This window comes from Rhizobium redzepovicii, from assembly GCF_019793435.1.
GTDB classification, from domain to species: Bacteria; Pseudomonadota; Alphaproteobacteria; order Rhizobiales; family Rhizobiaceae; genus Rhizobium; species Rhizobium redzepovicii.
Genome location: NZ_JAILYH010000007.1, coordinates 55164 through 110030 on the forward strand (window position 1 = coordinate 55164; position 54867 = coordinate 110030).

Sequence of the window (54867 nt, forward strand, 5' to 3'; positions counted from 1 at the left end):
TATGTGCAGCGCGCCGCGATCGCACTTCTCGAAAAGGGCGTGCCGTTTGAGCGCATCAACATCGATCTTGCCAACAAGCCGGATTGGTTTTTGAAGATCTCGCCGCTCGGCAAGGTGCCGCTGCTGCGGATCGAGGCGGAGGACGGCAGCGAGGCCATTCTGTTCGAAAGCAGCGTCATCTGCGAATATCTGGAGGAAACGCAAGCCGGTGCTGCCCTGCATCCCGCCGATCCGCTGACCCGGGCCCGTCATCGCGGCTGGATGGAATTCGGCTCCTCGGTGCTTTCCGATTTATGGGGCTATGAAACGGCGCAGGATGAATTGCAGCTGGACGCCAAGCGCAAAGCGCTGATTGCCAAATTCGAGACGCTCGAAGGGGTGCTGGGCGACGGGCCTTATTTTGCCGACAGCAGCTTCAGCCTGGTCGATGCCGTCTTCGCGCCGGTCTTCCGCTATTTCGATCTCTTCGATACGCTCGGCGACAGAGGCATCTTCGACGGGCTCGAGCAAACACAACGCTGGCGCAAGGCACTGTCTGAACGTCCGAGCGTCCGGGCGGCTGTCGGCGCGGATTACCCGCAGCGGCTGATGGAATTCCTCGAGAAACATTCCTCGATCCTGCTCAGGCAAGCTGCCGCCGCCTGAAGCGCGCCCAAGCGGCCGGACCTCCATCCGGCCGCCGGCAATTCGGCGAGACAACGCTTCATTTTCGCCGCAAACGGGTCTAAGTCTGCCAGCCTCAAAGCATCATCGACAGAAAGCAGGGTGAGCCATGACTTTCATGCCCCAGAGCCAGAACATCATTGATCCCGTCAAGCTGGAGAAGCTTGCCGAGGTCGCCGTCAAGGTCGGGCTGCAGCTGCGCAAAGGTCAGGATCTGGTGGTCACCGCGCCTGTGGTGGCGCTGCCGCTCGTTCGCCTCATCACCAAGCACGCCTATCAGGCCGGCGCGGGGCTGGTAACCGCCTTCTATTCCGACGAGGAAACGACGCTTTCGCGCTATCAGTACGGCAGCGACGAGAGCTTCGACCGGGCCTCCGACTGGCTCTATGAGGGTATGGCCAAGGCCTATGCCAACGGAGCGGCGCGCCTTGCGGTCGCCGGCGACAATCCGCTGCTGCTGTCCGAGCAGGATGCCGGCAAGGTCGGCCGCGCCAATCGCGCCACATCCACCGCCTACAAGCCGGCGCTGGAAAAAATTTCGAATTTCGACATCAACTGGAACATCGTCTCCTATCCCAATCCGTCCTGGGCCAAGGTGGTCTTCCCCGACGATCCAGAGCCAATTGCGATGGCCAAGCTCGCCAAGGCGATCTTTGCCGCCTCGCGTGTCGATGTGGACGATCCGATCGCCGCCTGGGCCGAGCATAATGCCAATCTGGCCAAACGCTCCGCCTGGCTGAACGCCGAGCGTTTCGCCTCGCTGCATTTCAGGGGACCGGGCACCGATCTGACGGTCGGCCTTGCCGACGGGCATGAATGGCATGGCGGCGCTTCCACCGCCAAGAACGGCATTACCTGCAACCCGAACATACCGACCGAGGAAGTCTTCACCACGCCGCATGCGCTGCGTGTCGAAGGCCATGTTTCGAGCACCAAACCGCTGTCGCACCAGGGCACGCTGATCGACAATATCCAGGTGCGCTTCGAGGCCGGACGCATCGTCGAGGCGAAAGCGTCGCGCGGCGAGGAAGTCTTGAACAAGGTGCTCGATACAGACGAGGGCGCCCGCCGGCTCGGCGAAGTGGCGCTCGTGCCGCACTCCTCGCCGATCTCGGCCAGCGGCATCCTGTTCTACAACACGCTGTTCGACGAAAATGCCTCGTGCCACATCGCGCTCGGCCAGTGCTATTCCAAGTGCTTCCTGAACGGCGCGACGCTGAGCCAGGAAGAGATCAAGGCGCAAGGCGGCAATTCCAGCCTGATCCATATCGACTGGATGATCGGGTCAAACAAGGTCGACATCGACGGTGTCAAGCCGGATGGTTCGCGGGTTCCGGTGATGCGGCAGGGCGAATGGGCCTGACCGGCATCGTGGCGCGCTGACTGAGCCAGACGCTGGCAAGCACCATGGCGAAGCCGGCGATCTGCGCCGGCGTCAGGCTCTGGCCGAGCGCCAGCCAGCCGAGCAGGGTCGCGACGACAGGGCTTAGAAAGCCGAGCGAGGCGACCGCCGAGGGCTCGATCCGGGAGAGGCCGCGAAACCAGAGCAGATAGGTGAAGGCCGCGCCGATCAGGCCGAGATAGGCGATGCCGGCAATATTTGCGATAGTCGGCGTCGGCAGCGCCGGTTCGAGGAACAGCGCAAAAGGCACCAGCAGGATGCCGCCTGCCGTCAATTGCCAAGCGGTGAAGGTGAGGTTCGACACCGGTGGTGCCCAGCGCCGTGTCAACACCGTGCCGAAGGCCATCGAGACGGCGCCGGCAAGACCGGCGGCAATTCCCACAGGATCAAGCCCCGCCTTCGGCGTCAGCACCAGCAGCCCGACACCGGCCATGCCGGCAAGACCGGCCAGCACGGCAAGCGGCCGGATCGGTTTGCCGAGGAAAAGGCGCGATAGCGCAATGACGATCAGCGGCTGCACCGCGCCGACCGTTGCGGCAACGCCGCCCGGGAGCCTGTAAGCAGAGACGAAGAGCATCGCCCAGAAGAACGAGAAGTTCAGGGCACCGAGAATGAAGGCCCTTCCCCACCAGATGCCGAAAGGCAGCTTCCTCACGAGGAGCAGAAGCAGCAGTCCGGCCGGCAAGGCCCGGAGCATCGCCACCATCAGCGGATATCCAGCCGGCAGGAAGGAGGTCGTGACGATATAGGTGCTGCCCCAGATGGCGGGTGCGAGCGCGGTTGCCGCAAGGTCGGCGGCGGAGCGGAGATTTGTCTTCATATCAAGAATCTCGATTTCAAGATAAACGCATCTTACGCCTTTTTATCTTGACGTCAAGATAATGGCTGTTATCGGTGGATCATGAGCAAAGACAGCAGCATGGATCACGTCGACAAGATCCTGGCGCAATGGCGACAGGAACGGCCGGACCTCGACGTCGAACCGATGGGCCTGCTCGGACGGTTGAAGCGCCTCGGCACCCATCTCGGCCGCGAAGTGGAGGCGGTGCTCTTAAAACACGGGCTTTCGACGTCCGCCTTCGACGTGCTCGCCACCCTCCGCCGCGCCGGCGCCCCCCACCGGCTTTCGCCGGGCGAGCTTCTGGAGATGACCATGGTCAGCTCCGGCACGATGACGAACCGCATCGACCAGTTGGAGAAAGCGGGCTTCGTCGAGCGCGTCGTCAATCCACAGGACCGCAGAAGCGTGTTGATCGCACTGACGGAAAAGGGGCTGGCGACAGTCGAGGCCGCTGTCGATGCGCATGTCGCCAATCAGCGCCGGCTGACACGCAACCTGACAGCCGAGGACAAGGCCGAGTTCGACCGGTTGCTCAAGAAATTCCTGTCGGATTTCGAATAGTCAGACGGCGGCAAGCGCCTTGCGGACGCGATCCAAATGCCTCTTGCGCCTCGCCTCCGTCGCGCGGTCCATGTCATGCAGGCTCAGCATGCGAAAGACGAGTTTTTTTGAGCAGAAGCTAGCAATGCCCCGCTTCAGCAGACGCCGAACGGGATTGCCCATATAAAAATGCACCAGCCACCAAGGCGAGCCCGTCGTCGTTAGCGCATAGAGCAATCTGATATTGGTAAGTTCAGGCACAATACGACCGCCGGCGGCGTCGTGCGTGAAGGCCACACCTGGCGCGAAGATGCGATCGAAGAATCCCTTCAGAATGGCTGGGAAATTGAACCACCACTGCGGAAACACGAGAACGAGCCCGTCGGCCGACTGCAGCCGGGCAACGATGTCGGCAACGACTGAGGTGTCGTAGGGTATATCGAAGTAACCGCTCCGCTCCGCCTGGGACAGGCGTGGATCGAAATCCTCGGCGTAGAGATCGAGCAGATCGACGACATGACCTGAGGCTTCCAATGCTTGCCGAGCCGTGTACGCCACCGAGGCTGCGAAGCTATCCGGCAGCGGATGGGCAAGCACCAGCAGGATCCGCATCATCAGAACAGGCTTCCCTGCTTCGGCGGCTCGGCCGATTTCACGCCACGCTTCTTGGTGCCGACAGGTGGGGCGCCACCGTCCGTCGTCATCGCGCCAACGCGACCATCGGCGAACTCGATGGAGATACCCGTGCCGGCGGAGAGCGACGCTGCCTGCGAGACCGGCCTGTCATCCTCAACGCGAATGACGGCGTAGCCGCGTTTCAGCACATTCTTATAGGATAGCGACTGCAGCACACGATCCTGCGCTGAAAGCTCGGCGCGGGCGCGAGCCAACTGGTGGCGTATCGCCGTATCGCCGTGGCGCGAAAGATTGGCGAGAGCCTCACGGCTCCGATCGGTTTGCGTCTTAAACCGGGCCGGCAGTGTGGCGAAGACTGCCTCAGCGCGATCAATGCGGGACTTCGAGCGGTCGAGCAGGCGCTCGACGGTGCGTTCGGCCCGGGCCATGCGATCACTCAGAAGCTGGCGCCGCTCGGCGATGCGGTTGGACAGCACATCAGGGCGCAGATGCGCGGCGACGCGCTCGAAGCCGCGGCGCTTGTTGATGGTGTTGAGTGCCAGACCGCGGCCAAGGCCGGTCGCCGCCTCGTCGAAACGGCGGCGCGGCAAAGCGAGAAGCTGATCGAGCGATGGCAATGCCCGCATCAGGGCACGAACGGACTGGCGGCGCTGATCCATCTGCCGGTTCATGCAGCCTTGCAGCCGCGCAGCAAGGGCGGCGGCCTGCGCGTCAAGTTCCGCCTTGACCGGCACGGCCATTTCGGCCGCCCCGGTCGGTGTGGGCGCTCGGACATCTGCGGCATAGTCGATCAGCGTCCAGTCGGTTTCATGGCCAACCGCCGAGATCAGCGGTATCCGGCTTTCGGCCGCAGCGCGCACGACGATTTCGTCGTTAAAACTCCAAAGATCTTCCAGGCTGCCGCCGCCGCGCGCGACAATCAGCACATCCGGGCGCGGGATGACGCCGGCCGGCTCCAGGGCGTTGAAGCCGCGGATGGCGTTCGCCACCTCCTCGCCTGATCCCTCCCCTTGCACCCTCACCGGCCAGACGAGGACATGCACGGGAAAACGATCGGAGATGCGGTGAAGAATATCGCGGATCACGGCGCCGGTCGGCGAGGTGACGACGCCGATCACGCGGGGCATGAAGGGCAGCCGCTTCTTGCGGGCGGCATCGAACAGGCCCTCGGCGGAAAGCTTGCGCTTGCGCTCCTCGATCAGCGCCATCAGCGCGCCGGCGCCGGCCGGCTCCAGCGTCTCGATGACGATCTGATATTTCGAGGAGCCAGGAAAGGTGGTTACCTTGCCGGTGGCAATGACTTCCATGCCCTCTTCCGGACGGAACTTCAGCCGCGAGAAGGTGCCCTTCCAGATGACGGCGTCGATGCGGGCGCGATCGTCCTTCAGCGCGAAATAGGCATGGCCCGAAGAATGCGGCCCGCGATAGCCTGAGATTTCGCCGCGCACGCGAACCTGGTCGAAGGCTGTTTCGACGGTGCGCTTGATCGAGCCGGAAAGCTCCGAAACCGAATATTCGGCAAGATTGGTTGGCGAATCGCTGTCGAAGAGGTTGCTCATCTCTTCTTTCTATGTCGATCGGCGGGAAACTGGAAGGTCGCAGCCGCGGCACAAGCCTGTTTCCTCGGCTGCTGAGATCGCAGCGAAATCGGGTAAATCCGTTTGGTTGCGGAACGCATAGTTAGAATGCGCGTTATAGACGAAAGGGATTGCTAACCACCGCAATACAAAGGCTTTTCGGCCGGGACGGCCGGTAAATCTTTGTTAGTTGGCGCTTCCTATGCTTCCCCTCGTTATCTCTGGGAAGGTGCTGAAAATGATTATTCTCACAGCAGCCGCATTGGGCGTCAGCGCCGGGCAAACGCGCTCGGCTGCCGCGATCGCGTTGATCGCCGCGCTCATTGGAATAACCTTCGCGGCGGCGGCGATTACGTCGCCCGGCCCGGTCTCAATCCTGGCCTTCGTCTATGCCGTTCTCGGCTTTAATGGCGGCCTCATGCTCTTCGTGGCCGGGCTCTACGCGAATGCGCGCCTTCGCCGCGCGACGCGCGTTTCCCACTAAAAGAACTGCCGGCGTCAATTCGCCGGCCGATAGCGAAAGAACTGAACGCCCACATCGGCCGCCTTCGGAAGCGGCTCCAGATAGGGCGGTATATTGCCCTTGCGGAGCTCGGCATAGAGCCCATCCGGTTTCAGCTTGGCAATCTCTCGCGTCTGCAGGTCACCGGAACAGAAGCCAAGCACCGTCACATGAGCCCCCTTCAGGAAGGCTTCCGCCTCCTGCGGCTCCGCCAGCCCGATGTGCAGTTCCGTCAGCATGCCGCCCTGATTGCGGTGATAGGGCGCGGAGAGAACCCGGTTTTGCGTGAAACGAAGGATCGGCACGCCCATTTCCGAAGGTGCGGAGACCAGGCCGGCCGGAAGCCCGGCAAGCGGCGCCAGCGCCTGCCTCGATGTGCAGGAAAGCACCTTTTCCGTCGCCTGCTTCTGTGCGCCGTTGCCCATCTGCAGCGCGATAAGTCCGCCGCCGAGTGCCCAGGCGGCCGGAACGCTTGCGAGGACAGTGACGATATAAACGAAGGCGGCGGCAACATTCTCGCTGTCGCTATTGGAAATCCGCCTGATATCGATGATCAGCAAGGCAAGTGGCAGAATGGAGATCAGGTTCGAGAAAACGGAGCCGCGCACCTGGACCAGCGCAATTGCCCAGCTGGTGATCAGCAGGAAGAGCAGGACCAGATGGATCTGCATACGATCGCGCCGAACGATGCGGAAGATGCAGACCGCGATGGCGAAAAGGCCGGCCGCATAGAAACCACCGATGGAGAAGGGATCGGTGCGTAGAAGAACAAAGGCCGACTGCGCTTCCGACACATTCCTCAGCCAGAGTTCGACCAGCATCGGATCAAGACCGGCGAGCGGATCGCTCAGGCATTGCGGCGCAATCACCATCGCCGAACCGAGAACACCGGCACCGACGAGGCCAAGCGCCGCAAAGCGCAAGGGGCGACTCAGGCGGCTTGCAAAGACCGCCGAAGACAGCAGCAGCCCGCCGCCGATCGCCGCCAGGCTGTAATAACCGAGCGAGAGATTGTCGCAGGTGACCATCGAATAGAGCCGCGGCGGTACCGTTGCGACAAAGAGAATGCTGATCGCCATTGCCAGCGCCAGCCCGAATGCCTTCGCGGCGACGGCGAATTTTTCGCCTTCCCACGCCCAGAGCAAAGCGATGGTCAGACAGACGGCCGCGACAAAAGGCGTCGTCTCGGCGCCGATGGCGATGGCGACCGCTGCCGCGATGCCGGCAACCGCATAACTCCTGCCGCGCCGCTGCGGATCCAGCAGCATCGCCACCATCGTCGCGACCAGCGCCAGCTGCGCATTGTGATGATCGATGGCTCCAGGCGCAAAACGGTTGCCGGTGTAGATCGCAAGACCGGTCATGCCGAGACTGATATGCATGCCGGCGACACCGCCGATGCGCCGCCCGGCAACGGCCATGGCAAGCATGGCGGGGAGGACGAGCGAAACCGGCCAAACGGCAAGCGCCAGGGCCTCAGCCGTCTCGTGGGGCGCAAACAGACCGAAGAACCAGATCAGCGAAGCGATCGGCAGATCGATCAGCCGCGACCAGTGCATCAGCGTGCCGCCACCGAGGCCGAGGCGATATTGCATCAGATCGAACCAGCCCTGCCCGGCGAGAAAATCGCGAACCTCGATGAGACGCATTCCGTCGTCATTGTCGGGACCGACATAATCGGTCGCAGTGAAAAGCTTGGCGACGAGGAGGATGGTGGCGAGAATGACGCTATAGCAGATGACGGTTGGCCACAGGCGCATCATCAACCGCCCCAACCCGCCCCTTTGGGCGGCGGTCACGGATGCGGCATTGGTGATCGGCTGCACGGCGTTCATCGTGGTTAGCGCTTCGTTTCCGGATGCCGAAGCTTAACCGCAGCCGATCAAGAAAGTGTAAAGCCGATTGCGGCAGCTGCCGATTTTGCTTTCGTCATAGGGTCTTATTAACGCCGGGTGGTTTAGGCTCGGCTCGGCTTTTGTGTAACGAGTAAAGTCATGGCCCGATCGAGTACCGATAAACTGGACATTGCCGTCCTGCTTCCCTGCTATAATGAAGCCGCGACGATCGGCCCTGTGGTGCGAGGTTTCCGCGCGACGCTGCCGGATGCGGCGATCCACGTCTACGACAACAATTCCACCGATGGCACCGCCCTGCAGGCGATGCTTGCCGGGGCGCATGTCGTGCGCGAGCGGCGGCAGGGCAAGGGCCACGTCGTGCGCCGGATGTTCGCCGACATTGACGCCGACATCTACATCATCGCCGACGGCGACGGCACCTATACGCCAGCCGATGCCGAGGAACTGGTGCGCACACTGCTGACCGAGCGGGCCGACATGGTGGTGGGAACCCGCCGCGGCGTTCATGCCGATGCCGGCCGTCAGGGCCATGCGCTCGGCAACCGGCTTTTCAACCTGCTCTACCGGACGATCTTCGGCCCCGACTTCACCGATATCTTTTCCGGCTACCGCGCTTTCTCACGCCGCTTCGTCAAGAGCTTCCCGGCGGTATCAGGCGGCTTCGAGATCGAAACCGAAATGTCCGTGCACGCCTCGCGGCTGAAGCTGCCGGTCAGCGAGCTGGAACTCGATTACGGCCGCCGGCCGGAAGGCTCGCATTCCAAGCTTTCGACCTTTCGCGACGGCGGCAGGATTCTCTGGATGTTCGCGATGCTGATGAAGGAAACCCGGCCCTTCGCCTTCTTCAGCACGATCAGCGCCACCTTCATGCTGGCGAGCGTCGGCTTCATGGCGCCGGTGCTGGCGGAATATTTCCAGACGGGTCTCGTCAGCCGCATGCCGACCTGGGTGCTGTCGATGGCGCTGATGATGATTTCGTTCATGCTGTTTACCGCCGGCGTCATCTTGGATTCGGTGGCCCGCGCCCGCGCCGAACAGCTTCGTATCCATTATATGAGCCTGGAGACGCCGAGCGCGGCCAAGGCGCCGCTCGGCGAGGCAGCGCCCGCATCGCGTGGGCGTCCTGGCAAGGCGGATGCGGCATGAGAAAGCTCGTCCGCTTCGTCATTGCCGGCGGCATCGGCTTTCTCGTCGATGCCGGCGTCCTGTCGGCGCTGCTTCATCTGACGCCGCTCGGGCCTTTCTTGGCACGGCTCGTCGCGATCGCGCTGGCAATGGCGGCAACCTGGGCTTTCAACCGGAGCTTCACCTTCGATCGCTCCGGCCGATCGCTTGCCGCCGAAGGCTTTCGCTACGGTTCGGTCGGCGTGACGGCAGCCTTGGTCAATTACGGGCTTTATTCCGCACTTCTGCTGTCGCTGCCTGCCCTTCAGCCGCTGGCGGCCATGGTGATCGCCAGCCTCGCCTCGATGATCTTCAGCTTTTTCGGTTATTCGCGCTTCGTCTTCCGCGCCGAATAATCAGACTGATTCCCAGCCGTCCTTCTCGCTGGCGCGGTAGATCGCGTCGATGACCTTCTGGTTCAATTTCGAATTTTCGAGCGTGACGAGCTCTTCCTTGCCGTCCTTCACCGCCCGGGCAAAGGCTTCGACTTCCCGCTTGTACTGGCGACTGTCCTGGAAGCGGAAGATGCGCGATTCATTGTGGCTGCGGTCGGTAAGCTCGATCTCTTCAGGCCCAAAGCGGTTGGCGTTGAACGGCGACTTGACCTCGATATAGCCGTCGGTGCCGTGAAAGACCATGACCTGGCGGTTGGCCATCTGCGTCGAGATGTAGAAGCTCAACTCGAAATCACCGAAATCGGCTTTGACGCTTGAATAGATATCCGTCCCGAATTCGGGATCGCGCTCGGTAACGGCCTGGATGCGGAGCGGCTCCTTGCCGGTGGAAAAACGCGTGCCCATGACGGGATAGACGCCGATATCCGGAAGGCCGCCGCCGCCAAGCTCTGGAATGTTGCGCATGTTGGCGGCATCGCGGTTGAAATAGGTGAAGGCGCCCTGCACATGCCGCAGCTTGCCGATCGCGCCCTCATCGATCAGCGCGCGCACCTTCTGCCAGACCGGGGAATAGGTGATCATATAGGCTTCGGTGACCACCACGCGGTTGCGGTCGCGGGCGGCGATCACATCGTCGATATCGCCGGCCTTCAAGGCGAGCGGTTTTTCACAGAGCACGTGCTTGCCGGCATCGGCTGCTTTGATCGACCATTCGATATGCTGCGAGGTCGGCAGCGGGATATAGACCGCGTCGATGAGATCGGAGGCCAGCATCTCCTCATAGGAGCCGAAGGCATGGGGCACCGAAAAACGGTCGGCCATCTCCCTGGCGCGCGCGAGATCACGGCTGGCGATCGCCGTGACGACGCAATTCTCCGCGTCCTGGATTGCAGGAACGACATTGTCGCGGCCGATCTTTGCCGTTGAAATGATACCGAAGCGCAACATGGTCCAAGCCTCCCAAACAGGTTTCCGCGAACCATATTCAGGCCTTCGCTGCGGCGCAATGGCGCGGGCTGAAATCACGGAAGTTTGCCTTCCCTCATGCCCGGATCGCGCTAGGTTCTCTCAGATCGTTAGAGAATGATGTTTCGGCGTCATGCTCCGGGACCGCGTTCTGCCGTACCCGCGATTTCAATTACATCACCATTTTGGAGAGCGTCATGGAAATGCGCCGGCTTGGAAAAACAGGTCTTTCGGTCGCGCCGATCGTCATCGGCGGCAATGTCTTCGGCTGGACGGCCGACGAGGAAACATCCTTCGCCATTCTCGACGCCTTCTTCGATGCGGGCCTCAACACGATCGATACAGCGGATGTCTATTCCGCCTGGGTTCCCGGCAACAAGGGCGGCGATTCCGAGGAGATCATCGGGCGCTGGCTGAAGCAGGCAAGCCTCTCCCGCGACAAGGCCGTGATCGTTACCAAGGTCGGCTCGGATATGGGCCAGGGAAAAACACTCAAGGAGAGCTATATCCTGAAAGCAGTCGAGGATTCGCTCAGCCGGCTGCAGACCGAATATATCGATCTCTATCTCTCGCATTGGCCGGACGCCGATACGCCCCACGAGGAACGCTCGTTGCCTTTGCCAAGCTGAAGCAGCAGGGCAAGATCCGCGCCATCGGCTGCTCAAATTATGATGCGACACTGCTGCAGGCGTCCTTCGACGCCGCCGAAAAGGCCGGTCTGCCGCGTTACGATGTGGTGCAGCCGGAATATAACCTCTATGAGCGCTCGAGCTTCGAGGGGCCGCTGGCCGAGCTCTGCGTCAAAGAGGATATCGGCGTCATCACCTATTTCAGCCTCGCCGCCGGCTTCCTCACCGGCAAGTACCGCAGCAAGACGGATACGCAAGGCCGCGCCCGCGAGGGCCGGGTTTCGACCTATCTGGATGACAAGGGCCTGCGCATTCTTGCCGCACTCGACAGGGTGTCCACTGAAACCGGCGCCAAGCCCGCGGAAATTTCGCTCGCCTGGCTTTTGCGCAAGAAGGGCGTGACGGCGCCGATCGCCAGCGCCACCAGCCTTTCGCAGCTTGAAAGCCTGGCGAAATCAGCGACACTTCAGCTTTCCGATGACGCGATGGCGCTGCTCGACGAAGCCGGCCGCTGAAAGAGAAGAAACGATGACCGTGACGATCCGAGATGCCCGCCCCGAAGACGAAGCGCGTTGGCGCGAACTCTGGGCTGATTATCTCGCCTTCTACGAAGTCACGGTCGATGCCGATATCACCGACCAGACATGGCGCCGGGTTTTCGATCCGGCGTCGGCGATCCTCATGCGCGTCGCCGAGGTCGACGGCAGGATCATGGGCTTTGCGCTCTATCTCACCCATGAGGGCACGTGGATCCGCGGCAGGGACTGCTATCTCGAAGACCTGTTCGTCGATCCCGAGGCACGCGGCAAAGGCGTTGGGCGGGCGCTGATGGACGATCTCGTCGAACTCGGCAAGGCGAAGGGCTGGTCGCGGCTCTATTGGCATACGAACGAGCAGAACAAGACGGCCCGGGCGCTCTATGACAGCTATGTCGAGAGCGACGGGCACATTCGCTACCGAATCAGTTTTTGAGTGCGGGAAAACCCTCGTACCATTCGGAATGCCGCCCCTCCCAGTTCGCCATGCCCGGTTTGGTTAGGATGCCGCGTGGGCTGATATAACTCTGGATCACCCGTTTTGGCCGTTCGTGCCACTGGATATTGAAAGCCCAGAGCTTCGGGAAAAAGCAGAGCGAGGCATAAGGCAAATGGTCGTGGATCCACCAGGCGAGCCGTTGCCAGTCGCTTTCGTCGCTGTAGCGGTCGAGCATCCACGGCACGACGATGCAGACCGCAGCACCCATGCAGCCGTCGAAATCCCGCATGTCCCAAATGTGATGGGCGGCAGTGGCGGCATTGGTCGAGCAGTTCAGATTGTTGTCGTTGCCGAACCTGTTGACATCGGGCGATCGATAGCCGGAGCGGATATGCAGACGACCGAAGGTCGCTTCCAGCGGCTCCAGCAATTCCTGGCAAAGCCTCCTGCCTGCCTCGATCGCCAGATCGGGGTCCTCGGGAATGTTGGGAATTCGGTGGAAATCGGCAATTTCGGAGTGCAGGAAATCGCGGAAGAAGAAGTTCTGCGACAGCCTTATCCGGCCAAGATCCTCCAGACCCTTCATCGAACCCGGCTTTCGCATGACGTTCTCTTCCTCCCACATCGATGGCAGGAAACATCGCCCGGAGCAGATTTCCAGTCCACCCGAAATCGATCGGGAACAATTTGCGCAATCCTTGCTTCTTAATGTGTCGCCGCATTCGCGGCCTTCCCCAGAACAAGGATCGAGAAAATGGCCAAGGAAAAGACGTTGGAAGATCTCTTCTACGACACGCTGAAGGATATCTATTTTGCCGAACGGCAGATCCTGCGCGCCCTGCCGAAGATGGCGCGCGCCGCCCAGTCCCCCGAATTGAAAGCGGGTTTCCAGAAGCACTTGGAGCAAACCGAAGGCCAGGTCGAGCGCCTGCAGCAGGTTTTCGAGAAGATCGGCAAACGCGCCCAGGGCAAGACCTGCGAGGCGATCCAGGGCATTATCGCCGAGGGCGAGGAAATCATGGAGGAATTCAAGGGCACGCCAGCGCTGGATGCCGGCCTGATTTCCGCGGCCCAGGCCGTCGAGCATTATGAAATCGCCCGTTACGGCACACTGAAGACCTGGGCCGCGACGCTCGGCTTCAAGGATGTCGTCAGCCTGCTCGACCAGACGCTGCAGGAGGAAACGGCGACCGACAAGACCCTCTCGCAGCTCGCCACCACAGCAGCAAACCAGAAGGCCAAGGCTGCCTGACGGATGAGAGCGGGCGGCAAGTCTCTTACCGCCGCCCGCATTCTTCTAAACATATCTGAAGAAATCGATGAAGGCCCGCAGCGCCGGGCGCATCTGCCGCCGGGTGGGATAGTAAAGAAACGGCCCGGAATAGGGCGCGCACCAATCCGCCAGTACCCGCACGAGCCTGCCGCTCGTCAGCTCGGCATCCACCCGCATATCGAAGAGATAGGCAAGGCCGGCGCCGTTAAGCGCCGCAAGCAGGGCCAGCCGGTCCTCGCTGACAATCAGCGGCCCGTCGACCGCAACAACCAATTCCTGCCCATCCTTTTCGAATTCCCAGCGATAGATGGAGCCATTGGTAAAGCGCCGCTTGATGCATCGATGATGGACGAGGTCGCGCGGGTGTTCCGGTTTTGGATGGCGCTCGAAATATTCGGGCGATGCGGCGATGACAGTGGTCAAAGGGGGTGAGAACTTCACCGCGATCATATCGGCCTCCAAGCTCTCCTCCAGCCTTATACCGGCGTCGAACCCCTCCTTGACGATATCGGTGAAGCCGTCCTCATTGGCAATCTCCAGGGTGATATCGGGATAGAGGTTGAGAAAATCGCCGAGGCGCGGGGCGAGCAGGAGATCGGAGGCGAAACGCGGCGCAGTGATGCGCAGGTTGCCGGCCGGCTTGGCGCGCGTATCGCGGACAGCCTCCAGGGCAATATCGATCTCCTCGAGCGCCGGACGCAGCCTTTCGAGAAGCAGGCGGCCCTCCTCCGTCGGCGCGACACTGCGGGTGGTGCGCGCCAGGAGCCTGACCCCCAGGCTTTCCTCGAGGCTCGAGATCGCATGGCTGATCGCTGACGGCGCGACGAGGAGTTCCTTGGCCGCGGCGCGGAAGCTGCGATGCTCAGAGACGGCGGCGAGAACGGCGAGTTGCGAGAGCTGTGTTCTGTTCATTGATCGAAAGAATAGAACAACCCGTTAGAAGCTGCATGTATTTTCTGACTGGTGCGGCAAGGATATGGTCTGCCCGTACCGCATAGAGCGGTCCCAGCTCAGAAAAGGAGCGCAACATGAAAACCCGGAAACTCGGAAACGATCTGACCGTCTCAGCCGTCGGCCTCGGCTGCATGGGCATGAGCTTTGCCTATGGCGCCAGCGACGAAGCGGAATCGGTGAGGACGCTCAATCGCGCCGTCGAACTCGGCGTCACGTTTTTCGACACCGCCGAAGTCTATGGCCCCTTTACCAACGAGGCCCTTGTCGGAAAGGTGCTGAAACCATTCCGCGACCACCTGGTGATCGCCACCAAGTTCGGCTTCAAGATCGATACCAGCCAGCAAGGTGCTGCCGCCATCGCCGGCGTCGACAGCCGCCCCGAGCATGTGCGGGCAGTCGCCGAGGCCTCATTGAAAAGGCTGGGCATCGAGACCATCGACCTCTTCTACCAGCACCGCGTCGATCCCAACGTGCCGATTGAGGAGACGGTCGGCGTCATGGCCGAGTTGGTGAGGGAAGGCAAGGTCCGCGCCCTCGGCCTCTCCGAAGCCGGCAGCGCCACCATCCGCCGCGCCCATGCGGTCCATCCGATCGCCGCGCTGCAGAGCGAATACTCGCTTTGGACGCGCGATCCGGAGGAAGACGTGCTTGCCACCTGCCGCGAACTCGGCATCGGCTTCGTGCCCTACAGCCCGCTCGGCCGCGGTTTTCTGACAGGGGCGATAAAGACCGAAGATCTTGCCGCCGATGATTTCCGCCGGCAGGTGCCGCGCTTCCAGGCGGAGAATTTCGACGCCAACGCCGCTCTGGTCGCAACGCTCGAACAGCTTGCCGCCGAAAAGGGCGTGACCGCCGCACAGCTGGCGCTCGCCTGGGTGCTGAGCCAGGGAGACGACATCGTGCCGATCCCCGGCGCCCGCAAGCTTCACCATCTCGAACAGAACGCTGCCGCCGCCGATATCGTGCTAAGCCCGGCCGAGCTCGAGCAGCTCGGCAAGGCCATCCCGGCCGGGCAGGTGGCGGGAAAACGTTATTCGGACGCGTCGCTTGCCATGACGAACCTTTAAGCGACAAAAGCCCGGCCTGATTCAACAGGCCGGGCTTGCCTTCGCGGCCGGCGAAACTATCTAACGCCATCTCGGAGAACGGGATGAAACTATGTCGGATAGGCAGGCAGTCGAACAGACGGTTCATCTCTATGTCGAAGGCATGGCCTTCGCCAATGAGGCAGCCTTGAAAAAGGCCTTTCACCCGAAAAGCTCGATCATCGGCTATTACCAGAATGCCGTCGAATGGCTGACGCGGGACGAGTTCATCGCCGCGATCCTGGCGGAGGAGCCAGCCCCGCCCGGCACGCAGCCCTTCATGGATATACAGAGCGTCGATGTCGAGGGCGATGCGGCCAGCGTCAAGGTCACCGACGATTTCGCCGGAATGCGTTTCACCGATTATCTCTCATTGCTGAAGATCGAAGGCCGATGGACGATCGTCGGCAAGCTTTACCATCTTCATAGGTGAAAAGACCGGCCACAGCGACCGGTCGACTATTCCTATTGTTAGCCGGCAAGATCAGGATCTGAGAACACCGCCGGTGAATTTTGTCACGCTGGCGACGATCTTCTGCGTCAGCGCCTCGAAATCCTCATCCGTCAACGTGCGCTCGGCCGGCTGGATCTGAACCTCGATCGCCACCGACTTCTTGCCTTCGCCGACCGACGCGCCTTCGAAAACGTCGAAGACATTGACGCCGGTGACCAGCTTGCGGTCGGCGCCGGTCGCGGCCTTGATGACGGCGCCTGCTTCCACCGTCTTGTCGACGACGAAGGCGAAGTCGCGCTTGACCGCCTGGAAAGGCGAAAGATCGAGCGCCGGCTTGGTGCGGGTCGCCTTCTTCTTCGGCTCGGCCATGGCATCGAGATAGACCTCGAAGCCGCAGAGGGCGCCGGAGACATCAAGCGCTTCCAGCGTCAGCGGATGGAATTCACCGAAATAGCCGAGCACGACTTTCGGCCCCATCTTGATCGTGCCGGAGCGGCCGGGATGATACCATTCCGGCCCGCCCTGCTCGATCTGGATGTTGCCCATCGGCAGGCCGCAGGCTTCGATGACGGCGAGCGCATCGGCCTTGGCGTCGAAGACGTCGACCGGTTTGCCGCCGCCCTTGGCGGCGTTCGACCAGGCGCGGCCGGCGCCGACAAGCGAAGCCGTGCCGCGGCGGATGCCGCCCGCAACGCGGCGCTGACCTTCCGGCCGGTCGTTCTCATAGGTGCCGGAGACCTCGAAGATGGCGACGTCGGCATAACCCTTGTCGGCATTGCGCTGGGCTGCGGTCAGCAGGCCCGGCAGCAGCGAGGGGCGCATGTCCGACATTTCGGCGGCAATCGGGTTGGCAAGCTTGAGGGCGGGCGAACCGCCGCCGAAGAGCTTGGCCTGATCTTCCGGAATGAAGGACCAGGTGACGGCTTCGAGCATGCCGCGCGACGCAAGCGCCCGCTTGGCGAGACGCGTGCGGATCTGCAGCGTCGTCAGGATCTTGCCGTTGACGACCGCATGGCTTTCGAGCGGCGCCGGTTTGATATTGTCGACGCCGTGGATGCGCATGACCTCCTCGACGAGATCGGCCTTCCCGTCGACATCGGGACGCCAGGAAGGAACGGCAACGGAGACACGCTCGCCGGAACCGGAGACCGTGAAGCCGAGGCGGGTCAGAATGCTGTTGCTTTCCTCATCCGAGACGTCGAGCCCCGTCAGACGCTTGACTTCGGAATAAGGGAAATCGACGATGTTTGCTTCGTAACCCTGATAGCCGACGACCTCGGCTCTGGCGGCCGTGCCGCCGCAAAGCTCCAGCACCAGTTCCGTCGTGCGTTCGAGACCAGGCACCATATAGTCCGGATCGACGCCGCGCTCGAAGCGGTACCGGGCATCGGTGATGATGCCGAGGCTGCGGCCGGATTTGGCGATGTTCATCGGGTCCCAGAGGGCCGATTCGATCAGCACGTCGACGGTGTTTTCGTCGCAGCCGGAATGTTCGCCGCCCATGATGCCGCCGATCGATTCGATGCCGTCTTCATCGGCGATGACGACATTGTTCGGGCCGAGCTTGTATTCGCGCTGGTCGAGCGCCAGCACGGTCTCGCCCTCCGTGGCGCGGCGGACGGTGAGGTTGCCCTTGACCTTAGCAGCGTCGAAGACGTGCATCGGCCGGCCTTGATCGAAGGTCATGTAATTTGTGATATCGACCAGCGCATTGATCGGGCGCAGGCCAATGGCGGTCAGCCGCTGCTGCATCCAGCGCGGGCTCGGGCCATTGCTGACGCCACGCACCAGACGGAGCGAAAAGCCGGGGCAGAGTTTCGGATCGTCGAGATCGAGCGTCAGCTTGACCGGCGTTTCGCCTTCGACGGCGAAGGACGGCGCAGGCCGGTGCTTCAACGTACCGAGTCCGGAGGCGGCGAGATCGCGGGCGATGCCGTGGACCGAGGTGCAGTCCGGACGGTTCGGCGTCAGGTTGATCTCAATGACCGGGTCGTCGAGATGCGCATAGGCGGCATAACTCTTTCCGACCGGCGCATCTTCCGGCAGATCGATGATGCCGTCATGGCTGTCGGAGATCTGCAACTCCTTTTCGGAGCACATCATGCCGTGGCTTTCGACGCCGCGGATATTGCCGACGGCAAGCGTCACGTCGATGCCGGGAACATAGGTCCCGGGAGCAGCAAAGGCGCCGACGAGGCCGGCGCGTGCATTCGGGGCGCCGCAGACGACCTGGACCGGCGCGCCGGCGCCCGTATCAACCATCAGCACCTTCAGGCGATCGGCCTGCGGATGTTTTTCCGCCGAGACAACTCTGGCGATGACGAAGGGCTTGAACGCCGCCTTGTCGTCGACATCCTCGACCTCCAGTCCGATCTGGGTGAGCCGCGTGCAGATTTCGTCGAGGCCGGCATCCGTTTCCAGATGCTCTTTCAGCCAGGAGAGCGTGAATTTCATCGTCCCAATTCTCCGTTCAAGCGCTGAGGCCGCCGAACAGCGTCGGCATGTCGAGCGGGCGGAAGCCGTAATGCGTCATCCAGCGGACGTCGGCGTTGAAGAAATCGCGCAGGTCGGGCATGCCGTATTTCAGCATGGCGATGCGGTCGAGGCCCATGCCCCAGGCAAAACCCTGATATTCGTCCGGATCGAGCCCGCCATAACGCAGCACGTTCGGATGGACCATGCCGCAGCCGAGGATCTCCATCCAGTCGGTGCCTTCGCCGAACTTGACGATCGGGCCGGAGCGATCGCACTGGATATCGACCTCGAAAGAGGGCTCGGTGAAAGGGAAAAACGACGGGCGGAAACGCATCGTCACGCTGTCGACCTCGAAGAAGGTCTTGCAGAATTCCTCGAGCACCCAGCGGATGTTGGCAACATTGGCTTTCTTGTCGATGACCAGGCCTTCGACCTGGTGGAACATCGGCGAATGCGTAGCGTCGCTGTCCTGGCGATAGGTCTTGCCGGGAATGATGATGCGGATCGGCGGCTTCTGCGCTTCCATGGTGCGCACCTGCACAGGCGAGGTATGGGTGCGCAGCACCTTGCGCTCGCCATTCTCGTCCGGATGGAAGAAGAACGTGTCGTGCATCTCGCGGGCCGGATGGCCTTCGGGGAAATTCAGCGCGGTGAAATTGTAATAATCCGTCTCGATATCGGGACCTTCGGCGATCGAGAAGCCCATGTCGGCGAAGATCGCGGTGATCTCATCGACGATCTGGCTGATCGGATGGATGCGGCCGCGCTCGGCCGGCGAAGAGCGCACCGGCAGGCTGACATCGACCGTTTCGGCCTTCAGCCGCGCATTGACCGCCGCCATTTTCAGCACGGACTTACGTTCGGCAATGGCGTCCGTCACTTCGTTCTTCAGGGCGTTGATCGCAGCACCCCGGGTCTGGCGCTCTTCCGGCGTCATGGCGCCGAGCGTCTTCAACAGTTCGGAAACGGAGCCCTTCTTGCCGAGCGCGGATACGCGCACGGCTTCCAGGGCCGCCTCGTCACCCGCAGCAGCAATTTCGGCAAGCAAAGAGGATTTAAGCTGGTCGATATCTGACATTGTCTTCTTTCCGTCCAGATCAGGCGGCGTTCGAACGGCAGGCTGGAGAGGCCGGCGCAGGGATATAAAGAAAGAAAAACCCGCGCTAGCCCAAACCAGCGCGGGTTTCCCAAAATCATAAATTCAAAGCTTGGGAAGCGCTGGTTACTTGACCGCGCCTTCAAACTCGTTGGCCGTACCGGCTTCCTTGAGGTACTCAAGAGCCTTCTTGGCAGCATTGACGAGCGCGCCGAATGCTTCCGGCTCGTGGATCGCCATGTCGGAGAGAACCTTGCGGTCGACTTCGATGCCGGCCTTGTTCAGGCCGTCGATGAAGCGGCCATAGGTCAGGCCGAATTCGCGGACAGCGGCGTTGATGCGCTGGATCCAGAGCGCACGGAAGTTGCGCTTGTTGACCTTGCGGTCGCGGTAAGCGTACTGCTTCGAACGATCGACAGCAGCCTTGGCGGTGCGGATGGTGTTCTTGCGGCGGCCGTAAAAGCCCTTGGCGGCCTTCAGAACCTTCTTATGCTTGGCGTGGGCGGTGACGCCTCTTTTTACACGTGCCATATCATGATCTCCTTAAATCTAGCGTTCGCGGACGAGTCTCAGAGACCGTTCGGCAGGTAATTCTTGATAACCTTGCGGCCATCCGGTTCTGCGAGAACCATGGTGCCACGTGCATCGCGAATGAACTTGTTGGTACGCTTGATCATGCCATGGCGTTTGCCGGCAGCGGCAGCCTTGACCTTGCCGGTTGCGGTGATCTTGAACCGCTTCTTGGCAGAGGACTTCGTCTTCATCTTGGGCATTTTGCTACTCCTTCTGTCCTCCCTGCGCGCTTCATCAAAAAAGCCCTTCTCGCGAAGTCCGGTTCTCCGGCCGTCGCAACAAGGTGCGGGAGCGTTTGTTGTTGATCTGCGGCTTCGGCGACGAACCGTTCCGCAAGCATTCGAAACTGCCACGGCATGCCCTGCCGGTCAGTTCGGACGCGCGCTTATAACCGCAGCGTCCTGAAAGTGCAACGGGGCTGCGGAGGAATCTTCGCACGCTCGTAAGCACCAGTGTTAGAAAGCACAAAAGCCGCCCTTGCGGACGGCCTTGGGGCGAAAAAGTGCCTGGCGCTTACTTCGGCGCCAGCACCATCATCATCTGGCGGCCTTCGAGCTTGGGCTCGGCTTCGACCTTGGCGAACTCGGTCGTATCGGCCTTGACCTGCTGCAGCAGCTTCATGCCAAGCTCCTGGTGGGCCATTTCGCGGCCGCGGAACTTCAGCGTTACCTTGACCTTGTCGCCTTCGTCGAAGAAGCGACCCATCGCCTTCATCTTCACCTCATAATCATGGGTGTCGATATTGGGGCGCATCTTGATTTCTTTGACTTCGACGATCTTCTGTTTCTTGCGCGCCTCGGCAGCCTTCTTCTGGTTGGCATATTTCAGCTTGCCCAGATCGAGGATCTTGCACACAGGCGGTTCGACATTGGGGGAAATTTCGACGAGATCGAGGCCGGCTTCCTCAGCCATTCTCAAGGCCTGGTCGGTAGGCACGACGCCCATATTCTCGCCGTCAGCCCCGATCAGCTGAACTTTGGGAATGCGGATTTCACGGTTCGAGCGCGGTCCGTCCTTCACGGGCGCGTCGGTTTTAAAAGGTCTGCGAATGGTCGTATTCTCCTCGCGTTGTTTCGGAACGTTGCAGCCTCGCGCTCCCATATCGGGGTGCACAAACGTGTCGCGTCATCGCTGCAACGGAGTCAATATCATCCTTTAGCGGAAAAATCACCCGCTGTCAGCCTGCCAAGAATCTGTTTTATAGACCAAAATAACAGGAGTTTCGCCGATGTTCGATCAGATGCCCAATGCCCAGCCGCAGTTCCTGACGGTCGGCGAGGGCGAGGCGGCGCGTGAGATCGCCATGCTGGTGCGCCGGGCGCGGGCCGGCAACAGCGCCCCGGCGCTCGTCTGGCTGTCCGGCTACCGTTCCGACATGAGCGGCACCAAGGCGGTGGAACTCGACGGGCTGGCGGCCGAACTCGGGCTTGCGTGCATCCGCCTCGACTATTCCGGCCACGGACTTTCCGGCGGCAGCTTCAGCGACGGCACGATCTCACGCTGGCTTGAGGAGGCGCTGGCCGTCATCCGTCATGTCGCCCCGGAACGGGTAATCCTCGTCGGCTCCTCGATGGGCGGCTGGATCGCGCTCCGCCTGGCGCAGGAGCTTGCGCGGCAGGGCGGCCCGAAGTTCGAAGGTCCAAAACTCGAAGGCCCAAAACTCGAGGGGATGGTGCTGATTGCGCCCGCACCCGATTTCACCTCTGAGCTGATCGAGCCGAACCTCAAGGCCAAGGAGCGCAAATCGCTTGCCGAGCGCGGCTATTTCGAAGAACGGTCGCAATATAGTCCCGAGCCGAACATCTATACCAGGGCGCTGATCGAGGACGGCCGCCAAAACCGGGTGCTCGACGGCATCATCGAAACGGGCTGCCCGGTGCATATCCTCCAGGGTATGAAAGACGCCGACGTGCCGCATGCGCATGCGATGAAGCTCGTCGAACATCTTCCCGCCGACGACGTGGTGCTGACCTTCATCCGCGACGGCGACCACCGCCTTTCCCGCCCCAGCGATATCGCGCTTCTGCTCAGCGCCGTGAAAGGCATCATCCGTTCATCGACGAGCAGGCAGATGCCCGTTTAGACGGCACCGGCCAAGAAACTCCCCCGACGCAAGTGCCCAACCCGTTGCATTTTAACCATGTCGGCGAGTCGCAAGGTGCTCCCAAGAAGTAACGATTGACTCTTCTTGGCCCTCTCCATTAACACTTTGTTAATAAATAAGGGGCGATGCGAGGAAGAGCGGGCGTGCGGATGAAGGGTATTTTTGTGGCCATGATGGCCATGTTTGCGATGGCGACGGCCGCCATACCGGCCCCCAGCAGAAATGCTTCAATGGTCACGGGCAATGCCACATCCCAGCCGATCGGACACTATGATTTCTGTCAGATTCACCGCAGCGAATGCGGGGCAAACCGCAATTCCGGCCCGGTCGAGATGACCCCGGCAAAGTGGTCGCTGGTGCGTTCGGTCAACGCCACGGTCAACCGCACGATCACACCGATGACCGACAAGGAAATATACGGCAAGGATGAAGTCTGGGCCTATCCGACCACTGCCGGCGACTGCGAGGATTTCGCGCTGCTGAAGCGCCGCATGCTGATCCAGCGCGGCTTTTCGGCCGCCGATCTGCTGATGACCGTCGTGCGCAAGCCCGACGGTGAAGGCCATGCCGTGCTGACGCTGCGCACCGCCGAGGGCGACTTCGTGCTCGACAACCTCGCTTCCGACGTTAAGCCGTGGTTTGGGACGCCCTATTCCTTCGTCAAGCGCCAGTCGAGCTACAATTCCGGCCGCTGGGTCACCATCGAGAACGGCCGCGACGTTCTGGTCGGCGCACTGCGTTAAGAGTTTTGGGGGGCGTGGGAAAAGGCCGGCGAAAGCCGGCCTTTTGCTTTTTGGGTGGACGGTGTCTTTTTCTATGCCGGAGAACTGTGGTGTTTGCCGCTACCTGCCTTTCGCTACGCTCAAGGCGTTCGTCGCTTGCGCTCCTCACCCCCTCATCTGCCCTGACGGGCATCATTCCTGCATCAAAGGTCTCAAGAGGATCGAGACGGTGCCGCGAGTCCCTTCTCCCCAGCGGGGAGAAGATGCCGGCAGGCAGATGAGGGGGGAGCGGCAAAGCCGCGAATGCACGGAGCGCAAGCGAAGGGCAAGGATGCTGGCGGGCCCTCTCTCCAGCCCGGCGCGGGGCGCCTCACGATAAGGGCCGATTGTTGTGCCTGCGGCGGTGATATAAAATCGTCGTGGGGTTTGCGGCACTGTAAATGGGTTGCGTTTGCCGCACCGTCTCCCGGCCCTCCGAATGGCTCCGGGCGTTCGCTGCTGCAATCGATTCACGGATCGATTGCTCGGGCTGCGCCCGACCGCAGCTCACCCATTCCCAATCAGGATCCCCGCGCCGAGCACCAGGCCGCCACCGAGGACCACCTGGAAGGCGGCGCGCAGGAATGGCGTTTCCATGTAGCGGTTCTGGATGAAGGCGATGGCCCAGAGTTCGAAGAAGACAACGACGGCAGCGGTGATTGTCGCCGTCCAGAAATGCGGGATCAGATAGGGCAGTGCGTGGCCGAGACCGCCGAGCGCCGTCATGATGCCGCAGGCAAGGCCGCGCTTGACCGGCGAGCCTCTGCCGGAGATCTTGCCGTCGTCATGTGCGGCTTCGGTGAAGCCCATCGAAATGCCGGCGCCAACGGAAGCTGAAAGGCCGACGAGGAAGGTCTGCCAGGTATCCTGCGTGGCGAAGGCGGCGGCGAAAATCGGCGCCAGCGTCGAGACCGAGCCGTCCATCAGCCCGGCAAGGCCCGGCTGCACATAGGTCAGCACGAATTGCCGATGCACCGTCGCGTCCTCGTCATGCTTGACATCTTCAGGCGTGTGTTTGTCGCCCAGCATGCGGGCGATGTCCTCGTGCCCCTGCTCGGCAAGAGCGAGATCGCCGAGAAGCTCGCGCGTCGAGGCATCCGAGGTGCGTTTTGCCGCCTCGACGTAGAAACGATAAGCCTGCTCTTCCATCGCCTCGGTTTCGCGGCGCATCGCCTCCAGGGTAAGATTTGCCCTGAGCCAGTCTGGCTTGCGCTCGTAGAAGCCCTCTACATGCTCGCGCCGGATCAGCGGAATGCGCTCGCCGAAACGCTGGCGATGGATTTCGAACAGCGACTTGCGATGCGTGTCCTCGACCTCGGCCATATCTTCGAAGACTTTGGCCGAGGCCGGAAATTCGCCGCGTAGCCTGTCGGCATAGGCGAGATAGATGCGGGCATCGTCTTCCTCGGAGGCGATCGCGAGAGCGAGAATCTCCTGCTCGGACAGCGATTCGAACGATCGTTTCGAGGATCTGAAAAACCGCGCCAACATGACTTTCTCCAAATTTAGAATTATTCTAAATCTAAAGAAGGAGGGGATGAGGGTCAAGAGCGTGCGAAGGCCGGCTGACAGATTGCCGCAAGCGGGCACGAACGCCTTTGGCTCGCTGTCGTAAACACCTATATGAGTGCTGCCGCATCACGCGGCGCCGGGGTTTATGATGGACAATGAGATTCAAGGGCGCCCTGCCCATGTCGCGGCGATCCGCGAAAGGGCGGAGGCCGAGATGCTGGAAATGGGTGTCAACGAGGCCTTCATCGGCAGGCTGGTCGAGACTTTTTACGCCCGCGTGCTTGCTCATCCCGATCTCGGCCCGGTGTTCGACGCCCGGCTCTCCGGCCGCTGGCCGGCGCATATGGAGAAGATGAAAAGCTTCTGGTCGGCGGTCGCTTTCCGCAGCGGCGCCTATGGCGGCAAGCCGGTACAGGCGCATACCGGCGTCCAGAACCTGACGCCAGATCTCTTTCCGAAATGGCTGTCGCTGTTTGCCGCAACCCTCGACGATATCGCGCCAACACCGGAGGCAAAGGCCTGGTTCATGGCGACGGCCGAGCGGATCGCCAAAAGCCTGACGCTCTCGCTGTTCTACAATCCCGCCCTCGACGATCCCGCCAGAAAGATGGGCTGATCCCTTACTGCTTTGCGGAGAAGGTGGCGCCGGCGCTTGCTGCGACGACCAGCGCCGTTCCCGCCATCTGCAGAAGGGTCATGGGCTGTGTCAGAATGGCGAAGCCCGCAAGAGCCGCAATGGCCGGCTCGAGGCTCATGAGGATGCCGAACGAAGTTGTCGGCATGCGCCGCAGGGCAATCAGCTCCAGCGTGTAGGGCAGCAGCGGCACGAGAACGGCAAGGCCCGCCATTTCGATCAGGCCATAGCTATCGAGCGCCGGCACGGCGCCTGCGAAGCCGAAGGGCGTGGCGACGACAGCGGCGACCATCAGCGACATGGAAAGCCCTTCCAGCCCCTTGAAGCTTGCGCCGATCTTCTTGGTGAGCACGATGTAGATCGCCCAACCCGTTCCCGCGCCGCAGGCAAAGAGAATGCCCTGGATATTCCCAACCCAGCCTTCACCATCATGGGCAAGAGCCAGAACGCCGAGCGCGGCAATGAACGGCCAGACGAGGCGCCGGCTGAGGCCATAGCCGATGGTCGCGACCGAAAGCGGGCCGAGAAAATCGATCGCTACGGCAAGACCGAGCGGTATGCGCTCGATCGCCGCGAAAAAACTCATCGTCATCAGCGCCGTCGTCGTGCCGAGAACCAGAGCACTTGTCCATTGCTCTCTCGTATAGCTGAATATGCGCGGACGCACGGCGACGGCTAGAATGAGAGCGGCAAAGGCAAGGCGCAGCCAGCTGGCGCCGGCAGGTCCATAGGCGGCGATGGCGGAGGAGGAAAGTGCCGCGCCGAACTGGATCGAGGACATAGACATCAGGCACATCAGCGCGCCAGCTGCCAGGCCGCCGGATGCTGCGGGCGCTTTCATTGCCAGCACGCCGGAACCGTCACTCGTTCTGTCTTCCATGTGCATCTCCGCTTCAGCGCTGTTCATACGGAGGCGACTTGAAACCGGCAAATTCAAACTTCTGATGCAGGCAGCAAAAGACCTGATGCATCAAAGGCGGCCGGAGAGGATGACCTCTTCGGCATCTTCGAAGCTCATATCGAAGACCTTCTTGCCTATCTCGAAGCTGAAGCCATTGCGGGCAAAAGCGGAGAGCTCCTTCGCCTTTCGCTTGTCGTCGAGCTCGACCCGGCGGAAGGGGCCGAAGGCGCGCTTGCGAGCGAATATCGCTGCGGCATAAAGATCGTCCGCGTCCGCAAGTGCCGCCTCGACCCTGTCGCCGGAGACGCCCTTGGCTGTCAGCTTCTGGGCAATCGCGCGTTTCGATTTGCCGCCGCGAACGGCCGAGCGCGTGCTGATCTCGGCATAGGCGCTATCGTCGAGCACCTTGTTGTCATAGGCAAATTTGACGGCGAAATCGGCAACCGCCTTGAGCTGTGCGGCACTGATATCCTCGAACTTCTCCTTGGCCTTGCGGGTGATGGCGTCGAAGAGCTGCTTTTCCGTCATCATCCGCCGCTCAAGGCGATAGATGGCGGAGTTGCGCGCCCAGCTCAGCATGCGCGGTGTCGGGATATCGGATGGACCAGTCTCGTCGTTCATATCAAGCGATCAGGCTTCAAGACCCTTGAGAACATTGGCGACGTTGAGGCCGATTTCCGGCACGCCGTAGCCGCCCTCCATGCAGACGAGCACCGGCAGGCCGGCTGAAGCGATCAGCGCACCCATGCGGGTGAAATCGTCGGAGGTCAGGCTGAAGAAGGAGATCGGGTCGCGCTCGAAAGTATCGACCCCGAGCGCGACGACGATCGCCTCGGCGCCAAAGGCCCTGATGCGGGCGAGCGCGTCGGCAAGCGCCGAAGACCAGACATTCCAGGGCGTGCCCGGCGGCATCGGATAGTTGCGGTTGGCGCCGGTGCCCGCCCCCTCGCCCTCCTCGTCGGCATGGCCGAGGAAATAGGGAAAGGCCTGCATCGGATCGCCGTGCAGCGAGGCGGTGAAGACATCGCCTCTATGATAGAAGATATCCTGCGTGCCGTTGCCATGGTGGAAATCGACATCGAGCACGGCGACCTTTTTCGCGCCGCGATCGAGCAGCCGCCGCGCCGCCACAGCCGCATTGTTGATGAAGCAATAACCGCCGAAAAGATCGATGCCGGCATGATGGCCGGGCGGGCGGCAAAGCGCGAAGGCGAAACGATTGCCCTCACCCAGCCAGTCGGCGCCCGTCACCGCGCAGCGCATCGAGGCGATCGCCGCCTCGTAGGAACCCTTGGTGATCGAGGTGTCGGCGGCATTGGCGTAATGGCCGATCGCGCCGACGATATTGTCAGGCACTCGCTGGCTGGTGCGGCGCACCGGAAAGGAATTGGCAATCGCCTCGCCGGTGAAACCAGCTGCCACCCAGCGGTCCCAGACCGTGGCGAGAAAATCGAGATAGGCGGGATCATGCACCTTTTTGGCCGTTTCCAACCCTTGCGCCTCGGGCGCCACGACATCGGCAAAACCCGCCTCCTTGACCGCCGCCAGGATCCATTCGGCCCGGAACGGCGCCTCGAACGGCGTCACCAGCTGGCCGGCATAGAGTTCGGTTTTGGCATCGCGCAGCTTGTGGTCTTCGGAATAAATGACGCGCATTTCAGATCCTGCCGTTGATTGACGATCGAGATTTACACGGGGTTGCCGCGACAAAAAAGCGGCGAAGCGAGCTCTTGATCATCCAGAGCAATAGCGCCACCTTCGCTGTTTTGAGAACGAGGAAATTCTCCGCATGAAAGTGCTGATGGTCGATGTCGACGGTGTGCTCATTCATGGCCGGCCGGCTGACGGCCTGCCGCTCTTCACCTATCTTGAGCGCGATCTCGGGCTTCGCCTCGACCTGCTGCAGCGGGAATTCTTCCAGACGTGCTGGGCCGACATCATCGTTGGCCGTGAGCCGTTGGAGCCCAGCCTCGCCAAAGTACTGGAAAAGATCGCGCCGCATCTCAGCGCCGCGACGATGATCGATTACTGGTTCGAGAACGATTCCCGACTTGATCTCACTCTCCTGGAGGACCTCGCTGCTCTCCGGCAAAGCGGCGTCACGCTTTTTCTGGCGACAAATCAGGAGCACAGACGGGCGCGCCACCTGATGCAGCAGTTGGGTCTTAACGCTCATTTCGATGACATCCTCTATTCCGCAGCACTCGGACACCGCAAACCGTCACCGGATTTTTTCAGGCTGGCGACCGGGCGTGCCGGCGTCCAGCCCGGCGAGATCGGCTTCATCGACGATATTGAGGAAAATATCGAAGCGGCACGGCAGTTCGGCTGGAACGCGGCGCAATGGACAGCTGGGGCCAGGCTCCACGAGACGCTTTCCGCCTTCAGCCATCCGGAATGAGCCATCTGAGATGAGCCGGCCGGCGCATTCAGGCGAGCCGCTTGTAGAACAGCGTGGTGTCGCAGAAGCCGCCTTCCGGCCACAGCGCATAATCCGGGATGACGCCGACCCGCTGCCAGCCCAGGCGCGGATAGATCGCCTCGGCATCGCTGCCAGTCGCCGTGTCGAGCACCAGCAGGGTCTTGCCCCGCCGTGCCGCCTCGCGTTCGGCGGCCTCCATCAGCAACCGGGCGAGGCCGCGCCCGCGGGCGGAGCGATGCACCAGCAGCTTCTTCAGATCGCCGCGGTGCGGCTGATTCGGCATCTGCGCGGCCCCCACCTGCACCGTGCCGACGATCCGGCCTTCCAGTTTGGCGACCAGCAACAGATTGCCGCCGGTGGCGACGGCATCGGCGACATCGCGCCAATAGGGTTCGGCATCGTCTGGCCCATAGGGCTGCATGAAGCCGACGGAGGCGCCGCCGGCGACGCAATCTGCAAGCACTTGCGCAAGCCCCGGAATGGCGGCGCGCGCCTCCTCGGCGGAAAGGATGCAGATATCGGGCATGGTCTTCTCCTGAACTGAAGCTGTTAGCGGCCGCCGCGATCGAGCACGACGCAATAGCGTGCCGGCGTGTTGACGGGATTGTGGAAGACATGGCCTTCGCCGACCGGCATGAAGAGGCAATCGCCTGGGCGCAGCCGGTAGGCCACCTCGCCCGCCGTCATCTCCAACTCGCCGTCGAACAGCCAGATATGCTGGGTCATGCCATGGGAGGCCGCATGCGGGGGAAAGCTGACGCGGGCGCCAGCGGGGAATTCGACTTCGACGATATCGACGTCGGAGGCGGTGCCGGGTGCCGAGACCGACCGCCTGAGATAACCGGTCTCCGGATCGCGCCAGATCTGCTGCTCCTGCCGGCGGGCAAGCGGCGAGGCCTGCTCCCCCTCCTCCGCGAAGAAGGCAGACAATGACAGGCCGAGAGCGGCGCAAATCCTCGCCAGCAGCGAGGCGGTGGGGCTCGCCTCCGCCCGCTCGATGCGCGAAATCATCGCCCGGCTGACGCCGGAAGCCGTGGCGAGATCGTCAAGGGTCAATCCTTTGTCCAGCCGCAGCTTGCGGATACGGATGCCGATTGCCTGTTCCAGTTGCTCTTCCATATCCGATCCCTGATTCTACTATAAGAGAAATAAATGATCTGATGATGGAATCAAGCCTCGCAGGGGGCAAACCAACCTTGCTTTCGCCACAGCCTCGCAGATATATGGCAGCGCAATTGAGATTGGAGATAGTGATGGACGCCAGCACGCAGAGCATGGTACTGACGGGAAGCTTCACGGCCGCCGCCTGGGACAGGATCGCGCCCGTCATGGCCGAGATCGAGGTGCTGCCGCTTATCACGCGTCTTTCGGACGGCACGCTGCCGCCTGAGGTTTTCCGGCACTACATTCTCCAGGATGCGCTTTACCTCAAGCACTATGCACGCTGCCTGGCGATCGTCGCGGCCAAGGCGCCCGACAATGCGCAGGTGCTGCGTTTTCTCGGTTCGGCGCAGAAGGCGATCACCGTCGAGCAGGGCCTGCATGCCGGCTTCCTCACCCAGTTCGGCATCACTTCTGAAGACGTGACAACGGCCGAACCGTCGCCTGCCTGTTTCGCCTATACGAATTTCCTGCTCGCCACGGCCTATCACAGCTCTTATGCAGTCGCACTTTCCGCCATCCTTCCCTGCTTCTGGATCTACTGGCATGTCGGCGAGGCGATCAAGAGCCGGCCGGCGATCGAGGGCAATGCATTCCAGGCCTGGATCAACACCTATGGCGATCCGCAATTTGCCGCCGGCGCCCGCGAAGTGATCGCGCTGACCGATATCGCCGCCCGCGCTGCATCGCCGGTGGAGCGCGCCGAAATGATGGATGTCTTCGTTCGCGCCTCGCAATATGAATGGATGTTCTGGGATTCGGCCTGGCGGCTGGAGACCTGGCCGGTCTGACACGCCGCCGACCGGCCCGCAAAATAGCGTAAACAGCGGGATAATTACCGCTTTGCGGCAGGGGGCGGCGCTGCTATATGGCGCGCATGAGCACCAATTCGACCACTCCGCTATCCCATATCCGCAACTTTTCGATCGTGGCCCACATCGACCACGGCAAATCGACGCTGGCCGACCGCCTGATCCAGACGACGGGCGGCCTTGCCGAGCGCGAAATGTCCGAGCAGGTGCTCGACAATATGGATATCGAGCGCGAGCGCGGCATCACCATCAAGGCCCAGACCGTGCGCCTGCATTACCAGGCAGACAATGGCGAGAAATACATTCTCAACCTGATCGACACGCCCGGTCACGTCGACTTCGCCTATGAAGTCTCGCGTTCGCTGTCGGCCTGCGAGGGCTCGCTGCTCGTCGTCGACGCCAGCCAGGGCGTGGAAGCGCAGACGCTCGCCAATGTCTATCAGGCGATCGACAACAACCACGAGATCGTCACCGTCCTCAACAAGATCGACCTGCCGGCCGCCGAACCCGACCGTATCAAGGAACAGATCGAGGAAGTGATCGGCATCGACGCTTCGGAGGCCGTGCTGATTTCGGCGAAAACCGGCCTCGGCATTCCCGATGTTCTTGAGGCGATCGTCCACAAGCTGCCGGCGCCGAAGAGCCCGGGCGGCGACAAGGCGCCGCTGAAGGCGCTGCTCGTCGACAGCTGGTACGACACCTATCTCGGCGTCATGGTTCTCGTGCGCATCATCGACGGCGTGCTGACCAAGGGTCAGACCATTCGCATGATGGGCACGGATGCGAAATATCAGGTGGAGCGCGTCGGCGTGCTGACGCCGAAGATGGTCACCGTCGACAGCCTCGGCCCCGGCGAGATCGGCTTCATCACCGCTTCGATCAAGGAAGTGGCCGATACCCGCGTCGGCGACACGATCACCGAGGACAAGCGGCCGACCGCACAGGCGCTGCCGGGCTTCAAGCCGGCGCAGCCGGTGGTGTTCTGCGGCCTGTTCCCGGTCGATGCCGCCGATTTCGAGGATCTGCGCGCCGCCATGGGCAAGCTTCGCCTCAACGACGCCTCCTTCTCCTTCGAGATGGAATCCTCGGCCGCTCTCGGTTTCGGCTTCCGCTGCGGCTTCCTCGGCCTGCTGCATCTCGAGATCATCCAGGAACGGCTGGAGCGCGAGTTCGACCTCGACCTGATCGCCACCGCCCCGTCGGTGGTCTACAAGATGTTCATGACCGACGGCTCCGAGCGCGAGCTGCACAATCCGGCCGACATGCCCGACGTCGTGAAGATCTCGGAAATCCACGAACCGTGGATCCGCGCGACGATCCTGACCCCGGACGATTATCTCGGCGGCATTCTGAAACTTTGCCAGGATCGTCGCGGCATCCAGATCGAGCTCACCTATGTCGGCACACGCGCGATGCTGACCTACGACCTGCCGCTCAACGAAGTCGTGTTCGATTTCTATGACCGGTTGAAGTCGATCTCCAAGGGCTATGCCTCCTTCGACTATACGCTGACCGATCACCGCGAGGGCAACCTCGTGAAGATGTCGATCCTCGTCAATGGCGAGCCGGTCGACGCGCTGTCAATGATGGTGCACCGCACCGCCGCCGAAAAGCGCGGCCGCGACATGTGCGAGAAGCTCAAGGAGCTGATCCCGAAGCACATGTTCAAGATCCCGATCCAGGCGGCGATCGGCGGCAACGTCATTGCCCGCGAGACGATCTCGGCGCTGCGCAAGGACGTGACGGCGAAATGTTACGGCGGCGACGCTACCCGCAAGCGCAAGCTGCTCGACAAGCAGAAGGCCGGCAAGAAGCGCATGCGCCAGTTCGGCAAGGTGGAGATTCCGCAGGAAGCCTTCATCGCAGCGCTGAAGATGGGCGACGAATAACGCTTCTCAATGGCACCTTATGCGCATATGATCTGCGCATAAGGAGATCGTTATGGCACAGCAGGCAAGGAAAGCGGCAAACCTCTCTCTCGATGAGGGACTCGTATCGCAGGCGCGTGAGCTGAAGATCAACATATCCCGGGCGGCGGAAGATGGGATCGCGAAGGCCATAAAGGCGGAACGCGAACGGCTATGGCGTATCGAGAACGCGGAGGCAATTGCCGCCTCCAATGCCTATGTCGAAAAGCACGGCCTGCCGTTTCATAAATATCGACAGTTCTGATGGCTCGGTTTCATGTCTACAATTTGATCCATACGAATGCGCTTGCGCTTGATCTGCAGTCAGACCTGCATGGCGACCTCACGACGCGGATCATGGCGCCAATGCTTCCGCTGGAAGCTCTTCCCAAAATCATGCGTCAGCTCAACCCGCAATTCGTGATCAACGGCGTGCCATACGTTATGGCGACCCAATTTATCGGTGCGATTTCCGTTAAAGAGATAGGCGTCGCAGCCGCCGATCTCACGGCCGACAGCGATCGTATCATCAGCGCCCTGGACTTCCTCTTCCAAGGCTTCTGAGATCAACCTCGCGCCATATACTCCTTGACCAACCCCTCATAGGCCGCCATCTCCGGCAGTGCCGTGTAGCTGTGCACCGCGCCGGTCTCGGCAAAGGCCAGTTTCTCGCTCGTCCATGTCTCGATGAAGGGGGTGAACCAGCTGGGGTCATCGAGCATGGTCACGCGCAGGTTGACGAACCAGTCCATGCCTTCCGGGCGGGTGAACATCCAGCTCATGCAATGCGGGCAGAAATAATGTTTCGTCGTGCCGTGCAAGCCACCTATGACAGGCTCGCCCTTCGCCACTTCGAAACCTTCGCTGGGGATGGCGGCACTCAGCGAATAGGCGCTTGCTGTCATCCTCTGGCAGCCCGTGCAATGGCAAGCCATGGTCAGCAGCGGCGGCGCGCTGATCTTCAACCGCACCCGGCCGCAGCGGCAGCCGCCTTCCATGGGTAGGTTCTGTGCTGTCATGATAGTTCTCCCCTTTCGCCACCTGATCTAGCGGAGCCGGCGCCATTGTCGAGGGAGACGCGGCAGCCCGAGTTTCAGACGGCGTTTATCCGACGCGCCGGATTGCCGACCACGGTTGCGCCCGTCGGCACGTCTTTGGTCACAACGGCGCCAGCGCCGACGATCGCACGATCGCCGATCATCACTCCCCCGAGGATGATGGCGCCACCGCCGATCCAGACATCGCTGCCGATCGCAACCGGCCGGGCGATCTCGATACCGGCGCTGCGAAAGGCGGCATCCTTGTGATGTTCGGCGCAATAGATCTGCACGCCGGGGCCGAACATCGTGCGGTCGCCGACCGCCACGCGGCCGGAATCGAGGATAGTACAGCCGGCATTGAAATAGACGCGCTTGCCAAGGGTAATATTGATGCCGTAGGAGCAGTGAAACGGCGCTTCGATGAAGATATCGGGCGCCGCCCCAGCGAATAGCGCTCTGAGCGCCGGGGCGACAGCCCCGCGCTTATCCGGCGGCAGCGTGTTATGGGCGTGAACGGCACGGCGCGCCTGCTGGCGTAGGCCATCGAGTTCGTCGTCGAGGCAGCAATACCACTCACCCGCCGCCATCTTTTCATATTCGCTCGCCGGCATCGAGTCGCCTCTCAAACCGAGGCCTCGGACAATATTCCGATCTCTGCCGGTTCGATCAGGCTGACCCAGGCACGCGCGATGGCAAGGCCCGCGGCATCGGCGGCACCGCCATGTCTTGCCGCCAGTTCGGCATGGTTCTCTAGCCAGCCGGGAGCGATGCGCTCGATCGTATCGGGGAATTCCGCCTTCCATTGCTCAACGACTGCTCGGCCGGCCTCGAAATGGAACTGGGTGCCGTAGACGGCGCGACCGATGCGGAAGGCCTGGTTATCGGCGACCAGGCTCGTCGCCAGACGCACCGCACTTTCGGGAAGGGAAAACGTGTCGGCATGCCATTCGAAGATGGTGAATTCGCTGCCAAGCGCCGACAGTAGCGGATCGACCCGGCCCTCGGCGGTGACGCCGATCTTGTGCCAGCCGAATTCGCGGGCGGTGCCGAGATGATTGTCGGCGCCATAGGCGCGGGCGAGGATCTGGCTGCCGAGGCAGATGCCGAGCACGGCCTTGCCGGCATCACCGAAGGCACGCGAAAGCCGCACGAGCTCCGGCAGGTAAGGATGCGTCTCATCATCCAGCGCGCTCTGCTCGCCGCCGAGAACGACCAGCGCGTCATGGCCGACTATATCCCGCGGCAGGATGCCGTCCTGCCACACGCGGAACCACTCGATATGAGCTCCCGCCTCGTCGAGTGCCGTGGCAAGCGCGCCAAGACCGGTATTGCGCATATTTTCGACGACTGCGACTCGCATGGGCTCTCCCCGGTGTGACCGACGACGGAAGAGACCATGCCGGCGAACGACGCGCAAGATGCTTGCGCGCCATTGCGTGAGCACGCCGCAAGGGCTTAAATCCACGCGAATGAAAGGAAACACCATGACCGAAAAAGCCCGCGTCTCGATCCTCTACTGCACCCAGTGCAACTGGCTGCTGCGCGCCGCCTGGATGGCGCAGGAGCTGCTGCACACCTTTTCCGACAGCCTTGGCGAGGTGGCGCTGATCCCCGGCACCGGCGGCAATTTCGAGATCCGCGTCAATGGCGATTTGATCTGGGAGCGCAAGCGCGACAACGGCTTTCCCGGGCCGAAGGAGCTGAAGCAGCGGGTCCGCGACATTATCGAGCCCGGCCGCGATCTCGGCCATGTCGACCGCGCCTCGCTGGAAAGCTGACCGCAGCAGCCTCAGCGATAGGGCGAGCGGCAGACCCTGTAGACGCCTTCATAGGTGAGAAAATGATCCGTCCTCGGATTGTAGGAGCGGTATTCATTGGTGCACCAGGCGATATGCTTGTTCGGAGCGTTCGGCTGCACCCGGCGCACCGGCGGCGGGTCATAGGTCAGCTGCGGCCGCCCGGCAGCACCCGGCTGATAATAGGTCGGCCCCGTCGCGCCACGCGGCCGGTAATTCGGCTGGATATAAGCGGGGCGATGCCATTGCTGCGGCCCGAAACCGAAACAGCCGCGAAAATCGCACAGCGTCGATCCGGTGTTGAGCGGCCCGACCCCCGGCTTGCCCAGCTTCAGCGAATCAGCGCCGGCCACGGCTGGCGCGAAAACAGCAAGAAGACCGGCGAACAGAAGCGTGCGGGCAACGAGCATGAGGCATTCCTTTCGATATTTTCTCTATATAGGGCGTACCAAGAGAAGCGCTATGCCTGCCCTCCGGCCACTCCCTCGCATGTGATCAATTGTTTTTCGCCAACTGTCAGAAAAACTTCAAAAACCCGGTTGACAGTCAGGAGCCGCCCCCTTACATCGCTCTCCGTCGCCCAGATGGCGGAATTGGTAGACGCGCCAGCTTCAGGTGCTGGTACCCGAAAGGGTGTGGAGGTTCGAGTCCTCTTCTGGGCACCATTCCATTCTTGATCACTACCGGATCAAGAAGTTAAGCCTTTCCAAAATTTACGCATTTTGTGCCTGTGGAAAAGACCCGCGGCAAAGCGCTCAAGGCTTGTCTGCTCAATTTCAAGGACTTTCAAAATCCACATTGACGCGTATTCTCGGTCGCCGATAGCGGGCCGCCATCGACTGCCGGGGATCATAAAGCCGCCACGCCGTGCGGCAAAAAATCGGAAGCGTAAAGTCGCCGAAGCAACCCGCACTCCGCTCCAGCTTGATCTCGAGACCTAACCGTCCTCTCGGGACAAGTACTGGCGGCGATCGCCGGAACTCCCTATCATAATCAATATAGCGCTTCGTAATCCCGAAATTGGTTGCGGGCTTGAAATCATTCGACGTTTCCCGACGGCGACACCTCGCAAAACCCGGCGCATTTCGGGATCCCGAAGCGGCAGAATTTCGGGATTCCGAAGTGCGGTTTTTGCCCTGTCCGGAACGATCGGCCGCTTTGTTCGGATCGGCGGCGAACTGGGCGAATTTCGCAGGATAGATTTCGCGCCTTGTTTTCCAACAGCTCAGGTGCAGCCCTCAGCTGAAAGCTGACGTCGGCAACCTCGTTGCAACCGTCCTGTTGCGTAAGCGGCCTTGAGTCCGATTCTCCGAAACCATCAGGCAAGCCTCATGCCGACGATGCGTCGAGGAAGAATGTCGCTGAGATGATCGACTTTTGGGCGAGATCAGTGCGGGAACGCCGTTCGGATCGGAAAAACTTCGTTGCATTGCCGTCGTCCGTTCAATATTCAGTACACCGATTTCGCAAACCCTTGATCAATTGAATTCGGCGGTCTGCTGTCAAATAAGTGCATCGCCGGTTGGGTTTCGGACTACAGGAAATAAAGGGATATCACCCATGAATTGTCGTATGTGTGGCAGCACCAAGTTGCATAAATTTCTCGACTTGGGTTTTACACCTCCGGCCGACCAATTCCGGCGCAAGGATCAATCGCGCGAGCCGGACGTTCATTATCCCTTGCAGGTGATGATGTGTGACGATTGTGGTTTGGCTCAGTTGAGTCATGTCGTATCTCCAGAAGTTTTATACCGGAACGACTATCCCTACGAATCCTCCACCACCCGCACCGGCCAGGCGCACTGGTCCGAATTCGCCGCCAGTGTGGTTGCGCGCCTGCAATTGGGGCCGAAGGACTTGGCGGTGGATATCGGCAGCAATGTGGGTGTGCTGCTGGGAGCTTTCCAAAGCCAGGGCTTGCGGGTGCAGGGAGTCGATCCTGCGGCAAACATCGTCATGATCGCGCAGGCCAATGGCATCGACACGATCTGTGATTTTTTCAATGAAGATACCGCTCGCACCATCGTTGCTGATAAAGGCCATGCATCAGTGGTGACGGCGACCAACGTATTTGCCCATGTGGATGATCTCGACAGCTTCATATCGAGTGTCAAGGAATTGCTCAGCGAACGCGGTGTGTTCATTTTCGAAGCGCCGTATTTCGTCAATCTGCTCAAGCACAATGAATACGACACTATCTATCACGAGCATCTCTCATACCTGTCGGTCAAACCGTTGCTGGCCTTTTTCCGTAAACACGGCCTGGAGATATTTCATATCGAGGAGCGCGATATCCATGGCGGCTCTTTCCGTGTGCATGTCGGCAGGATCGGCATGTGGCCTGCCTCGCCGGACGCAGAACGGATGGCGCAGGCAGAGGTGGACATGGGCATATACAGCCATGACAAACTTGCCGAGTTTGCCGCGGCCGTGCGGCGCAACAAGGACGAACTGACCTGGATGCTTCATTCGCTGAAACATGAAGGCAAACGGATCGCAGCCGTCAGCGCTCCCGCCAAGGGCATGACCTTGCTCAATTACTGCGGGCTTGACGCCGACATACTTGATTTCGTCACCGAGAAATCAAAGCTGAAGATTGGTCGCTATACCCCAGGGGCGCACATTCCGGTGGTCTCTGACGAAGAACTGCTCAAACATCAGCCTGACTATGCTCTGCTCCTGGCTTGGAATTTCGCCGACGAAATCATCGGGAACCTGCATGAATTTCGGCGCCGGGGAGGCAAATTCATTATCCCGATCCCCTTCCCCAAAATCGTCGACTGATTACTCTTAAGGAGCACGCAATGGCGAAAATCTCGCTGGTCCCCGCATTCAAGGATGCTCGTGGCGAAATCACCGATCTTCTCGAAAACGAGAACATCAACGCGATTACCCGCATCACCTTTTCCAAAGGCGCCGTGCGCGGCAACCACTACCACAAGGAAACCACCCAGTGGAATTATCTGATCTCGGGCAGCATCAAGCTGGTCAGTCAGGTACCCGGCGAGCCAGTGGTCGAGACGGTGATGAATCCCGGCGATTTCACCGTTACGAAGCCGCATGTGCGTCACGCCCTCGTCGGCTTGGATGAGGCGGAGTTGCTGGTCTTTACCAGTGGACCGCGTGGCGGCAAGGAATACGAAAGCGACACGTTCCGTCTCGACGTTCCTTTGGCAGCCGGTGCTTAACCCATGTCGATAAACCCTCTACGTCAGGATTCGCCCGTGTCCACACGTCGCGTGCCCGTCTCGCAGCCATTGTTGGGGGCGGAAGAGACCCATCACGTCAACAATGCCTTGGCCAAAGGCGCTATCTCGGGTTTCTTTGGCGACTACCTGCCAATGTTCGAGCAGGAATTCGCGGCCTATTGCGATTGTGCCCATGGCGTGGCGGTTTCCAGCGGAACCACGGCACTTCACTTGGCGCTGGCGACCCTGTCCATCGGTCCCGGCGACGAGGTGCTGGTGGCCTCGCTGACCAATATGGCAACGTTTTTCGCCGTGCTGTACCAGGGCGCACATCCTGTGCCGATCGACTCCGAAGCCGATACTTTGAATCTCGATCCAACGCTGTTGCGAGCAAAGATCACATCCAAAACCAAGGCGATCCTGGTGGTGCACCTGTTTGGTCACCCGGTCGACATGGATCCTGTGATGGAAGTCGCTCGCGAGCACAATCTCTATGTCATCGAGGACTGTGCCGAGGCTCATGGCGCTCTGTATAAAGGCCGCAAGGTCGGCGGCATCGGCGACATCGGCTGCTTCAGTTTCTACGCCAATAAGGTGATCACGACCGGTGAAGGCGGAATGCTGACACTGAATAACGGCGAGTGGGCCGATCGCGCACGCAATCTCAAGGGATTGGCGTTCGGCGACAAGAACAAGTTCATGCACAAGGACATCGGATATAACTTCCGGATGACAAATCTGCAGGCGGCGATCGGGCATGCCCAGTTCGGCAAGATCGAACAGATCATCGACGCCAAACGGACCATCGCGAACGCGTATGGACAACGCCTTGGTGGGCGCGACGACCTGCAGTTGCCGATGGAAAAGCCGTATGCCCGAAACGTTCACTGGATGTACATGGTGCTCGTCAGCGGACGCAACGCCGGTCGGCGCGCAGAGGTGATGCATGCGCTGGCGCAAAAAGGCGTCGAGAGCCGCGAGAATTTCCTGCCTTACAACATGCAGGAAATTTTTATCAAACGCGGTTGGACCAGCGCCGATGAATGCCCGGTTGCGAACGACCTTGGCCTGCGCGGCTTTTACTTGCCGAGTGGCCCGGCAATCTCTGATGATGACATTGATTATGTCTGTCAGAGCCTGATCGAAGTCTTGGACCAATGAGTGCTGATGCGCCCGTGACAGGCAAAGAGCAGGAACCGATTCCGTTCGGTGAATATTCCGCGATCTATGACCTCATATACCGCGATAAGGACTATGCCGGCGAGGCTGGTTTTGTCGCGGCTCTGATAGAGCAGCATGCGCCGCGTCAAAACCATGTACCGATTCGGGTTCTGGATCTCGCCTGTGGGACCGGGCGCCACGCCATGGAACTGGCGGCCAAGGGTTATGTTGTCGAAGGCAGCGACATCTCATCGGGAATGGTGGCGGTGGCGCGCAACAGCGCGGCCGAACGTGGGCTGGATGTGCGATTTCATGAGTGCTCGTTTCAGACGGCCGACGCAATCCAGGGTACTTTCGACGTCGTCCTGGCCATGTTCGCGGCACTTGGCTACCTCACCGACTTTGCCGATTTTGAGCTGACCTTGAAGAATATCGCAAAGAAAATGGCGCCCGGCGGCATTTTCATTTTCGATGTGTGGAACGGCACGGCAGTGCTGCCGCAATATTCTCCCCACAAGGTAAGGCAGGAAGCGGACGACAAACGCAAGGTTGAGCGCGTTTCTCGTACCACCTTGGATACGGTCGCACAACAAGCCGTCGTCAATTTTGAATTCAAGGTCGAGTATGCCGACGGGGTGGTGAAGCATTTCAGTGAGAACCATCGCGTGCGGTTTTATTTTCCGCAGGAAATGGTCGATTTGCTGAAGGCGCTCGGCTTTGAGGTTCTTCTGCGGTGCCCATTTTTGCAGCCGGAAAAGGCCGTCTCCAGCGGCGACTGGAACATGACCTACGTCGTGCGGAAAATGTCGGGCGGGCCTACGGCTACTGACCAGGGCCAACAACGGAGCGCAGTTTGAAGATCGGTTTTTTCTTCAATGACCCTTCCCCGCACTCTGGCGGCGTGTTTACCTATCAGCAGGATATATTCAGGTCCTTTCTGGAACTGGCTGCAAAGTCGCATCACGAATTCCACGTGATTTGTGAGCACCACAAGCAAGAGGATTTTTCTGCTCTTCCAGGCCGGCCCGACAATGTCCATATTTCCCCTATGGATGCTCCCGAGCCGCCGCTGACGCCACGCCGCCGCGTCAAGCTTTTCGTCCGGCGCTTATTGGGAAAAGGCGAGAGAGCGATCGAAAAGGGGCCAAAAATCAGTCGGGCCGCCGCGGTATTGGTTCGCAATGAAATCGAGTTCACCTGGTCGATCGGGCACTATGAGCATGAGGCTTTCGACGTGCCCTACATTACCACCGTGTTCGACCTCCAGCACAGGCTGCAGCCCTGGTTTCCCGAAGTCAGCCTGAGCAGCCTGTGGGATATCCGCGAAGAATTCTTCAGCCGTTATGTCAGACGTGCTGCCTATGTGATCACAGGCACCGAAGAGGGCCGGCGCGAAATCGAAAACTTCTACCGCGTTCCCGCAAAGCGCATCCGTGTCCTTCCCTTGCCGACGCCGAGCTTCTGCTTCAATCCACCTGCGGCCGACACCGCATCCCGGCTCCGGGCGCTGGGAATTACCAGCCGGTATCTATACTATCCAGCACAGTTTTGGGCCCACAAGAACCACGCCAATTTGTTGCACGCATTACGGTTGATCAATGACGGAGAGACCGAGCCGTTCCAGCTCGCGCTGGTCGGCTCCGATCACGGTAATCTGGACCACTTGCGCTCGCTGGCGCGCACCCTTGGTGTAGAGCAGCAGGTGCTGTTCCTCGGTTTTGTCGCTCGTGAAGACCTGACTGCGCTTTATCAGGGAGCGTTCGCGCTTACTTATCCAAGCCTGTTCGGACCGGATAATTTGCCGCCTCTGGAAGCCTTTGCCCTTGGCTGCCCGGTGATTGCATCAGACTATGACGGTGCCCGCGAACAATTGGAGAATGCGGCCTTATACGTCGACGCATTGGCGCCGGACTCAATCGCCGCTGCGGTTCGACAATTGCAGGCAAGCCCCGAACTGCGGCAACAGATGATCGAAAAGGGTCATATTCGTGCGCGCAAATGGACCGCGACGGACTATGTGCAAGAGATTTTCTCCATACTTGACGAATTCGAACCGGTACGTCGCTGCTGGCATTAAACTGAAATAGTGCGCAGCCTCCTTAATTGCCCTGATTTCGGAACTGCCAGCCTGAGATCGCCCGAAACGGAAGGCAGTCCACTCCAGCTTGATCCAGATGCCTGGCCGTCGATCGGGCAGGGTTAACGACCTTCACGCGGCCATATGGGTCTTCCTGCTGTCGGGAATGACGGTCAGCACTCCCATGCCGGCTTCTCTGGCGGCGCTCAGAAGCAGTTCCCTGAGTTCGTCCATCCCAGCCTGCCCCATGACGGCATCGGCGCAAACCTTCACCGCCGCAACATATTCCTCTCCATCCTCAAACGGCCAGTCGGTCATCAGAACTTCAGCGGCGTCTCGGAGCGTCCGGACGATCTTGCGTTTGTGCCGGTCGCCGAGAAAGAGAACGAGAGGCGCAAAATCCGCCGATGTGTTCCATTGCATGGCACTTTCTCCCCAAGAGTTAGAATATTAGTAACAATGCAAGAAGCGTGCCGGGACGGCAGGAAGCGTTTCAACGGCCTGCCGAGCGCGCGCGGTACCTGGTCGACACCCCCGCAAGCCTCGCACAAGAACGAAATCGGATACCGGGACCAGGATGACCATACGGCCGTTCCACCTGTGAGTGCCCCCGCATGCCGGGCGGCCTCGCCGGGCGCCGGCCGTAGACAATAATCGCTTCCAAAGACTCTGGAGTTCGCTTGGGATGAAAGTTGTAATTCTCGCCGGTGGTCTCGGATCGCGCCTTGCCGAGGAGACCAGCGTACGGCCTAAGCCTCTGGTCGAAATCGGCGGCATGCCGATCCTCTGGCATATCATGAACATCTACGCCCATCACGGCCTCGATGATTTCATTATCTGCGCCGGCTACAAGGGCTATATGATCAAGGAATATTTCGTAAACCTTGTTCTCCACCACAGCGATATCACGGTCGACCTCGGCGCCAACAGCATCAATTATCACGGCGGCAAACGGCCGAACTGGCGCGTCACCGTCGTCGATACCGGCATGCATTCGATGACCGGCGGCCGTCTCGGGCGCATTCGCGACCATCTGACACCAGGCGAACCTTTCTGCATGACGTATGGCGACGGCGTCGGCGACATCGACATTGCCGCCGAAGTCGCTTTCCATCGCGATCACGGCCTGAAGGCGACGATGTGCGCGGTGACCCCGCCCGGACGGTACGGCGCCACGAATATCGAGGGCCAGTACATCACCTCCTTCGTGGAGAAGCCGAGAGGCGACGGCCAGCGTATCAACGGCGGCTTCTTCGTGCTCGACCCTTCAGTGGTCGATCTCATCACAAGCGACGACACGATCTGGGAAGCCGGGCCGCTGGAGTGGCTTGCCGCCAACAACCAGCTTGCCGCCTTCAAGCATGACGGCTTCTGGCAGCCGATGGATACGCTGCGCGAGCGCACCCATCTGGAAGAACTCTGGAATTCCGGAAAGGCGCCGTGGAAGCTATGGGCCTGACGGACTTCTGGAAAGGGCGGCGGGTTTTCCTAACCGGGCATACCGGCTTCAAGGGTTCCTGGCTTTCCCTGTGGCTGGAGCGGCTCGGCGCCGATGTCGCCGCTGTGTCGCTGGCACCCGAGACCGAACCGTCGCTCTACCAGAAGCTTGCTCCGTGGGATGATCGCGGCCACCATATCGTCGATATCCGCGACGCCGAGGCGCTGCTTGCGCTCTCCCGGCGGTTCGAGCCGGAGATCGTCATCCATATGGCGGCACAGGCGCTGGTGCGGCGCTCCTATGAGAACCCGGCCGAGACCTTTTCGACCAATGTCCTGGGAACGGCAAATGTTCTCGACGCGGTCAGGCACACGCCCTCCGTCAAGACCGTGCTCGTCATCACCTCGGACAAGGTCTACGCGAACAGCGGCAGCGGCATACCTTTCGTCGAGACCGATACGCTCGGCGGCAAGGACCCCTACAGCAATTCCAAAGCCTGCACCGAACTCGTCTGCCAGAGCTATCGCGACAGTTTCTTCAAGGGACGCGATCTCAGGCTCGCCACAGTGCGGGCCGGCAATGTCATCGGTGGCGGCGACTGGTCCAGGGATCGGCTGATCCCGGATTTCATCCGCGCCTTCGAAGGCGGCGAACCGATCATGCTGCGCTATCCCGAGGCTATCCGCCCCTGGCAGCATGTGCTGGAACCGCTCGGCGGTTATCTCCGTTTCGCCGAGGTGCTGACCGAGGAGCGTGGCAGGGATCTGCCTGATGCCTTGAATTTCGGTCCGCACCCTGAGAGCTTCGCGACCGTTTGCGAACTTGCCGAGGCGCTCGGACGCGCGCACAGCGTCGGAGACGTGTGGCGGCCGGCGCCAGGCGAACATCTGCCGGAAGCGCCGGCGCTGACGCTGAGCTCGGCCTTGGCGCTCGACACAATCGGCTGGCGTCCGCGCCTCAGCCTGCAGCAGACTATCGACTGGACAGCCGCCTGGTACAAGGCCAACCGCGAGGGAGCCGACATGCGCGCCTTCTCGCTCGGCCAGATCGCGGCCTATGAGGAAACAGTATCATGACAGCGCATAATTGCCGGTTCTGCAGCGCTCCGCTGACGCACCGCTTTGTCGATCTCGGCTCGACGCCGCTCGCCAATGCCTATCTGACCGAAGAGCAGCTCAAGCAGCCGGAACCTTCCTATCCGCTGCGCGCTTTCGTCTGCTCGCAATGCTGGCTGGTGCAGGCCGACGCCTTCGTTCCGCCGGAGGATATCTTCAGCCACTACGCCTATTTCTCTTCCTATAGCGACAGCTGGGTGGAGCATGCGCGCCAGTTCACCGTCACGGCCCGCGAGCGTTTCGGCCTCGGCCCGGCATCGCAGGTCATCGAGGTGGCAAGCAATGACGGCTATCTGCTGAAGCATTTCGTCGAGGCCGGCGTGCCCGTGCTCGGCATCGAACCGGCTGAGAATGTCGCTGAGGTGGCGCGGCAAATCGGCGTTCCCACCGAAGCGCGCTTCTTCGGCAAGGAAACGGCTGCCGACCTCGTCTCGCTTGGCCTTGCCGCCGACATTGTCATCGGCAACAACGTGCTGGCGCATGTGCCCGATATCAATGACTTCGTCGGCGGGCTCGCTGCCGTTCTTAAGCCGGATGGCGTCGTCAGCGTCGAATTCCCGCACCTGCTGCGGCTGATCGAAAACATCCAGTTCGATACCGTCTACCACGAACATTTCTACTATCTGTCGCTGCTGGCCGTCGAAAAGGTGTTCGCAGCGCACGGCCTCAAAGTATTCGACGTGGAGGAACTGTCGACCCATGGCGGCAGCCTGCGCGTGCTTGCCTGCCGCGCAACATCCACGGCTCACCCAACCGGCCCCGACCTTGCCAAAGTGCGCGCCGATGAGGCCGCCGCCGGTTTCGACAGGACGAAAACCTACGAGGCCTTCCAGAGCCGTGTAGCGCCGATCAAGGACGGGCTGCTTGCCTTCCTCAACGAAGCCAAGCAGAACGGCAAGAGTGTCGCTGCCTATGGCGCCGCCGCCAAGGGCAACACGCTGCTGAACTTCTGCGGTGTCGGCACCGAACTCATCGATTATGTCGTCGATCGCAACCCGCACAAGCAGGGCCATTACCTGCCGGGCAGCAAGCTGCCGATCTACGCGCCTGAGAAAATGGACGAGACGCAGCCGGATTATGTGCTCATCCTGCCCTGGAATATCAAGAACGAAGTCGTTGCGGCCAACAGCAGGGTCGGCGCCTGGGGCGGACGGTTCGCCGTTGCGGTGCCGGAACTGACGGTGCTCGGATGAAATTTCTTCCGACCCCGGTTTCGGGCGCCTTTGTCGTGGAAGTCGACGCGCGCTCCGACGACAGGGGAATGTTCGCGCGAACTTTCGACGCGCGGACCTTTGCCGACCGCGGTCTCGTGCCGGTCTATCCGCAATGCAACGTCTCGCGGAACCATAGGCGCGGGACGCTGCGCGGCATGCACTACCAGGCCCAACCGCGGCCGGAGGTGAAGCTCGTGCGCGCCACGCGCGGCAGGGTCTTCGACGTGGCGCTCGATCTGAGGCCGGATTCGCCGAGTTATCTCCGATGGGCTTCCGTCGAGCTCGATGCTGCCAGTTGCAACGCTTTCTACATACCGGCCGGATGCGCACACGGTTTCCTGACGCTCGAGGATGAGTGCGAACTCTTCTACCAGATGTCGGAAGCTTACGTGCCGGAACTTGCCCGTGGGGTCCGCTGGGACGATCCTGCCTTTTCCATCGCCTGGCCGTTCACGCCGAGCGTCATCAGCGAGCGCGATGCCGCGCTTGAAAGCTATAGCCAGGAAGCAAGCGTTTGAGCGGCATCAAACTCAGCATCTGCATCCCGACCTACAATCGTGAAGCCTATCTCAGAAACTCGCTGACCTATTGCGAGAACGACTACAAGTTCGACTTTCCCTTCGAAGTCGTCATCTGCGACAATGCCTCCACGGACGGCACGCAGCACGTGGTCGAGGAATTCATCGGCCGCGGGCTGCCGATCCGCTACTATAAGCGTGAAGCCAACGCCGGCGCCGCGGCGAACGTCACAAGCGCTATGCGCCTCAGCAAGGGCGAATATCTCATCTACCTGGCCGACGATGATATCCTAATTGCCGGGGCGGTGGCCGACACCATCAGATATCTCGACAACAATCGGGAAGTGACCTGCGCCCATGCACCGTGGTTCCTCTACGACGAGGTCGCCAAAACCGACATCATGAAGTTCTACGATGTCGAGGAAGATCGAAAGTTTCCGCACGGCAGCTTCGGCGAAGTCTTCCAATATCTCTGCGAACGCCACATCTTTCCGGAAATCGCCATCTACCGCTCGTCAACCCTGCGGTCGGCCTGGATCCCGCGGGAATTCTGTTTCTACCCGTTCCCATTCCTTGCGCATTTTCTCGATCAGGGCGCGGTTACCTTCCTGCAGCGGCCGTTCTACCGCTCGATCACCAATTCGGTGATCACCCGCGATCGCCAGCAGGAGGGCACCAACGACGTCATGACGAGCTGGGATCGCTATCGTGGCGGGCTCGAATATTTTCTCTATACGGGCGTCAGGCGCGGGGCGCTGCCCCTTACGCCAGAGAAGCGTCTCCAATATGAGGAGATGTGCAAGATCTTCACGCTCAATCGCATGGCGGTCGCCTTCCGCTTCTGGGCAGTGAGTAAGAATTACATCAAGGCGTATGAGCTCTATACCCGCATCATGTGGGGCGGGATGCTCGATCACCCGGAAATCCGCCCCTTCCGTGAAACGCTGCCCCTGATGGTCGTCATCCAGACGCTTGTGAGCGAAGTGAATTCGGCGATCGGCATCGATACGCTGCTTCTCGCCGGCTTTACGGAAATCGCGGCGCTCGAAGAGCTGATGCGCGAACTCGGCCTACGCGAAAAGGTAAGGGTGACGACAGAACTCAGCGACAGTGCGCTCGATAGCACCGCCGTCTTCGTGAACGTCGACAGAGACCGGGAATATTTCGTAGCACTCGGCTATCTGCCCAATCTGGTGTTCCACGAGCACGATCTTGCCCGGCACATCATCATGTGAGCCTCGCACCAGTTTCAAAAACTAGCGTCGTGACGGGCGCCTGCGTCTTGATTTCAATTCAACAGAAATTAGCGGCATGACAAACAGGATCTTCTACACCAAGCCTTCCATCACCCAGCTTGAAACCGATTATGCCACGGATGCGGCAGCGACCGGCTGGGGCGCACGCTGCTACGACTACATCAATCGCTTCGAACGCGACTTCAAGACCTATCTCGGCAGCGACTTTGCCATCGCGACATCGAGCTGCACCGGCGCCATGCACATGGGCCTGGCCGCGCTCGGCGTCGGCGAAGGCGACGAAGTCATCCTTGCCGACACCAATTGGGTCGCCACAGTTTCACCTGTTGTCCATCTCGGCGCCAAGCCAGTCTTCGTCGATGTACTGCCGGATTCCTGGTGCATCGATCCTCGCGAGGTCGCGCGACACATCACTCCGAAGACCAAGGCGATCATCGCGACCCATATCTATGGCAATCTTTGCGACATGGATGCGCTGCTCGACATCGGCAAGCGCACCGGCATCCCGGTGATCGAGGATGCGGCGGAAGCCATCGGCTCCGTCTGGAATGGCCGTCGTGCCGGCTCGATGGGCGCCTTCGGTACCTTCTCTTTCCACGGTACGAAGACGTTGACGACGGGCGAAGGCGGCATGTTCGTCACCAGCGACACCGCGCTTTACGAGCGGGTGCTGACGCTCAGCAACCACGGCCGGGCTCGCGGCCAGACCAAGCAATTCTGGCCCGACGCGATCGGCTTCAAGTACAAAATGTCCAACATTCAGGCGGCCATCGGCTGCGCACAGCTGGAACGCATCGAAGAACTCGTCGCCCGCAAGCGGGAGATCCTTGCAGCCTACATGGTGCGGCTTTCCGCCCTGCCCGGCATCTCGATGAACCCGGAATACAGCGGCACGATCAATGGCGCTTGGATGCCGACCGCGGTCTTTCATCCGTCGACGGGTACCACCCGCGAGATGATGCAGCAGGCCTTCGAGATCGCCAATATCGACGCGCGCGTCTTCTTCCATCCCCTGTCCAGCCTCGACATGTTCGAGGATCGGCCACAGAACGTGAACGCCTGGAGCATTCCGGGCCGCGCGATCAACCTGCCCAGCTATCACGACATGAGCGAAGCCGATATCGACCGGGTGGCGGCAACGTTGCTCGATGTGGCGGCCGGGCGGATCTACCACAACAATACAGCATTGCGGCAGTCGATCTAAGACAGCCCTACAGCGAAGGACAAAGAACAGTCATGACCACGAAGGACGATCGTCTCGAATTCGAAGCCCACAAGCGGGAAATGTCACTTGCGCTCGGCAAGGACGAGGCAAGTTTCCAGCAATCGCTGAATACGCTGATCGGGCTCGACAAATTCGACTACTTCTATCTGTGGTCATGGATGGGCGTGCCGATCATACAGCTTCCAGTCGATATCCTGGCAACCCAGGAAGTCATCTGGGCGACCAAGCCCGATGTCATCATCGAGACAGGCATCGCGCGCGGCGGCTCGCTGATCTTCATGGCGTCGATCCTCGCCGCCATGGGCAACGACGAGGCCAAAGTTGTCGGCGTCGACATCGACATCCGCGCCCATAATCGCGAGTCGATCGAATCCCATCCCATGTCGAGCCGAATCAAGATGATCCAGGGCGGTTCCGTCGACGACGACGTGCTTGCCGCCGTGAAAGCCGAGATTCCGCCGGGTGCCCGGGTGATGGTGGTGCTCGACAGCGACCATTCCTACGAGCACGTTCTGGCCGAGTGCCGCGCCTACGGTGCGCTGGTAACGGAAGGCTGCTATCTCGTCGTCGCCGATACGCTCATCGGCCATCTGACCGAAGAACAGGCTTTCACAAAACGCTCCAAGGTCTGGCTGCGCGGCAATGAGCCACTGAAGGCCGTTACCGACTATCTGACGGAAACCGACCGTTTCGAAGTCGATCCGGTTCTGAACGGCAAGCTTGTGCTGTCTTCTTCGCCGGGCGGCTACTGCGTCTGCCGCAAGGCGTAAGCGGACAATCAGGGATCGTCGTTCATGACGCAGGTCGATATCGTCAGCCTCAAGGACAATGCGGATCCGGCCGGACGGCTCCGACTCCCGATCAGGGACGATAGCGGCATGCATGTGGGCGACCTGCAATGCATCGACAGGTCGATGCTCGACGAGCGCGGCCTGGTCGACGACCTGACGACGTGGCGCAACCAGTCGATGCCGTTTTTCCTCACTCAGTTCCGTGCCACCGAAGAACGCACGCGGCGTTGGCTCGAAACCATCTCACTGCCAGCCGCCGACCGAATCCTGTTTGTCATTTGCGATCACGGCGGAAACCGGCTCGGCAACTTCGGCCTCTGCAACATCCGGCTAGGCGCCGCCGAATTCGACAACGTCATCCGCGGCAGGGCGAGCGACGTCCGCAACCTGATGTTCCATTGCGGCATGACAATGCTGGAGTGGATGTTCTCAGGACTTGGGGCCGAAACGGCCGAACTGCACGTCTTCTCCCACAATGAAAAAGCGATCGGCCTCTACAGGCGGCTGGGCTTTGCAGTGGCCGAAAGCCTGCCGCTGCGGCGCACCGAGAAAGAGGGCACAGTCAAATATTCGCTCGTCGATCGACCGGACGCCAATGCCGGCTTCGACTATCTGAGGATGGAGCTTCCGAGAGAATATTTCCGACAGGTACATCCGGCGGCTTTGCCGACCGGCTGAAGTGCCTACCGCACCGGCTGATAGCGGCCGCGCAGCGGCACCTTGTCGTCCATCGAGATGAAGCCGTCGCGTTCGCAGACATACATCAGCGTCGGCATACCGCCGGAGCGGAAGATCTCGTCGTAGCGGCGGCGGATCTGGACGGTTTCGGTGCGGCAATTATACGATTCCTCCTCCTTCTTGTCCGGCTGCGCCTTGACGCCGGGCAGGCCCTTGTAGGGGTAGAGGGGCTGAACGCCGGAATCGAGGGATTTCGTCCAGTCGACGGCAAAGGCGGACGCAGGGGCAAGGCTGGACACGGCAACGAGCGACATCAGAAGCATCATCATAGGCCGCATGGGAATTCTCCTGCCGGCAATAGGGCACTCACAGGATGTAGGGAAACCGCCGACCGTCATCAAGCGGCGGTCGCGGGTGACTTGCTGAAATAACTTCTGATGACAGGGTGGCTGAAAAGGCCGGCGAGGATCGCAAAACCGGCGCCGACGACGAAACCGGCAAGAAGACCGCCGATGATGCCGGCGACGAGCAGGATCTTCTTTCCCGGGCCGTCGGCCTTCACAGGCGGCTCGGCCGGCGAGATGACGCGAATGTTACTCTGGTTGAGGTTCTGCTCCTCGCTCGTCTGGCTGGAGCGCTTCAGCACCGTCTCGTAGATATCGCGCGCCGCCGTCGCCTTGCGCTGCAATTCGTTCAACTCCACCTGCTTGTCCGAGGTACTCGCCTGCAGCGCCTTCTGGACGGCAAGCTCCTTGGCGATGCTGTCCTCGGCGGCCTTCGCCTGCTCGTATTCGCCTCTTGCCGACGTGGCGAGCCGCTGCAATTCGCCCTTGATTTCGCCTGATATGCTCTGCAGCGAGGAGCGGGCCGCCTGCAGGCGCGGATGACGCGTGCCCATCTGGCTTTCGAGGCTGCCGACGGCGGCGGCCTGGGTGGCATATTGCTGCCGCAGGCTGACGAGCGGCGAGGTGACACCACCCTCCGCCTGGTTGCCGGCGACGATATCCTCGACGCGGAGATTGGCGACGGCATCGGCGCGGGCCTTGGCCTGGATGGTTTTTTCCTGCGCCGTCACCAGCATCGTGTTCAGCGAGACGAGCCGTTGATCGGAAATCAGATTGCCCTCGGTCGCGGCCATGTCGTTGTCGGCGCGGAAGGTTTCGACAGCCTGCTCGGCCTCCAGCACCTTCTGGCGCAAATCGTCGAGACGTCCGTCCAGCGTCGAGGAGGTGTTTTCGTAGATGCCGTTCGAAGCGCTGTTTTCTTCCTCGGTGAAGGAGGTGACGACCTGGTTGGCAAGCCTTGCCGATTTCTCTGGATCATTGGTTGTCGCGGCGAGCGAGACGACATAGGTGCTGGCCTGGCGGGTAATGACCAATGCCTTCTGCAGGGTGCCGATCACGGCGGCGCCATCGGTGCGGCCGCCGGTGAATTCCGGATCCTGGTCGAGCTTCATGGTCTCGACGACGCGGCGCAGCACATTGCCGGATGTCAGGATCTGCACCTGGCTGTCGATCAACGTCGAGATCATTTCCGGCGAAGGCCCCGAAGATTGCCCGCCCGCATCGGCAAGGCCGATCTGGCGCGGATCGAAATAAAGGCTGCTGACGGCGGTGAATTTCTGCCCAATGGTGGGCGCCACCACCCCGCCGGCAACGGCGCCGAGAAGGGCAAGACCAAGCACGACCAACCGACGGCTCCAGATCGCGGCGACGCTGGAGTGGAGGTCCAGAAGCGGTGCGGCAGGCGCGGGCGCCGCGTTCGACGCCGCGTCCACGACCGGCTGTTTCATAGGCGCCGTCGGGGGCGGCGCCGGGGGTGTGGCCGGGGACGGAGGCGCCGGGCGCTCGGATTGGCGCGTTTGCGCAACACTTGCCGGCGGCGGCACAAAGGCAGGAGGGGCGGGTTCTGGCGCCGGCGGAACAAAATCGTCCGGACGGACCACGGGACTGCGCATGCGCACACCTTCCGGCGCAGTCTGAGACGACTCATAACTGCGCCAGCCAGGGAGCCGGCTTACCCTGTTCCTGTCATACTGGTTCATACGCGCACTCGTGTCCTGCCCAGCGTGAAAGACTGAAGCCGAGGTGCTCAGACTTTAGAAATTCTTAGCTAACGGACCGTTAAAATAATCTCAGCGACGCCGATGTTGCGATTTGCCTGGATTACGAGGACAGCCATGAGGACGAGACGACATCTGACGGCGCTGCTGCTTGCGGTTGCTCTCGTCCCCTCGCCGACCCTCGCGGCCGACCTACCCTGCTATCGCGGCGTCAATCTTTCCGGCGGCGAATATGGCGACCGCGACGGCGTCTACGGCACGAACTATACCTATCCCAGCGAAGACACGATCGGCTATTTCGCCGAAAAGGGCAGCTCGATCATCCGGCTGCCCTTTCGCTGGGAGCGGCTGCAGCCGGCGCTCGGCGGACGGCTCGACGAGGACGAACTCAAGCGGATCAAAGATACGGTCGGCCTGATCCGCAAGCACGGCATGGCCGTGCTGCTCGACCCGCATAATTTCGGCTATTACGACAAGACGCAGGTCGGCACGGCGCCGGCGACCGACGCGGCCTTCGCCGACTTCTGGGCAAGGCTCGCGGTCGAATTCGCCAATCGGGATGGCGTGCTCTTCGGCCTGATGAACGAGCCGCACGATATCAAGGCGACGGACTGGCTCGATGCCGCCAATGCGGCGATTCGTAGCATCCGCGCCGTCGGCGCCCGCAACCTCATCCTGGTGCCGGGTACGGCCTGGAGCGGCGCTCACAGCTGGGAGAAGGATGTGATCGGCGGCGCCAATGGCACGGTGATGCTTGGCGTGCGCGATCCGCTCGACTTCTACGCCTATGAGGTTCACCAGTATCTCGACGTCGATTCCTCCGGAACCCATCCGACCTGCGAGGGTGCCACCGCCGCTGTCGAAGCGATCGCCGGCGTCACCGCCTGGCTGAAGACGAACCACAAGCGCGGCTTTCTCGGCGAGTTCGGCGCCGCCGCCGACAAGGACTGCATGAGCGGGCTGACCGAGATCTATTCCACCATGTCCGATAATGGCGACGCCTGGCTTGGCTGGTCTTATTGGGCCGCGGGCGAATGGTGGCCGGCCGACGAGCCGTTCAACGTCCAGCCGCGAAAGGGCACCGAGCGGCCGCAGATGCGGCTTCTCTCCAATTCGGCAAAAGCGAAAGCCGGCGCCTGCGCCAGCGTCAAGCCAGCGGGGAATTGATGGTGGCGGTCCTCGACCAGAAGGCAGCTTTCTCTATGGCCGGCAGTGCAGCCAGCGAAGCGGCGCGGACCGATTATCTCGTGCTCTGGCTCGGACTGCTGTCGGTGCTCTACAACGGCATTCTCGCCTTCATCAACCACAACATCATGCCGCTCTCGTTGACGCATGTCGCCGCCAGCGAAGGCCTGATCATGGCGAGCGCCATCCTCTACATCCTGCACAAGGGGATCTACGAGACCGATCTGCCGGCTTTCCTGTTCCTGCTGTTCACGCTTGTCGTGACGATCTATGTCAGCGTGCTCAACCGCATGCTGTTCGTTGATCATTTCCGCAACGTTCTGATCATCTTCTGCTTTTCCGGCCTTGGTGGCTGGAGCAACGAGAAGACGATGAAGCTTGCCTTTCGCTGGGCAAGCCTTGCCGTCATGATCTTCCTGATCTTCGAGATCGTCAGCGTGCCGTTCTATGTCAGCATCGTGCATCCGTCCGATTATTTCGCCAATACCCGCGGGCTGCTGCCGCTGAGCTACAACACGACGGGCCTGTTCCAGAACGCGCTCGGTTTTCCCGAGCGTTTCTCCTTCGGCATCATCGACCACCGCTCGTCGTCGATCTTCCTCGAACAGGTGTCGCTCGCCAATTTCTGCGGCGTGATCGCGATCTATCTGATTTCCATGTGGGAAAGAATAGGCCGCTGGGACCGGCTGCTGTTCGTCAGCACCGCGGTGCTGATCCTGGTGACGAACGACACCCGCACGATGCTGATCTTCTGTTTTGCCTGCATCGTCGGCTATTTCGTCTTTCCGAAGATCCCGAGGAATTTCAATCTGGCGCTGATGCCGCTGATCGTCGCCGCCGGCTTCCTCGTCTACACCTTAAAACCCAATGCGACGGGCGACAATTTCACCGGCCGTATCAACCTGACGATGAAGAAGATCATGGAGCTCGATCCGCTCGCCATCCTCGGGCTTTCGGTCGACCGGGTCGCCGAATTCGCCGACAGCGGCTATGTCTACCTGATCTACGCGGCGACGATCTTCGGCGTTATCGCGCTATGGCTGTTCGTCTGCCTCTTTCCCGCCGGGCGCACGGCGGCGCAGCGGCGTTGCGCCCATTCACTTTCTCTTTTCATTTTTCTGAATATGATGATCGGGGGAACCGCCGTTTTCTCGATGAAGATCGCCGGGCTCCTGTGGTTCGTCGTCGGATATATGCGTTTCCACGACAGCCCGCGCATCCGTCAGGATGGTGCGGCGGATGTAGAGAGTTGACCGCAGCGGCACGGCGCCCGCGCGAGCCATAGAACAGGATGATTTAAGGCCGGATCGGCCTAAAATCTGAATCCTGTTCTAAATCAAAGAAATAGAGCATGATGTCGTCCGAAACCGCCCACACTTTTCGGCATCATGCTCTGGGGAGCAAGATGCTCGATGCTTGTCCAGCTTCAATATCTGCGCGCCGTAGCGGCGCTGATGGTCGTCTATTTCCACGCGATCTTGCAGCTTGCCAAGGTCAATCCTGCGCTCGACGCCACTGCCTTCCTCTATGGTGAGACCGGCGTCGACATCTTCTTCGTGCTCAGCGGTTTTGTGATGTGGCTGACGACAAGCGGACGGGCGATGAGCCCCATCGATTTCGCCCGTCGGCGAATCAAACGCATCGTCCCGCTCTATTGGCTGGCAACGCTGTTTTCGGCTGTCGTGGCGCTGGTGGCCCCATCATTGCTGAAATCGACAGTGTTCGACCTGCCGCATCTGATCGCCTCGCTGTTTTTTCTGCCATGGGCCAATGCCGCCGCTCCGAGCGCGATCACCCCCGTCGTCGTGCCGGGCTGGACGCTGAATTACGAGATGTTCTTCTATCTCATCTTC

At 61.0% G+C, this 54867-nt stretch carries 60 protein-coding genes, 1 tRNA gene and 1 pseudogene (2 of these 62 running past the window's edge); 37 read left to right on the forward strand and 25 right to left on the reverse strand.

The features are described from left to right. Both K6N12_RS12660 and K6N12_RS12665 read left to right on the forward strand, forming a co-directional pair. Window positions 1–645: the 3' portion of a glutathione S-transferase family protein gene (locus tag K6N12_RS12660; protein ID WP_097624565.1), read on the forward strand. It extends 39 nt beyond the left edge of the window; the window shows 645 of its 684 coding nt (coding positions 40–684); the start codon falls outside the window, past its left edge; it ends in the stop codon at window positions 643–645. A gap of 127 nt (window positions 646–772) precedes the next feature. Further along, window positions 773–2026 carry an aminopeptidase gene (locus tag K6N12_RS12665; protein WP_097624564.1) on the forward strand — a complete coding sequence of 418 codons (1254 nt, stop codon included), beginning with the start codon at window positions 773–775 and terminating at the stop codon, window positions 2024–2026. Here K6N12_RS12665 and K6N12_RS12670 read toward each other — a convergent pair. After that, window positions 1974–2885 carry an EamA family transporter gene (locus tag K6N12_RS12670; RefSeq protein ID WP_097624563.1) on the reverse strand — a complete coding sequence of 304 codons (912 nt, stop codon included), beginning with the start codon at window positions 2883–2885 and terminating at the stop codon, window positions 1974–1976. The two genes, K6N12_RS12665 and K6N12_RS12670, sit on opposite strands and share 53 nt — an antisense overlap. An 81-nt stretch (window positions 2886–2966) precedes the next feature. Here K6N12_RS12670 and K6N12_RS12675 point away from each other — a divergent pair, with 81 nt between their 5' ends. Next, a complete protein-coding gene (locus tag K6N12_RS12675; protein ID WP_097624562.1) occupies window positions 2967–3467 on the forward strand; it encodes a MarR family winged helix-turn-helix transcriptional regulator in 501 nt (166 codons plus the stop codon). Here the strand turns inward: K6N12_RS12675 and K6N12_RS12680 are convergent, their stop codons facing one another. Both K6N12_RS12680 and xseA read right to left on the reverse strand, forming a co-directional pair. After that, window positions 3468–4058, reverse strand: a complete 591-nt coding sequence (locus K6N12_RS12680) for an NAD(P)H-dependent oxidoreductase (RefSeq protein WP_097624838.1) — start codon at window positions 4056–4058, stop codon at window positions 3468–3470. A 2-nt stretch (window positions 4059–4060) separates the two neighbouring features. Further along, entirely contained in the window at window positions 4061–5641 is a 1581-nt protein-coding gene (gene xseA, locus K6N12_RS12685) for an exodeoxyribonuclease VII large subunit (RefSeq protein ID WP_097624561.1), read from the reverse strand. 256 nt (window positions 5642–5897) lie between these two features. Between xseA and K6N12_RS12690 the strand changes: the two genes are divergently transcribed. Then, window positions 5898–6143 (forward strand): hypothetical protein, encoded by a 246-nt coding sequence (locus K6N12_RS12690; protein ID WP_003589145.1) that lies wholly within the window; start codon window positions 5898–5900, stop codon window positions 6141–6143. A 14-nt stretch (window positions 6144–6157) separates the two neighbouring features. Here K6N12_RS12690 and K6N12_RS12695 read toward each other — a convergent pair whose 3' ends face one another. After that, the gene (locus K6N12_RS12695; RefSeq protein WP_131710691.1) at window positions 6158–7996 is read right to left on the reverse strand and encodes a hypothetical protein; all 1839 of its coding nucleotides are present in this window, start codon (window positions 7994–7996) and stop codon (window positions 6158–6160) included. Window positions 7997–8155: 159 nt separating this feature from the next. Here K6N12_RS12695 and K6N12_RS12700 point away from each other — a divergent pair, with 159 nt between their 5' ends. Both K6N12_RS12700 and K6N12_RS12705 read left to right on the forward strand, forming a co-directional pair. Continuing rightward, entirely contained in the window at window positions 8156–9163 is a 1008-nt protein-coding gene (locus tag K6N12_RS12700) for a glycosyltransferase (protein ID WP_097624559.1), read from the forward strand. Further along, the gene (locus K6N12_RS12705) at window positions 9160–9537 is read left to right on the forward strand and encodes a GtrA family protein (RefSeq protein WP_097624558.1); all 378 of its coding nucleotides are present in this window, start codon (window positions 9160–9162) and stop codon (window positions 9535–9537) included. Before K6N12_RS12700 ends, K6N12_RS12705 begins: the two co-directional genes overlap by 4 nt. Here the strand turns inward: K6N12_RS12705 and K6N12_RS12710 are convergent, their stop codons facing one another. Further along, window positions 9538–10524 (reverse strand): Gfo/Idh/MocA family protein, encoded by a 987-nt coding sequence (locus K6N12_RS12710; RefSeq protein ID WP_097624557.1) that lies wholly within the window; start codon window positions 10522–10524, stop codon window positions 9538–9540. A gap of 215 nt (window positions 10525–10739) precedes the next feature. Between K6N12_RS12710 and K6N12_RS12715 the strand changes: the two are divergent. Further along, window positions 10740–11686: pseudogene (locus K6N12_RS12715) on the forward strand (aldo/keto reductase). Between the two features lie 13 nt (window positions 11687–11699). Next, entirely contained in the window at window positions 11700–12143 is a 444-nt protein-coding gene (locus K6N12_RS12720; RefSeq protein ID WP_097624836.1) for a GNAT family N-acetyltransferase, read from the forward strand. On the opposite strand, the gene K6N12_RS12725 is transcribed toward K6N12_RS12720, so the two are convergent. Continuing rightward, a complete protein-coding gene (locus K6N12_RS12725) occupies window positions 12133–12750 on the reverse strand; it encodes a hypothetical protein (protein WP_097624837.1) in 618 nt (205 codons plus the stop codon). The two genes, K6N12_RS12720 and K6N12_RS12725, sit on opposite strands and share 11 nt — an antisense overlap. Before the next feature lie 150 nt (window positions 12751–12900). On the opposite strand from K6N12_RS12725, the gene K6N12_RS12730 reads away from it, so the two are divergent. Next, entirely contained in the window at window positions 12901–13398 is a 498-nt protein-coding gene (locus K6N12_RS12730; protein WP_097624555.1) for a YciE/YciF ferroxidase family protein, read from the forward strand. A gap of 45 nt (window positions 13399–13443) precedes the next feature. Here K6N12_RS12730 and K6N12_RS12735 read toward each other — a convergent pair whose 3' ends face one another. Then, complete coding sequence (locus K6N12_RS12735) at window positions 13444–14331, reverse strand: LysR family transcriptional regulator (RefSeq protein WP_097624554.1); 888 nt, start codon at window positions 14329–14331, stop codon at window positions 13444–13446. Between the two features lie 116 nt (window positions 14332–14447). On the opposite strand from K6N12_RS12735, the gene K6N12_RS12740 reads away from it, so the two are divergent. Next, a complete protein-coding gene (locus K6N12_RS12740) occupies window positions 14448–15440 on the forward strand; it encodes an aldo/keto reductase (RefSeq protein ID WP_097624553.1) in 993 nt (330 codons plus the stop codon). 91 nt (window positions 15441–15531) lie between these two features. Beyond that, window positions 15532–15891, forward strand: a complete 360-nt coding sequence (locus K6N12_RS12745) for a nuclear transport factor 2 family protein (protein WP_097624552.1) — start codon at window positions 15532–15534, stop codon at window positions 15889–15891. Window positions 15892–15942: 51 nt separating this feature from the next. Here K6N12_RS12745 and pheT read toward each other — a convergent pair whose 3' ends face one another. The 5 genes from pheT to infC all read right to left on the reverse strand — a co-directional run bounded on the left by pheT (window position 15943) and on the right by infC (window position 21106). Then, entirely contained in the window at window positions 15943–18366 is a 2424-nt protein-coding gene (gene pheT, locus K6N12_RS12750) for a phenylalanine--tRNA ligase subunit beta (protein WP_097624551.1), read from the reverse strand. A gap of 16 nt (window positions 18367–18382) precedes the next feature. Then, entirely contained in the window at window positions 18383–19465 is a 1083-nt protein-coding gene (pheS, locus tag K6N12_RS12755; protein WP_097624550.1) for a phenylalanine--tRNA ligase subunit alpha, read from the reverse strand. Between the two features lie 144 nt (window positions 19466–19609). Beyond that, window positions 19610–20014, reverse strand: coding sequence for a 50S ribosomal protein L20 (rplT, locus tag K6N12_RS12760; RefSeq protein WP_003589162.1), 405 nt, complete (start codon window positions 20012–20014; stop codon window positions 19610–19612). 38 nt (window positions 20015–20052) lie between these two features. After that, window positions 20053–20256, reverse strand: coding sequence for a 50S ribosomal protein L35 (gene rpmI, locus K6N12_RS12765; RefSeq protein ID WP_003570998.1), 204 nt, complete (start codon window positions 20254–20256; stop codon window positions 20053–20055). Between the two features lie 313 nt (window positions 20257–20569). Then, window positions 20570–21106, reverse strand: a complete 537-nt coding sequence (gene infC / locus K6N12_RS12770) for a translation initiation factor IF-3 (protein WP_012559640.1) — start codon at window positions 21104–21106, stop codon at window positions 20570–20572. A 178-nt stretch (window positions 21107–21284) separates the two neighbouring features. Between infC and K6N12_RS12775 the strand changes: the two genes are divergently transcribed. Then, window positions 21285–22139: an alpha/beta hydrolase gene (locus tag K6N12_RS12775; protein ID WP_097624549.1), complete on the forward strand. Its 855-nt coding sequence runs from the start codon at window positions 21285–21287 to the stop codon at window positions 22137–22139. 164 nt (window positions 22140–22303) lie between these two features. Then, on the forward strand, window positions 22304–22903 hold the full coding sequence (locus tag K6N12_RS12780; protein WP_003589165.1) for a transglutaminase-like cysteine peptidase: 600 nt from the start codon (window positions 22304–22306) through the stop codon (window positions 22901–22903). Window positions 22904–23428: 525 nt separating this feature from the next. On the opposite strand, the gene mbfA is transcribed toward K6N12_RS12780, so the two are convergent. Then, entirely contained in the window at window positions 23429–24412 is a 984-nt protein-coding gene (gene mbfA, locus K6N12_RS12785) for an iron exporter MbfA (protein WP_097624548.1), read from the reverse strand. A gap of 169 nt (window positions 24413–24581) precedes the next feature. Between mbfA and K6N12_RS12790 the strand changes: the two genes are divergently transcribed. Next, complete coding sequence (locus K6N12_RS12790; RefSeq protein WP_097624835.1) at window positions 24582–25049, forward strand: group III truncated hemoglobin; 468 nt, start codon at window positions 24582–24584, stop codon at window positions 25047–25049. A gap of 4 nt (window positions 25050–25053) precedes the next feature. Here the strand turns inward: K6N12_RS12790 and K6N12_RS12795 are convergent, their stop codons facing one another. The 3 genes from K6N12_RS12795 to K6N12_RS12805 form a co-directional block, all read right to left on the reverse strand. Beyond that, window positions 25054–25947, reverse strand: coding sequence for an EamA family transporter (locus K6N12_RS12795; protein ID WP_131710692.1), 894 nt, complete (start codon window positions 25945–25947; stop codon window positions 25054–25056). Window positions 25948–26037: 90 nt separating this feature from the next. Next, window positions 26038–26589 (reverse strand): recombination regulator RecX, encoded by a 552-nt coding sequence (gene recX / locus K6N12_RS12800; protein ID WP_097624546.1) that lies wholly within the window; start codon window positions 26587–26589, stop codon window positions 26038–26040. Window positions 26590–26598: 9 nt separating this feature from the next. After that, window positions 26599–27624 carry a histone deacetylase family protein gene (locus K6N12_RS12805; protein WP_097624545.1) on the reverse strand — a complete coding sequence of 342 codons (1026 nt, stop codon included), beginning with the start codon at window positions 27622–27624 and terminating at the stop codon, window positions 26599–26601. Between the two features lie 133 nt (window positions 27625–27757). Between K6N12_RS12805 and K6N12_RS12810 the strand changes: the two genes are divergently transcribed. After that, window positions 27758–28369, forward strand: coding sequence for an HAD family hydrolase (locus K6N12_RS12810; protein ID WP_097624544.1), 612 nt, complete (start codon window positions 27758–27760; stop codon window positions 28367–28369). 28 nt (window positions 28370–28397) lie between these two features. Here K6N12_RS12810 and K6N12_RS12815 read toward each other — a convergent pair whose 3' ends face one another. Beyond that, entirely contained in the window at window positions 28398–28916 is a 519-nt protein-coding gene (locus tag K6N12_RS12815; RefSeq protein ID WP_097624543.1) for a GNAT family N-acetyltransferase, read from the reverse strand. A gap of 23 nt (window positions 28917–28939) precedes the next feature. Further along, the gene (locus tag K6N12_RS12820; RefSeq protein ID WP_097624542.1) at window positions 28940–29509 is read right to left on the reverse strand and encodes a helix-turn-helix domain-containing protein; all 570 of its coding nucleotides are present in this window, start codon (window positions 29507–29509) and stop codon (window positions 28940–28942) included. 134 nt (window positions 29510–29643) lie between these two features. Between K6N12_RS12820 and tenA the strand changes: the two genes are divergently transcribed. From tenA to K6N12_RS12840, 4 genes are all read left to right on the forward strand, one after another. Continuing rightward, entirely contained in the window at window positions 29644–30342 is a 699-nt protein-coding gene (tenA, locus tag K6N12_RS12825) for a thiaminase II (RefSeq protein WP_097624541.1), read from the forward strand. Between the two features lie 77 nt (window positions 30343–30419). After that, window positions 30420–32252 (forward strand): translation elongation factor 4, encoded by a 1833-nt coding sequence (gene lepA / locus K6N12_RS12830; RefSeq protein WP_097624540.1) that lies wholly within the window; start codon window positions 30420–30422, stop codon window positions 32250–32252. A gap of 52 nt (window positions 32253–32304) precedes the next feature. After that, complete coding sequence (locus K6N12_RS12835) at window positions 32305–32535, forward strand: type II toxin-antitoxin system CcdA family antitoxin (RefSeq protein ID WP_097624539.1); 231 nt, start codon at window positions 32305–32307, stop codon at window positions 32533–32535. Continuing rightward, a complete protein-coding gene (locus K6N12_RS12840) occupies window positions 32535–32834 on the forward strand; it encodes a CcdB family protein (protein ID WP_097624538.1) in 300 nt (99 codons plus the stop codon). Before K6N12_RS12835 ends, K6N12_RS12840 begins: the two co-directional genes overlap by 1 nt. 2 nt (window positions 32835–32836) lie before the next feature. Here the strand turns inward: K6N12_RS12840 and K6N12_RS12845 are convergent, their stop codons facing one another. From K6N12_RS12845 to K6N12_RS12855, 3 genes are all read right to left on the reverse strand, one after another. Then, window positions 32837–33289, reverse strand: coding sequence for a GFA family protein (locus K6N12_RS12845; RefSeq protein ID WP_097624537.1), 453 nt, complete (start codon window positions 33287–33289; stop codon window positions 32837–32839). A gap of 74 nt (window positions 33290–33363) precedes the next feature. Beyond that, window positions 33364–33921 (reverse strand): sugar O-acetyltransferase, encoded by a 558-nt coding sequence (locus tag K6N12_RS12850; RefSeq protein WP_131710693.1) that lies wholly within the window; start codon window positions 33919–33921, stop codon window positions 33364–33366. 11 nt (window positions 33922–33932) lie between these two features. After that, complete coding sequence (locus K6N12_RS12855; protein ID WP_097624535.1) at window positions 33933–34670, reverse strand: type 1 glutamine amidotransferase; 738 nt, start codon at window positions 34668–34670, stop codon at window positions 33933–33935. 124 nt (window positions 34671–34794) lie between these two features. Here K6N12_RS12855 and K6N12_RS12860 point away from each other — a divergent pair, with 124 nt between their 5' ends. Next, on the forward strand, window positions 34795–35088 hold the full coding sequence (locus K6N12_RS12860; RefSeq protein WP_097624534.1) for an Rdx family protein: 294 nt from the start codon (window positions 34795–34797) through the stop codon (window positions 35086–35088). 11 nt (window positions 35089–35099) lie between these two features. Here the strand turns inward: K6N12_RS12860 and K6N12_RS12865 are convergent, their stop codons facing one another. After that, entirely contained in the window at window positions 35100–35516 is a 417-nt protein-coding gene (locus tag K6N12_RS12865; RefSeq protein ID WP_222148823.1) for a BA14K family protein, read from the reverse strand. 168 nt (window positions 35517–35684) lie between these two features. Between K6N12_RS12865 and K6N12_RS12870 the strand changes: the two genes are divergently transcribed. The 6 genes from K6N12_RS12870 (at window position 35685) to K6N12_RS12895 (ending at window position 41532) form a co-directional block, all read left to right on the forward strand. After that, window positions 35685–35771 (forward strand) — tRNA-Leu (locus K6N12_RS12870). Between the two features lie 907 nt (window positions 35772–36678). Continuing rightward, a complete protein-coding gene (locus tag K6N12_RS12875; RefSeq protein ID WP_239619924.1) occupies window positions 36679–37890 on the forward strand; it encodes a class I SAM-dependent methyltransferase in 1212 nt (403 codons plus the stop codon). Between the two features lie 20 nt (window positions 37891–37910). Next, entirely contained in the window at window positions 37911–38294 is a 384-nt protein-coding gene (locus tag K6N12_RS12880; protein ID WP_012559608.1) for a cupin domain-containing protein, read from the forward strand. Window positions 38295–38330: 36 nt separating this feature from the next. Then, a complete protein-coding gene (locus K6N12_RS12885; protein WP_097624531.1) occupies window positions 38331–39455 on the forward strand; it encodes a DegT/DnrJ/EryC1/StrS family aminotransferase in 1125 nt (374 codons plus the stop codon). Further along, complete coding sequence (locus K6N12_RS12890; RefSeq protein ID WP_097624530.1) at window positions 39452–40312, forward strand: class I SAM-dependent DNA methyltransferase; 861 nt, start codon at window positions 39452–39454, stop codon at window positions 40310–40312. Before K6N12_RS12885 ends, K6N12_RS12890 begins: the two co-directional genes overlap by 4 nt. After that, window positions 40309–41532: a glycosyltransferase family 4 protein gene (locus K6N12_RS12895; protein ID WP_097624529.1), complete on the forward strand. Its 1224-nt coding sequence runs from the start codon at window positions 40309–40311 to the stop codon at window positions 41530–41532. Before K6N12_RS12890 ends, K6N12_RS12895 begins: the two co-directional genes overlap by 4 nt. A gap of 132 nt (window positions 41533–41664) precedes the next feature. On the opposite strand, the gene K6N12_RS12900 is transcribed toward K6N12_RS12895, so the two are convergent. Further along, a complete protein-coding gene (locus tag K6N12_RS12900; protein WP_097624528.1) occupies window positions 41665–41955 on the reverse strand; it encodes a DUF982 domain-containing protein in 291 nt (96 codons plus the stop codon). Window positions 41956–42217: 262 nt separating this feature from the next. Here K6N12_RS12900 and rfbF point away from each other — a divergent pair, with 262 nt between their 5' ends. The 8 genes from rfbF (at window position 42218) to K6N12_RS12940 (ending at window position 49767) form a co-directional block, all read left to right on the forward strand. Next, the gene (gene rfbF, locus K6N12_RS12905; protein WP_097624527.1) at window positions 42218–42991 is read left to right on the forward strand and encodes a glucose-1-phosphate cytidylyltransferase; all 774 of its coding nucleotides are present in this window, start codon (window positions 42218–42220) and stop codon (window positions 42989–42991) included. Continuing rightward, on the forward strand, window positions 42982–44046 hold the full coding sequence (gene rfbG, locus K6N12_RS12910) for a CDP-glucose 4,6-dehydratase (RefSeq protein WP_097624526.1): 1065 nt from the start codon (window positions 42982–42984) through the stop codon (window positions 44044–44046). Before rfbF ends, rfbG begins: the two co-directional genes overlap by 10 nt. Further along, a complete protein-coding gene (locus tag K6N12_RS12915) occupies window positions 44043–45278 on the forward strand; it encodes a class I SAM-dependent methyltransferase (RefSeq protein WP_097624525.1) in 1236 nt (411 codons plus the stop codon). Before rfbG ends, K6N12_RS12915 begins: the two co-directional genes overlap by 4 nt. After that, window positions 45275–45817 (forward strand): dTDP-4-dehydrorhamnose 3,5-epimerase, encoded by a 543-nt coding sequence (gene rfbC, locus K6N12_RS12920; RefSeq protein WP_131710694.1) that lies wholly within the window; start codon window positions 45275–45277, stop codon window positions 45815–45817. The genes K6N12_RS12915 and rfbC overlap by 4 nt, the downstream gene beginning before the upstream one ends. Beyond that, on the forward strand, window positions 45814–47052 hold the full coding sequence (locus K6N12_RS12925) for a glycosyltransferase family 2 protein (RefSeq protein WP_097624523.1): 1239 nt from the start codon (window positions 45814–45816) through the stop codon (window positions 47050–47052). The genes rfbC and K6N12_RS12925 overlap by 4 nt, the downstream gene beginning before the upstream one ends. A gap of 76 nt (window positions 47053–47128) precedes the next feature. Beyond that, entirely contained in the window at window positions 47129–48277 is a 1149-nt protein-coding gene (locus K6N12_RS12930; RefSeq protein ID WP_222148824.1) for a DegT/DnrJ/EryC1/StrS family aminotransferase, read from the forward strand. A gap of 32 nt (window positions 48278–48309) precedes the next feature. Further along, complete coding sequence (locus K6N12_RS12935; protein WP_097624521.1) at window positions 48310–49068, forward strand: cephalosporin hydroxylase family protein; 759 nt, start codon at window positions 48310–48312, stop codon at window positions 49066–49068. A gap of 24 nt (window positions 49069–49092) precedes the next feature. Next, the gene (locus K6N12_RS12940; protein WP_097624520.1) at window positions 49093–49767 is read left to right on the forward strand and encodes a GNAT family N-acetyltransferase; all 675 of its coding nucleotides are present in this window, start codon (window positions 49093–49095) and stop codon (window positions 49765–49767) included. 5 nt (window positions 49768–49772) lie between these two features. On the opposite strand, the gene K6N12_RS12945 is transcribed toward K6N12_RS12940, so the two are convergent. Both K6N12_RS12945 and K6N12_RS12950 read right to left on the reverse strand, forming a co-directional pair. Beyond that, a complete protein-coding gene (locus K6N12_RS12945) occupies window positions 49773–50105 on the reverse strand; it encodes a hypothetical protein (protein WP_097624519.1) in 333 nt (110 codons plus the stop codon). Between the two features lie 59 nt (window positions 50106–50164). After that, entirely contained in the window at window positions 50165–51811 is a 1647-nt protein-coding gene (locus K6N12_RS12950) for a GumC family protein (RefSeq protein ID WP_097624518.1), read from the reverse strand. A gap of 135 nt (window positions 51812–51946) precedes the next feature. Between K6N12_RS12950 and K6N12_RS12955 the strand changes: the two genes are divergently transcribed. The 3 genes from K6N12_RS12955 to K6N12_RS12965 all read left to right on the forward strand — a co-directional run. Continuing rightward, a complete protein-coding gene (locus tag K6N12_RS12955; protein WP_097624517.1) occupies window positions 51947–52996 on the forward strand; it encodes a glycoside hydrolase family 5 protein in 1050 nt (349 codons plus the stop codon). Between the two features lie 2 nt (window positions 52997–52998). After that, window positions 52999–54267, forward strand: coding sequence for a hypothetical protein (locus K6N12_RS12960; RefSeq protein WP_097624834.1), 1269 nt, complete (start codon window positions 52999–53001; stop codon window positions 54265–54267). Window positions 54268–54426: 159 nt separating this feature from the next. Further along, a protein-coding gene (locus tag K6N12_RS12965; RefSeq protein WP_097624516.1) for an acyltransferase family protein crosses the window boundary here: on the forward strand, window positions 54427–54867 show its beginning. Its footprint extends 576 nt past the window's final position; only the first 441 of its 1017 coding nucleotides appear in the window; the start codon lies at window positions 54427–54429; its stop codon lies off the right edge, out of view.

Bases quoted from the DNA above. Each gene is read 5' to 3' on its own strand.
- K6N12_RS12665 (WP_097624564.1), top strand. From the start codon at position 773: ATGACTTTCATGCCCCAGAGCCAGAACATCATTGATCCCGTCAAGCTG.
- K6N12_RS12670 (WP_097624563.1), bottom strand. From the start codon at position 2,885: ATGAAGACAAATCTCCGCTCCGCCGCCGACCTTGCGGCAACCGCGCTC.
- K6N12_RS12675 (WP_097624562.1), top strand. From the start codon at position 2,967: ATGAGCAAAGACAGCAGCATGGATCACGTCGACAAGATCCTGGCGCAA.
- K6N12_RS12680 (WP_097624838.1), bottom strand. From the start codon at position 4,058: ATGCGGATCCTGCTGGTGCTTGCCCATCCGCTGCCGGATAGCTTCGCA.
- xseA (WP_097624561.1), bottom strand. From the start codon at position 5,641: ATGAGCAACCTCTTCGACAGCGATTCGCCAACCAATCTTGCCGAATAT.
- K6N12_RS12690 (WP_003589145.1), top strand. From the start codon at position 5,898: ATGATTATTCTCACAGCAGCCGCATTGGGCGTCAGCGCCGGGCAAACG.
- K6N12_RS12695 (WP_131710691.1), bottom strand. From the start codon at position 7,996: ATGAACGCCGTGCAGCCGATCACCAATGCCGCATCCGTGACCGCCGCC.
- K6N12_RS12700 (WP_097624559.1), top strand. From the start codon at position 8,156: ATGGCCCGATCGAGTACCGATAAACTGGACATTGCCGTCCTGCTTCCC.
- K6N12_RS12705 (WP_097624558.1), top strand. From the start codon at position 9,160: ATGAGAAAGCTCGTCCGCTTCGTCATTGCCGGCGGCATCGGCTTTCTC.
- K6N12_RS12710 (WP_097624557.1), bottom strand. From the start codon at position 10,524: ATGTTGCGCTTCGGTATCATTTCAACGGCAAAGATCGGCCGCGACAAT.
- K6N12_RS12720 (WP_097624836.1), top strand. From the start codon at position 11,700: ATGACCGTGACGATCCGAGATGCCCGCCCCGAAGACGAAGCGCGTTGG.
- K6N12_RS12725 (WP_097624837.1), bottom strand. From the start codon at position 12,750: ATGCGAAAGCCGGGTTCGATGAAGGGTCTGGAGGATCTTGGCCGGATA.
- K6N12_RS12730 (WP_097624555.1), top strand. From the start codon at position 12,901: ATGGCCAAGGAAAAGACGTTGGAAGATCTCTTCTACGACACGCTGAAG.
- K6N12_RS12735 (WP_097624554.1), bottom strand. From the start codon at position 14,331: ATGAACAGAACACAGCTCTCGCAACTCGCCGTTCTCGCCGCCGTCTCT.
- K6N12_RS12740 (WP_097624553.1), top strand. From the start codon at position 14,448: ATGAAAACCCGGAAACTCGGAAACGATCTGACCGTCTCAGCCGTCGGC.
- K6N12_RS12745 (WP_097624552.1), top strand. From the start codon at position 15,532: ATGTCGGATAGGCAGGCAGTCGAACAGACGGTTCATCTCTATGTCGAA.
- pheT (WP_097624551.1), bottom strand. From the start codon at position 18,366: ATGAAATTCACGCTCTCCTGGCTGAAAGAGCATCTGGAAACGGATGCC.
- pheS (WP_097624550.1), bottom strand. From the start codon at position 19,465: ATGTCAGATATCGACCAGCTTAAATCCTCTTTGCTTGCCGAAATTGCT.
- rplT (WP_003589162.1), bottom strand. From the start codon at position 20,014: ATGGCACGTGTAAAAAGAGGCGTCACCGCCCACGCCAAGCATAAGAAG.
- rpmI (WP_003570998.1), bottom strand. From the start codon at position 20,256: ATGCCCAAGATGAAGACGAAGTCCTCTGCCAAGAAGCGGTTCAAGATC.
- K6N12_RS12775 (WP_097624549.1), top strand. From the start codon at position 21,285: ATGTTCGATCAGATGCCCAATGCCCAGCCGCAGTTCCTGACGGTCGGC.
- mbfA (WP_097624548.1), bottom strand. From the start codon at position 24,412: ATGTTGGCGCGGTTTTTCAGATCCTCGAAACGATCGTTCGAATCGCTG.
- K6N12_RS12790 (WP_097624835.1), top strand. From the start codon at position 24,582: ATGGACAATGAGATTCAAGGGCGCCCTGCCCATGTCGCGGCGATCCGC.
- K6N12_RS12795 (WP_131710692.1), bottom strand. From the start codon at position 25,947: ATGGAAGACAGAACGAGTGACGGTTCCGGCGTGCTGGCAATGAAAGCG.
- recX (WP_097624546.1), bottom strand. From the start codon at position 26,589: ATGAACGACGAGACTGGTCCATCCGATATCCCGACACCGCGCATGCTG.
- K6N12_RS12805 (WP_097624545.1), bottom strand. From the start codon at position 27,624: ATGCGCGTCATTTATTCCGAAGACCACAAGCTGCGCGATGCCAAAACC.
- K6N12_RS12810 (WP_097624544.1), top strand. From the start codon at position 27,758: ATGAAAGTGCTGATGGTCGATGTCGACGGTGTGCTCATTCATGGCCGG.
- K6N12_RS12815 (WP_097624543.1), bottom strand. From the start codon at position 28,916: ATGCCCGATATCTGCATCCTTTCCGCCGAGGAGGCGCGCGCCGCCATT.
- K6N12_RS12820 (WP_097624542.1), bottom strand. From the start codon at position 29,509: ATGGAAGAGCAACTGGAACAGGCAATCGGCATCCGTATCCGCAAGCTG.
- tenA (WP_097624541.1), top strand. From the start codon at position 29,644: ATGGACGCCAGCACGCAGAGCATGGTACTGACGGGAAGCTTCACGGCC.
- lepA (WP_097624540.1), top strand. From the start codon at position 30,420: ATGGCGCGCATGAGCACCAATTCGACCACTCCGCTATCCCATATCCGC.
- K6N12_RS12835 (WP_097624539.1), top strand. From the start codon at position 32,305: ATGGCACAGCAGGCAAGGAAAGCGGCAAACCTCTCTCTCGATGAGGGA.
- K6N12_RS12840 (WP_097624538.1), top strand. From the start codon at position 32,535: ATGGCTCGGTTTCATGTCTACAATTTGATCCATACGAATGCGCTTGCG.
- K6N12_RS12845 (WP_097624537.1), bottom strand. From the start codon at position 33,289: ATGACAGCACAGAACCTACCCATGGAAGGCGGCTGCCGCTGCGGCCGG.
- K6N12_RS12850 (WP_131710693.1), bottom strand. From the start codon at position 33,921: ATGCCGGCGAGCGAATATGAAAAGATGGCGGCGGGTGAGTGGTATTGC.
- K6N12_RS12855 (WP_097624535.1), bottom strand. From the start codon at position 34,670: ATGCGAGTCGCAGTCGTCGAAAATATGCGCAATACCGGTCTTGGCGCG.
- K6N12_RS12860 (WP_097624534.1), top strand. From the start codon at position 34,795: ATGACCGAAAAAGCCCGCGTCTCGATCCTCTACTGCACCCAGTGCAAC.
- K6N12_RS12865 (WP_222148823.1), bottom strand. From the start codon at position 35,516: ATGCTCGTTGCCCGCACGCTTCTGTTCGCCGGTCTTCTTGCTGTTTTC.
- K6N12_RS12875 (WP_239619924.1), top strand. From the start codon at position 36,679: ATGTGTGGCAGCACCAAGTTGCATAAATTTCTCGACTTGGGTTTTACA.
- K6N12_RS12880 (WP_012559608.1), top strand. From the start codon at position 37,911: ATGGCGAAAATCTCGCTGGTCCCCGCATTCAAGGATGCTCGTGGCGAA.
- K6N12_RS12890 (WP_097624530.1), top strand. From the start codon at position 39,452: ATGAGTGCTGATGCGCCCGTGACAGGCAAAGAGCAGGAACCGATTCCG.
- K6N12_RS12900 (WP_097624528.1), bottom strand. From the start codon at position 41,955: ATGCAATGGAACACATCGGCGGATTTTGCGCCTCTCGTTCTCTTTCTC.
- rfbF (WP_097624527.1), top strand. From the start codon at position 42,218: ATGAAAGTTGTAATTCTCGCCGGTGGTCTCGGATCGCGCCTTGCCGAG.
- rfbG (WP_097624526.1), top strand. From the start codon at position 42,982: ATGGGCCTGACGGACTTCTGGAAAGGGCGGCGGGTTTTCCTAACCGGG.
- K6N12_RS12915 (WP_097624525.1), top strand. From the start codon at position 44,043: ATGACAGCGCATAATTGCCGGTTCTGCAGCGCTCCGCTGACGCACCGC.
- rfbC (WP_131710694.1), top strand. From the start codon at position 45,275: ATGAAATTTCTTCCGACCCCGGTTTCGGGCGCCTTTGTCGTGGAAGTC.
- K6N12_RS12930 (WP_222148824.1), top strand. From the start codon at position 47,129: ATGACAAACAGGATCTTCTACACCAAGCCTTCCATCACCCAGCTTGAA.
- K6N12_RS12935 (WP_097624521.1), top strand. From the start codon at position 48,310: ATGACCACGAAGGACGATCGTCTCGAATTCGAAGCCCACAAGCGGGAA.
- K6N12_RS12940 (WP_097624520.1), top strand. From the start codon at position 49,093: ATGACGCAGGTCGATATCGTCAGCCTCAAGGACAATGCGGATCCGGCC.
- K6N12_RS12945 (WP_097624519.1), bottom strand. From the start codon at position 50,105: ATGCGGCCTATGATGATGCTTCTGATGTCGCTCGTTGCCGTGTCCAGC.
- K6N12_RS12950 (WP_097624518.1), bottom strand. From the start codon at position 51,811: ATGAACCAGTATGACAGGAACAGGGTAAGCCGGCTCCCTGGCTGGCGC.
- K6N12_RS12955 (WP_097624517.1), top strand. From the start codon at position 51,947: ATGAGGACGAGACGACATCTGACGGCGCTGCTGCTTGCGGTTGCTCTC.